This window comes from Micromonospora sp. C28SCA-DRY-2, assembly GCF_030519475.1.
Taxonomy (GTDB): Bacteria; Actinomycetota; Actinomycetes; order Mycobacteriales; family Micromonosporaceae; genus Micromonospora.
The window spans coordinates 228,166-283,047 of record NZ_JAUMKD010000001.1; the positions used below are offsets into that span (position 1 = coordinate 228,166).

Consider the following 54,882-nt stretch of genomic DNA (forward strand, 5'->3'; position numbering starts at 1 on the left):
GCGTAGTTCCGTACCTGGTTGGCGACCATGCCGGACTGCATTCCGACGTCGAGCAGCAACGTGCCGAGCACCAGTGCCGCGAGGCCCACCGTCCCGCCGAGGCCGGCGAACGCGAGGACCGCGGCCGAGGCGAGAACCCCACCTGTGCAGACCAGGTTGACCAGGTCGCTCCCCCGGCGGTCCACCTGCCGCCCGGCGGCGGGTGTGCACAGCATGGTCGCCGCGTTGACCAGCGCGAGCATCCCGACCGCCGGCGCGCCCAGGCCGTACGTCGGGCCGGTCAGCAGCAGCGCGACGGTGGTCCAGACCGCGGAGAAGCCGGCGAAGATCGTCGCCTGGTAGACGCAGGATCGGCGCAGGTCGGGTTCGGTGCGCAGCAGACGCAGCGACTCGGCCAGCAGCGCCGGATACCGCTGCCCGGACGGTGGCCGTGTCGTCGGCAGCACCCGGGCCATGACCACCGCGATGAGCAGCACGCAGGCCGCGGCCGCCAGGTAGGGCGCCCGCCATCCGAACCAGTCGCCGAGAGTGCCGGCAGCCGTGCGGGACAGCAGCATGCCGCCGATCGAGCCGCTCAGCAGGGTGCCGCTGACCACGCCGCGCCGGTCGTCGGCAACGAGGCCGGCTGCCATGGGGCCGATGATCGGCGCGACGACGGTCGTGATCCCGACGAGGACGCTCGCCCCGGCGAGCGGCGGCAGCGTGGGTGCGACGCTCGCGGCGAGCAGACCCAACCCGGTGAGGCCGAGCAGGGTGACGATCAGCGGTCGATGCGGGAGCCGGTCGCCGAGCGGCACGAGCAGGAAGATCCCGGCGGCGTAGCCGAACTGCACAGCGGTCACCACCAGGGCGGCCGAATCGGCGTCGAGGTGCAGTCCGGCGGCGACCAGCGGGCTGATCGTCTGGGGGAAGTAGATGTTGCCGACGGCGACCCCGCAGGTGAGCGTCAGCAGGAGCAGCAGCCGGCGGCTCATCGCGGAGCCGCCTGTCCGGGAGCGTCGATCACGTCAGTCCACCGGTCCGCCGGCGACGTAGATGACCTGGCCGGAGACGAACCCGGCCTCGGGACTCACCAGGTACGACGCGGTGTGCGCGATGTCCTCGGGCCGGCCGACCCGGCGTACCGGGATGGTCTGCGCCACGATCCGCTGGTGCTCCTCGAAGCTGCGGCCCCGCCGCTCGGCCGCGACCCTGGTCATGTCGCTGACCACGAAGCCCGGTCCGATGGCGTTCGCCGTCACGCCGTGCTGCCCGAGCCGCAGCGCGAGCGACTTGGTGAAGCCGATCAGACCGGCCTTCGCGGCGGCGTAGTCGACCCGGCCGGAGTCGCCGAGCGCGGAGATGCTCGACATGTTGACGATCCGTCCCCAGCCGGCCGCCGTCATGTAGGGGGTGACGGCCCGGGTGAGGAAGAACGCTCCGCGCAGGCTGACCCCCGTGACCGCGTCCCACTGCTCGGTGCTCGTCTCCTCGACGCCGGCGTTGGGCCCGCCGATGCCGGCGTTGTTGACCAGCACCGTCGGTGTTCCCAATTCGGCGGCGATCCGGGCGACAGCGGCGGCCACGGCCGTCTCGTCGTTGACGTCGGCGGCGAACGCCGCCGCCGTTCCGCCGTCGCGGGTGATGGCATCCACCGTGCCGCCGCAGTCCTCCTCGACCAGGTCGACCACGGCGACCGCGAGGCCATCGCGCGCCAGACGCTTGGCCACTCCGGCGCCGATGCCGCGTGCCGCGCCCGTGACGATCGCCGTGCGCTGCCGGGTGGTCTGGTCCGTCATGTTGATCTGTGCCATGCCGGAAACCTCACAGCACCTGGCGACGGGCGCCAAACGATGTAGCGTAGAGCTTAATGATCAGCTTCCGGCTCGGCGTCGAAGACCTCGCTGACACCCGTTTCGCGATCTCACCGATCCACGAGACCGTGCTCAGCCTCCGGGTGTTGCGCGAGCCTGGCCTGTACGCGCTGCACCTGCCCTGGCGCAGGTCGGTTCTCGGCAGACTCGACGCGCCCGCTACCGACGTGCTGATGTCCCTGGTCGGGCCGGACCGTGGCCTCCCGGATTTCCTGACGCCCCGGCCGACGGAGTTCGCCGCCGCCTTCGAGGACGAACTGGCCGCCGTACGCCGGACACCTGCCGACGTCGTACGCCGCGACGTGCTGGCCGTGTACCCACGTGGTCGGCTGCCGGCCGTCTTCCAGGAGATCACCGCAGACGACGACGGGCCGGTGCTCACCCTCCGCGACGCCATCTGCGACCACCTGCACCGCTACTGGGAAGCAGCGATCAGGCCGACCTGGCCCCAGATCCGACTCGTCCTGGAAGCGGACATGACCTACCGCGCCCGACAACTGGCTGTCGGAGGCGCGCGCCTGCTCTTCGCCGACATGCACCCGAACCTGCGCTGGCACGACGGCGTCCTGCACATCGACAAGATGATCGGGCGACACCAGGTCACGGCAGCCGGCCGAGGACTCCTGCTGATGCCATCCGTCTTCTCCCACAAACCGGCCCCGCCGGTCAGCCCGGACGAGCCACCGATGCTGGCGTACCCCTGCCGTGGAGTAGCGACGCTCTGGGCGCCGACACCCACCGACGCGACAGCTCTCGCCCCGCTCCTCGGTGCGCCCCGAGCACGACTGCTCGATCTCCTTGCCGAGCCGCTGCCGACGGTGGAGATCGCCCGCCGACTCGCGGTCACCCCCAGCGCCGTGTCACAGCACCTGCGGGTCCTCCACGCGGCGGGCCTGATCACTCGCGCCCGCGACGGACGCCACGTGCTGTACCGTCGCAGCCCTCTCGGCGATCAACTGGCCGGCCAGTCGGCGGAGCGTTGACCCACGTGTTCCGCCGGGGCCCGCTGTTCGGCGGATGAGAGGAACCAGGAACCGATGCCGGCGGGTGCCCGCTCCACCCGCCGACGCCGGGCGAGGTCACGCCGGGTCGGTGCGGGCCGGCAGCGAGTCGTAGTAGGGCTTCATCGCCGGGTAGTAGTCGTCGAAACCCGGCGTGGACCCGCCCTCCCGCGCTGCCACCAGCATGTCGAGGTAGTACTCCCAGCCGGGGCCGGTCTCGCCGATCTCGTCGGTGTTGTCGAGGTGGTGCACGAGCCGGAGCTCGGTTCGACCATCGGTGTGCGACAGCAGTAGCTCGACGCGCCAGTTGCCGGCTTCGTCGGTCGTCGAGAGGGCCAGGCGCCGCGGCGGGTCGCAGGCGTCGATCCGCGCGTCGAGCCACGGCGCCTGATCCTCGTAGGCCATCTGCATTTTGATCACGCGGCCCGGAGCGGCATCGCCTTCCCACGCGCCGAACCACCGGGCGGTGCGGTCGGGTTCGGTCACGCTGGCCCAGACGTCCTCGATGGGCGCCCGGAACGTGCGGCTGAGGACGAGATCGTGGCCGTCGGCGATGCGGAAGAGCCGACCGGTGGGCGGATTGCTCATGCCGTTTTCTCCTGTCGTTGATCCGCCGGGTCGCGCCGGCGGCGCTCGCGACGGGTGCGATAGACCTCGGTCTCCAGCGCGTCCAGGCGACGCTCCCAGCTGGCGGCCCGGGTGAACTGGTCGAGCCACTCGATCAGGCCGGCGAACCGCGTCGCGTCCAACTCGTAGAAGCGTTGGCGGCCGACGAGCGCGGCGCGGACCAGGCCGCTCTCCCGGAGCACCCGCAGGTGCCGGCTGACGGCAGGCCGGCTGATGGTGAACCGGTCGGCGATCTCCCCCGCGGGCAGCCGCTGCTCGCGCAGCATCACCAGGATGTCTCGCCGCACCGGGTCGGCAATCGCCGCCGCCACCTCGTCCACCAGAAAAGCGTAACCAGTGTGTTACGTGTTCGGCAAGGCCGGGGCCGCCCGAGACATCTGCCGGAGATGGCCAACGGCGCGATCGCCGCCGGACCGGGGGCTCCGCGAGTCCCGGGTGCCACGCCACCCGCGACGCAACCGCCGGTGGCCCCGTCGGCCTGGCCACACCGTCGGCGATGCCGGTCGGCTGAGGCCCTCCGGGTAGTGTGCAGGCATGGCTCGGCCGCGTCAGGTCCTGTCGTCGCTGGAGTCGACCGGTCTGGACCTCGGTGCCGCGCTGCTCTGCGTTCTGGTCTTCTGGCTGCCGCTGGTCGACCGTCCCGGCTGGTCGCGCTCGCTGCATGTGTGGGCCATCGTCCTGGTGATCGTGGGGATTCTGCTCCGATCGCGCTGGTCCGTCGTGGCGTTCTGCCTCGTCGCGGGAGTGACGCTGGCCGGCGCCGTGCTGGGCATGACCCATGACCCGTTCGTGGCCGCCGCGTGGACCCTGTTTCCTGTCGCGGTCTCGCGGGGCAGTACCAGGCTGCTCCCGGCCATCTCGGTGACGATGGGGCTGCTGATCGCCCTGGTCGCGGTCGGCGGACCGGCCGGCGCCGAGGAGGCCGTCCGGTATGTGATGGTGAGTCTGCTGGTGCTGGCCGGGACGTGGACGTTGGGCAGCGCGATGAGGCGGCAACGACGTGAAGCCGAGCACGCGTTGCGGGCCGAGCAGGAGCACGCGGTCACGGCGGAGCGGCTACGGGTCGCTCGGGAGGTGCACGACATCGTGTCGCACTCGTTGGGCACGATCTCGGTCGTCTCCGGTGTCGCGCGCCAGGTCGGCGGCGACGACGCCGGACGACTCAGGGAGAAGCTCGCACAGATCGAGACGACGAGCCGCGCGGCGCTGGATGAGCTGCGTACGGCGTTGGCGGCAGTCCGCGACCCCGGTGAAGGCGCGGCGCGCGGCCCGCAGCCGGGCATCGACGACCTGCCGGGACTTGTCGAACGCGTCGCGCATGCCGGGATCGCGGTGACCCTGACGGTGAGCGGCTGCGACCGGGTCCCGCCGGGTGCCGGGCTGGCCGTCTACCGGATCACGCAGGAGGGACTGACCAACGTGACCAGGTACGCGCCCGGTGCCAGCTGCCAGGTGGCGGTCGTCGGAGGCGACACCGACGTACGGGTCGAGATCGTGGACAGTGGTCCGGCGAACGGGTTGCCACCCCGCGGCGCGGCCACCGGAACCGGGTTCGGACTTGTCGGTGTACGGGAGCGCGTTCGACTGATGGGCGGCACTTTCACCGCCGGGCGACGGGCCGAGGGCGGGTTCGCCCTGCGCGCCGTCGTCCCGTTGTCGCGGCACGAGGTCAGCGGTGACTGAGCGGATCGGCGTGCTGATCGCCGAGGACCAGGATCTGGTACGGGCGTCGTTGCGCGAACTGCTCGACAGCGATCCGTCGATCGTGGTGACCGGTGAGGCGCGCGACGGGCAGGAGGCCGTCGCCGCAGCCGACCGGGTCCGGCCCGACGTGGTGTTGATGGACATCCGTATGCCGGGAATGGACGGACTGACCGCGACGGAGCTGATCTGCGAGCGACGACCGGCGACGCGGGTCCTCATCCTGACGACGTTCGACCTCGACGAATACGTCTACCGGGCCCTCCGCCTCGGCGCCTCCGGGTTCCTGCTCAAGAACGCTCCGCCGGCCGAGACCCTGCGCGCCGTGCACGTGGTCCATGCCGGCAACGCGATGCTCGCACCGGAGGTGACCCGCCGGTTGATCGCCGATGTCTCCGCGCGGGTCGACCGCCGACAACCCGATCTGGCCCGGTTCGACGTGCTCACGGAGCGGGAGCGCGATGTCGTGGCCGCGATCCTGCGAGGCATGTCCAACGAGGAGATCGCCGCTGAGCTGTTCCTCAGCCGGGCCACGGTGAAGACGTACCTGAGCCGCCTGTTCCTGAAGCTCGGCGTGCGGGACCGCACGCAGTTGGTCATCCTCGGTTACGAGTGCGGGCTCGTCGAACAACTCCGTCGGCCGGGCTTCCCGAGCGCGCGGCCGGGGCGTCGTCGTCGGTAGGTGTCAACCTTTGGCCGATGACCCGGGCACGGCCCGGTCGGATGCTGTACGACGTGATCGACGTAGTCAACCTCACGAAACGCCACGGCAGGAAGATCGCCGTCAACGACATGAGCTTCACCGCGGTTCGGGGCCGGGTAACCGGGTTCCTCGGTCCGAACGGCGCCGGGAAGTCCTCGACCCTGCGCGTGCTGCTGGGCTTGGACTCGGCCGACGCCGGCTCGGCGCTCATCGCAGGTGTGCCCTACCGTACGCTGCGCCACCCGCTGCGTACCGTCGGATCCCTGCTCGACGGTACTGGCGCGCACCCGTCCCGGACCGCCCACGCTCACCTGCGCTGGGTGGCGCGAAGCAACGGCATCCGCAAGGACCGTGTAGACGAGGTGCTGGAGATCGTCGGGCTGAGTGACGCCGCCGGCAAACGCGTCGGGCGGTACTCGCTCGGCATGGGCCGGCGCCTGGGTCTGGCGACGGCGTTGCTTGGCGACCCCGAGCTGCTGATCCTCGACGAACCGGTCAACGGCCTCGACCCGGGCGGCATCCGCTGGATCCGCCGGTTCCTCACGGACTTCGCCGCCACGGGACGCACCGTGCTGCTCTCGAGTCACCTCATGGCCGAGATGGCCGGCATCGCCGACGACCTCGTCGTGATCAGCGGCGGACGGGTCGTCAGCCACGGACCGCTTGCCGCGGTCACCGCCGGGTACGCCTCCCTGGAGGACGCGTTCTTCGCCCTCACCGACCCCACCGGCGGGCGCCCGGTCAACCACCCGAGGGACGGGGGCGGAGTGTGAGCAACATGGTCATCGCCGAGTTCCGGAAGCTGCTCGGACTGCCGGCGTCACTCGTCGCCATTGCCATCAGCGTGCTCGGCACGCTCGGTTTCGCGGCCCTCACGGCCATCTCGATGCGTGCCGCGCTGGACCGCGGAGACACCGCGAGGTTCACCGACCACACCACGACCGAAGCGGGGCTCGATCTGCTCCCGGTGGGAGCCGTGGGTGCGATCGTGCTCGGCGTCGTCATCATCAGCAGCGAGTACACGTCCAACCGCGACGACGCCGGCGGCGGCCGGCAGATATCCACCACCTTGACAAGTACGCCCCGGCGTCCGGCCCTGCTCGCCGCGAAGGTCACCGTGGTGACGGTGACGACCGGCGCGCTCGCGGCTTTCACCGTGCCCGGGGCGATCATGGTGTCCCAAACCCTGCTCGGCGATCACGGGCACCCGCCGGGTGACCTCGTCGACAGGATCGGTTGGCGGGTCGTCGGATCCGTCGTCTACCTGGTGCTCACTGCGCTGCTCGCCTGCGCCGCCACCGTCCTCACCCGAAGCGGAATCATTCCCCTGACGCTCCTCATCGCCAACACCTCCCTCGTCTCCGTCTCGCTGCTGCTGACCCGCGTCACAGGGCTGGCCAGGTACCTGCCCGACGTCGCGGGAGCGCAGATGGTCAGCACGAGATATCCGGCCGAGGACATGCTCGGTCCGATCGCCGGGGGTCTTGTCATGGCTGCCTGGACCGTCGTGATGCTGGTCGTCGCGGCTGTCGTGTTCACTCGACGCGACGCCTGAGCGGAGGACCGGCATGAACAGCAGGTTCACCGACGTCACCGCCGCCGAGCTGATCAAACTGCGCACTCTCCCGGCCGTCGCCGGCACCATCGGGGCGACGCTCCTCGGCGTGCCGGGACTGGCCCTCGTCCTCCAGGCCGCCGCACCCGAGCCGGCGGGCGCTTCCGCCGCCACCGACGCGGGCTTCCAGGCCATCGAGTACGGACAGGTCGGGCTGATCCTGCTCGGCGTGCTCGCGGCGGCGACGGAGTACAGCGGGCGTCAGATCCACACCACCGTGAAGAGTGTGCCCCACCGGCCACTGCTGGCGGCTGGAAAGGCCGTCGCGCATCTGGTGACCGCCGCGATGACGGCCGTGCTCGCCGTCGGCGCGCTGGCCGGTGTGGGTGAACGGAGACCGTCCTTCGGTCCGCTGCTCGGAGCGGTGGCGTACCTGCTGCTGATCAGCATGCTCGCCTACACCGTCGCCCTGTTGACCCGGGGCGTCCTGGCCGCGCTGGTGGTCATGCTCGGCCTGGTCTTCGTCGCCTCGCCCCTCCTGACCCGGGTCACCGCGATGGCCGGATACCTACCGGACCGGGCCGGCAGGCAGATGTACCAGACCGGATCCTCGTACGACACCACGTTGACGGCGGGACAAGGGGGAGTTCTGATGGCGCTCTGGGTCGCGCTCGCCCTCGCCCTGGCGACAGTGATGTTCATCCGGCGTGACGCCTGAAAGCAGGGATGACCTGATGAAGCCGGCGACGAGTTCTCGGCTATCGTCGCTGCTCGCCGTACCGCGACACCTCTGGTTGGTGAGGAGTCGGCCGTCCTGAGCGGCGGACGGGGATGTCGGCACCGGCCGACAGCAGGGCGAACCTGCGTACGGTGTTCAGTCGGGCGACCGGATCGCACTCCAGCCGGTGGTGTCGCACTGACCGTGCTCGTTGTTTCCCACGGCGACAACTGTTCCGTCCGCGCGTAGCCCCAGAGTGTGGGTGGATCCGGCCGCCACCGCGACGATCCCCCGCCAGTCGGCGACGTCGCACTGCCCGAAATCGTTGCTGCCCACGGCCACTACCCGGCCAGCCGCGGTGACGCCGACCGTGTGGTAGCTCCCAGCCGCCACTGCCACGACGTCCCGCCAGGCACTGACCTCACCGGCGCCCGTCGACTGATCCCCGACCGCGAAGACCCGTCCGTCGCTGCCGAGACCAACCGTGTGGAGGTAGCCGGCGGCGACGGCGGCGACGTCACGCCACGTGTCGACCGCGCACTGCCCACGGCGATCGTTCCCCACGGCAACGGCGGTCCCATCGGCTCTGAGTCCCACCGAATGCCAGTCGCCACACGCCAACGCGACGACCTCGCGCCATTGGCTCACGTCGCAGGCTCCCTCGTTGGCCCGTCCCGCGGCCAGCACGGTGCCGTCACCCAGCAGCCCCAGGGTGCGGCGCCAGCCCGCGGCGACAAGAGTCACCTCGCGCCATGACGCGACGTCACACTGTCCGTCACGGTTCCAGCCGGTCGCCACCACAGTGCCGTCCGCGCGGAGGCCGACACTGTGGGACCGTCCAGTGTTCGACGCCGAATGCACGTTGCCCGCCGCCACGGCGACCACGTGAGCCCAGTCGTCGACTCGACACTCCCCAGATGTCCCGGTGCCGGCCGCAACCACGGTGCCGTCGGCACGCAGCCCCAGCGAGTGTCGTCGTCCAGCGGCGATGACAGGACCATCCACGTGTACAGCCTACGGATCACCCGACCCTGGGCACGGCCAGCCCTCCGCACACCTCCATGCCGTTGAACGGCGCCCACGAAGTCGTCGCGCGCGTCCTGGTTGTTCAGCGCCCGAGGACGTCCACCAGGTGCTGCCCCAGGCCGGCGCAGGCCGCCACGTCCAGGCGGTACGTCACGTAGCGACCACGGCGCGCCGAGATCAGCAGCCCGGCCGCCTTCAGCACTGCGAGGTGCCGGGACACCTCCGGCGCCGTCACCCGCCACAGGTCGGCCAGCTCGCCGGTCGTGTGCGGGCCTCGGGCGAGCGTGCGGCAGAGACGTAGCCGCAGCGGGTGCGCAAGCGCGGTCAGCCGGGCATCCAGCTCGTCCACCCGCAACACCGGGCGCGGGTTCCAGCCCGGCGCCGGGTACTGCAGCACGGGCAGCCAGCCGGGCGCGTACACGACGGTCATGTGCGGTGCGCCGTACGCGCTCGGGATGAGCGTCATCCCGCCGCCGCGACCGTCCGCGGTCTGGTCCTGCAGCTTGTCGATCGTCAGAACGCCGCGCACGGTGTCGACCCCGATCGCGTGCGAGATCCGGCCGAGGGCGCCGACGCCCTCGCGGGCCAGGTCGAAGCGTCGACGGTCGGCCTCCTCGGCCAGCGCTGGGCGGACGCGTTCCCAGACCGTGCCGAAGAAGGCGGACTCGCAGGCGAGCAGGAAGCGTCGTACCCGCTCCCGCTCGGCGGCCGGATCGGCGAGCACCCGCTCGGCCCACGCCGCCTGCCGCGGCCCCCGGGCGCGGGCCGCGGCCAGCGCGCGCTGCCGCACGACCGGGTCACGCAGCGGCGACCACGTTCGCGGCGCCGGTGAGACGGCTCGATGGGCGGCGAGCGCCGCCGCGACCCAGCGCTCGTCGTCCAGGCGGTCGACGTCGTCCAGCTCCTCGCGCAGGCTCGGCCGCGGGTCGGACGGGAACAGGAAGTCGGCCCGGCCGGAGTGCCAGAGCAGACCGAACTCCTCCAGGTCCGGAGCCAGCTCTGCGGGAAGGGCGGCCGCCATCCTCGCCACCGCCGCGGCGGTGTCCGGATGATGCTGCGGCTCCGCGAGCACGTGCAGCACCGCGCCGAGCTCCGCGAGCGGCGACGGCGTTATCCGGATCCGATCGGCCGGTACGCCGGCGATGTCGATCGAGGTGACCACGGTACCGATCATGGCAGGGGTCCGCGCCCGGGCAGGCCGATTGACGCCGTCTGTCAATCGACGGGCCATGGATTGACGACGCTGGCCAACCTGGATCCCTTCGTAGTCGTGTGGCCGGACGATCGTCAGCCGTGACGACCACCCGAACGACGCTCCGCGAGCTGGTCCGCATCCCGGGCGGCGGCCGCTACGCGCTCAGCGCCACAGTCGAGGCAGCGACCTCCGGGATGCTGCGCCCGTTCATCGTGATCTACGCCCTGCTGATCGGGCTCAGCGCGCCGCAGGCCGGAATGACGCTGACCGTCGGCATGCTGGCCGGCCTCGGCGCCGTCCCGCTCGCCGGATGGTGGGTCGACCGCGGGGCGCGGCGGGCCCCCGCCGTCGCCGCCCTACTGGTGCGGGCGGTGGGGTCGCTGCTGCTCGCCCTGGTGCCCGGCGTCGCCGGGTTCGCGATCGGTGCGGTGCTCATCGGCGTCGGCACGCAGATCGCTCCACCGACCAATTCCGCCCTGGTCGCCGCGCTCGCCGGCCCGACCCAGCGTACGGCGGCGCTGGCCGCGGGCCGCTCGCTGCGCAACGCCGGCCTGGGCGCCGGCGCCCTGCTCGGCACGGTTCTGGTCGCGTCCGGGCCGGCGGTGCTCCGCTGGCTCGCGCTGGCGACGGCGCTCGGGTGCGTGTTCGGCGCGGCGGTGATCGCCCGGGTGCCGCTGTCCCATCACGGTGCTCCGGCTCCCGCCCCGGCTGCGGCGACAACGGAAGCGCGCGGTGCCGGCCTACGCACCGTCACCGTCCTGGCCCTGGCCGGCATTCCGTACGCGTTCTACGCCGACATCATCGAGATCGCCCTGCCGCTGCTGCTGGTGCAGGACCTGGAGGCGTCCCTGGCGTGGCCCTCGGGCATCTTCGTCGCCAACACCGTCATGGTGATTGCGCTGCAGCTGGTCGTGGTAGTGCGCCTGGCGAAGTGGCCACACCGCACCGTGCTGTTCTGGTCCGGCCTGTTGCTCGCCGCCTCGTACCTCGCCTTCTGGCTCGGCGGGGTGACCGGCGGCGTTCCCGGCATGGTGCTCGTCGCGGTGGTCATCGTGCCTTTCACGCTGGGTGAAATTCTCTACACCGGCGCCAGCGTGCCGCTGGTGATCGAGTCAGCACCGCCGCACCTGATGGGTCGCGCGCTGGCCCGCTGGCAGCTCAGCTACGGCCTGGCCCGGGCCGTCGACCCCATCATCATCACCGGCCTGCTCAGCCTGGGCGCGGCGGCGCTGTGGCTGCCGCTGGCCGCCGCGACCCTGCTGGGCGCGGCGACGGTGCGCCTGGGCACCCGACGGCACCCTCTGCACCGTGCCGGGCAGTCCGGGACGATGCCTACCGGTCGTCCAGACGCCTCGGCGACTCCCTCGGTTGCTGACTGTCGTGCCCGAACGGCGGCGGTCCCGAGGAGGTAGGTCAGTTTTTTACATGTCGAGCTGGTGCCACGGCTCGGTGGCGTCCCACCGCGCGACCACGGGCCACCGGTCGGGCTCCACAGCGCGCTCCGCCAGCCAGTAGTACTCCCCCTCGGTCTGGTCGCCGCCCCACTGGATCAGCCCCGATCCCCTGTCGGGCTCGAACATCTCGTAGGGGACCCACAACCGCGCGGAGGGCTCACAGGTCGAGTGGTTCGATGATCTGTTTCCGGGCGTGTTGATAGATCACCGAGCTGCGGAAGCCGACGATCTCGCGGCGTCCGCTGAACTTGTCCATCAGGAAGGCGTGCAGGCTGTCCACGCTGGGCACGGCGACGTGGACGAGGAAGTCGTCGCCGCCTGCCACGACGAACACCGACAGCACCTCGGGCAGCCCCATCGCGTACTTCTTGAAGCCGTCGATGACGGTACGGCTCAGCGGCCGGACCTGCACGTGCAGTAGTGCCTGAACGCCACGGTTGAGGGCGGTCAGGCTGATCTCGGCGTGGTATCCGGTGATCACGCCTCGCTCCCTCAGCGCACGTACGCGCTCGAGGCAGGTCGAGGGCGCGATGCCGACCGCGCGGGCCAGTTCGCGGTTGGTCTGCCGCGCATGTGTCTGCAGATGCCGGATGATCGCCGCATCAAGTTCGTTCACGACCGAGATCTTGCCATCTTTTCCGAATGACGTTCGGTGGGAGCCAGTTGGTGCCGGCCATGTGCCTACTGTCGGTCCCGTTCTGACGAGCAGGCGAGGGGAAGCCATCATGATCGCGACCGACATCGACATCGACATCGAGTCCATGCACGAACACGTCGTCGTCAGGCGGGGCGCACGATCCGGTCTGCCGATCGTCGTCGCGGTGCACTCCACCGCGCTCGGCCAGGCCATCGGTGGATGCCGGCTGGCGAACTACCCACACTGGCGCGACGGCCTGGACGACGCGCTGCGGCTCTCGGCCGCGATGTCGGACAAGTGCGCGTTGGCCGGGCTGCCCAACGGTGGCGGTAAGACCGTCGTCGCACTGCCCCCCGGCGTGACGCCCGACGGCGCCACCCGTCGGGCGGTGCTGCACGACGTGGGCGACGTCATCGCCGGCCTGGGCGGCACGTACGCGACCGGCCCGGACGTGGGTACCGGCCCGGACGACATGGCCACGATCGCCGAGCGGACGCCGTACGCGTTCTGCCGACCGGTTGGCGCCGGTGGCAGCGGCGACTCCTCCGAGCACACCGCCGTCGGGGTCCTCGCCGCCCTGCACGCGCTGTGCGCCGAGCGGTTCGGATCGTCCGACCTGTCCACGCGCAGCTTCGCCGTGCTCGGCCTCGGCCGCGTCGGCGGCCACGTGCTGCGGATGCTCGCCGACGCCCGCGCGACGCTGGTAGCAAGCGACGTCGACGACAGCCGACGTGCGCTCGCCGGCGCCGCCGGCGCGGCCTGGGCCAGCCCGCAGGACTGCCTGACCGCCGACGTGGACGTGCTCGTCCCGGCCGCCCTCGGCGGCCTGCTCACCCCGCACACGGTGCCGAAACTGCGCTGCGCCGCGATCGCCGGACCGGCCAACAACCAACTCGACGCCCCGGCCACCGCTGACCTGCTGCACCAGCGTGGCATCCTCTGGGCCCCGGACATCGTCGTGAGCGCCGGCGGCATCATCCACGCCACCGCCGTCGAACTCCATCACGAGACCTCGACGCAGGCCACCGTCCGGGTCCACGGCATCGCCGACACCCTCACCGACATCCTGCGCACCGCCCGCGCCGCCGGCTCGACCCCGGCCGAGGCCGCCCGCTCCCACGCCCGCCGACGCATCTGTGGTGCCCACCGCTGATCCCTGTCACCACCATCGCCCCTGGAGCATCGCCACATGACCCCGGCAACCAAGCTCGTGATCGTCGTCCGTGCCGACCTGCAGGCCGCATGGGCGGCCAACGCGGCGGCAGTGCTCGCGTTGAGCCTCGGCGGCCGGCTGCCCCATCCACCGGCGGCCGACGCCACGGACGGCTCCGGCGAGCCGCACGCAGGTCTGAACCGCCATCCGGTGCCCATCCTGAGCGCCACCGCCGACCAGCTTCGCGACCTGCATCGAACGATGCGCGCCGACGGCGATCTGATCACCGTGGGCTTCAACGAGGTCGCCCGACGGGCCCGCACGTACGACGACTACGTGGCCGCGCTCGCCGCGACACCCGCGGACGAGATCCACTACGTCGCCGTCGCGGCGTACGGCCCACGCAACCGAATCACCGCCCTGACGAAGCGATTCCCCCTCTACGGCGCCGACGCGCCGGTCACCGCAGAGCCGGACGTCACCCGCAGGAGAGCCGGGTTGTTCCCCGCCGCCGATGACCGCCGGTTCCGCACACCCGCCACCGGCAGTGAACGGCAGCTGCTGCACGACATGCTGCGAGCCCAGCGCAATACGCTGAAGTTGAAGTGCTCGAACGTCGAGGATCAGCTGGCTCGCCGAGCGGTGCCACCGTCGACGCTGTCGCTGCTGGGTTTGATCCGGCACCTCGCCGACGTGGAACGCCGCTGGTTCCGCCAGGTCCTGGCCGGGCAACACGCACCCCCACTGTTCTCGTCCCCGACCAACCCCGACGGCGACTTCGACGACGCCGTACCCGATCCTGCCGTCGTCGCCGCGGCCCGCCGAGCCTGGCACGACGAGATCGCATTCGCCGACACCTTCATCGCCACCGCCGACAGTCTCGACGTCGAGGGCCACGACAGCTGGCGCGGCACCGTCTCGCTGCGCTGGGTCCTCGTCCACATGATTGAGGAGTACGCCCGCCACAACGGACACGCCGACCTGCTCCGCGAACGCATCGACGGAACGATCGGCATGTGACCTTCCGTCATGACCAGGCGCGCTGTTCCTCGGCACGAGCGTGCGACAGAGCCGGTCGCGTGACGGCAACGGCCGACCCCTCCGAGCTCGCCGACCAGGTGGCGGCTGGGACGCGTACGTTCGCGACGAGCTGGCGTACGACCTCGGGGGCACCGGTGATGGCGGCGCCGGCCGCTACGAGTCCGGCCAGGTCGTCGTCGCCGAAGGCGGCGAGGAGGGCATCGGTCGTGGTTGCCAGGACGGCGTCCGGCTCCTCGGGCGGCTGGTGGGCCACCTCGGGATCGCCCGCCCGCACCTGCCCCCGGTGGCGAACGCCACGGGAAGGCAGCCATGAGCAGCCGTCTCCGGTCCACCCGCGCCAACCCGTCCCGCGCCGCGCCCGAGCGCGACCGTTGGCCCTATCGGACGTCCGGCCGGGGGCGCCCGCTCCAGCGTTCAGCGGCCCGGGTCATGTCGTTCATGATGTGTTCGAGGAACTGGCTGGCGCCGTGGAGGCGGCCGCCGGCGGGGGTGCCGGGCCCGAGGATCGCGGCGGCCCGGCGGGTGGCCGCGGCGAGCAGCAGGTTCATCCGGACGCTGGCCATCCAGGCCCGGATCCACACGTCGTCGTCGATCACGTAGTGGTCGCGGCGCTGCCGCGGGTGGCGATCGCGCCGCAGCAGGCCCTGTCGTTCGAGGTCGGCGACGGCCTTGGAGATCGAGGCCGGGCTGACCCGCAGCCGGGCGGTCAGTTCGACGGCGGTGAGCCGGCCCGCGTCGGTCGTGAAGAGCTCGGTGAGGACCCGGGCGGCCATCGGCGGCAGTCCGGTGTGGGCGATCATGGCGGTGAGCTCGTCCCGGACGCCGCGGACGGCCTGCGGGTCGCGTCCGTCGGTGGAGGCGGGGCCGGGCGGGACGGCGGCCGCCCCGGGCGCGGGCCGGCGCCGGGCACGCACGGCGGTGGCCCGCTGGGCCAGTTCGGATCGGTAGCGGCGGGGGCCGCCGTTACGGTTCACCTCGCGGCTGATCGTGGACGTGGGCCGGTGCAGGTGCCGGGCGATCTCCGCGTAGGGAGTGCCCTCGGCGAGCCGGGCGGCGATGTACTGCCGGTCCTCGCGGGTGAGTCTACCTGCGGGCATGGGGATGATCTCCTTCCCGGCGTTGTTGCGTTCGGTGCCAGCTCAGTGCAACGCCGGATGTCCGTCATTGCGTTCGACGGCGGTGCCAGCGCAACGACGAACACCGTGTTCACCTGCTAAGACGGCTTCCGTGCAGGGCCTTCGATATTGATGTCACCTTGAACGCAACGTAGCGTTTTCCTTGCTCCGAAACAATCTGGACGGGGAGGAATTCACATGGGAACCCACGTGGCCGCGCTGGACCTCACTCCCGCGGCGCCGGGGGCCCACGCCCCCCTGCAGGACGCCCTCGAACGCGCCGTGAACAACGCCGGCGCCCCCGGCATCGTCGCGGAGGTCATTCACGGCCGCTCCCACTGGTCCGGGTCCGCGGGCCTGTCCGACACCGCCACCGGGCAGGCCCGGACGTCGGACGAGCAGTTCCGCATCGGCAGCGCCACCAAGGCATTCACCGCCACCGTGGTGCTGCAACTCGCCGCCGAGCGCCGGATCGGTCTCGACGACACGGTCGAGCGGTGGCTGCCCGGCCTGGTGCAGGGCAACGGCTACGACGGCCGGGCCGTCACGATCCGGCAGTTGCTGAACCAGACCAGCGGCATCTTCGCGTACACCAACGCCCCCGAATTCTTCGTCAACGGCATCGGCGCGAACTGGTACGAGCACCGCCACGACCGGTACACCCCGGAGCAACTGGTGAAGGTGGCGCTGGCGCACCCCCCGTACGCGGCCCCCGGCGAGCGGTTCGGCTACTCCAACACCAACTTCCTCCTCGCCGCGATGATCGTCGAGAAGGTGACCGGGCGGACGTTCGCCCAAGAGATCGACCGGCGCATCGTCCGCCCGCTCGACCTGACCGGCACGTACCTGCCCGCCACCGGTGACGCCGGCATCCGCGGCCCGCACCCGGTGCACTACTCGACACTGTTCTCCGCCGACCCGAACCCGCGGATCCACGACGCGACCGAGATGGACCAGTCGTACGCATGGTCGGCCGGCGGGCTCGTCTCCACCACCGGCGACCTCACCCGCTTCTTCGGCGCCCTGTTCGGCGGACGGCTGCTGCCCGCCGAGCAGATGTCCGAGATGCTCACCACCGTCGACACCGACGGCTCCGGCTGGATCCCGGCAACCCGGTACGGGCTCGGCGTCTTCGCCCAGACGTTGGGCTGCGGTGTCACCGTCTGGGGCAACGGCGGGGCGACGTACGGCTCCTGGTCGTACACGATGGGCACCCGCGACGGCCGCCACGTGCTCGCCATCCACGTCAACGGCGACTGGTCGGGCCTGCCCGTCTTCGACGACGTGCTGAACGCGGAGTTCTGCCCGGAACAGTGAGACAGGGCGGGCCGGCCCCGCCACCGCCTCGGCAAGCGAACGCCCCAGGAAGGAAGCCATGAGCACCCGTCTCCCGGTCCGGCCGGGCCCGACCGCCCGCGCCAACCCGTCCCGCGTGCTGGCGCTCGGCGCTGTCGCCGGCCCGGTGCTGTTCACGCTGGCCTGGCTCGTCCTGGGCTTCGTGAGCCCCGGCTACACCGTCGCCGGCACCCATATCGCGCCCTACTCACTGGTGAGCCAACCCATCAGCGGCCTCGGTATGGGCGACACCGCCCCGTTCATGAACACGGCCTTCGTGCTCAGCGGACTACTGCTTCTGGCCGGCGTGATCGGCGTCTTCCAGGGCACCGCCGGCACCGGCCGGCCCGCGGCGCGGTGGGTGAGCACCGTCCTGCTCGCGCTCTCCCCCGCCGGTCTCGTGGTGGTCGGCCTCTTCGACCTGGACTCACCGCTGCCGCACTTCGCCGGCGCCGCGCTGATCTACATCCTCCCGATCCTCAGCTTCCCGCTCGCCGGCCGTTACCTGCGCGGCATCCCGCGGTGGCGGCGCTTCGGCAACGGGCTGCTGATCGCCGGCGCGCTGACCCTCGTGCTCACCCTCATCTTCCTGATGACCTTCGACGAGGACACGACGGCGGCCGGCCACGGCATCGGTGGCCTCACCCAGCGGATCCTGTTCACCGAGGTGCTCGCCTGGTTCGCCGCGATGGGCTGGTGGGCCCGCCGCCAGCAGGAGGCGTGAAGAGCATGGCGCTCACGGAGTCTCCGCGCGCCCGGGGCGCACGATGACATCGCTCACCGAACGGACGCCTCAGCAGCGAGTCGCCGTCGCCGAAGACGTGGTCAAGACGTATGGGCGCGGGGACAACACGGTCCATGCCCTGCGCGGGGTGTCTGCCGAGTTCAGCGCCGGCCAGTTCACCGCCATCATGGGGCCGTCCGGGTCCGGAAAATCCACCTTCCTGCACTGCCTGGCCGGTCTGGACCCGGTGACGTCGGGAAGCATCCGCATCGGCGACCTGGAGCTCACCACGTTGTCGCGCACCGAGCTGACGAAGCTGCGCCGGGAACGCATGGGTTTCGTGTTCCAGGCGTTCAACCTCCTGCCGATCCTCACCGCCGAGGAGAACATCCGCCTCACGGGCCGCCTCGGCGGTCGGCGCGCGGACGAGAGCTGGTTCGCCACCATCGTCGACACCCTGGGACTACGCGAACGGCTGCGCCACCGGCCGGCCGAACTGTCCGGCGGCCAACAACAGCGCGTCGCCGTGGCCCGTGCCCTGCTCACTCGACCCGACGTGCTCTTCGCCGACGAGCCGACCGGAAACCTCGACTCCACGTCAGGAACGGAGGTGCTGGGTTTCCTGCGTGACGCGGTCGACTCCTTCCAGCAGACCGTCGTCATGGTCACGCACGATCCGGTCGCCGCCTCGTACGCCGACCGGGTGCTGTTCCTCGCCGACGGCCGGATCGTCGACGAGCTGTCCGGCCCGACGAGGGATCTCGTTCACGCCCGCATGCGCCGGTTGGAGGGCTGAACGGTGTGGCTGATCGCCAGGAGGTCGTTCGCCGAGTCGTGGGGCCGTCTGCTCGCCACGCTGCTCGCCGCGCTGTTCTCCATCGCGCTGATCGGTGGGACGGTGCAGTTTTCCCTCCGCGCCGAGGACGCGGTGTCGGGCGGGGATGCCAGCGAGTATTTCCGCGCCGATGTGGTCGTGCAGGGCGGTTCGGTGGACCCGGACGACACTCGGGCCCTGCCCAACGGCGAGGTCCGCCTTCAGGAGGTGGCCGGCGAGCCAGGGGTCGCGGCCATCGCGGGGGACGTGGTCCTCCCGGTCATCGCGGCCGGTGCCGACGGCGACACCATCGTCGCGCCGGCCGGAGCGCGCACCCTGCTGCGGCCCTGGGTAACCGAGCCCACGCTGAACCCCTACCGGCTCGAGGCGGGCCGCGCGCCCACCGCCGACAACGAGGTCGCCCTGATGCGGCACCTGGCGGATGCGGGCGGCCTGAAGCCCGGCGACACCATCGCTGTCGGGTTGCCCCGGCAGACAAGGCAGATGACAGTTGTCGGGATCGTCACGGTGCAGGACAGCAGCGTCGTCGCGGTTGGCGACCTGCTGCTCGCGGCGCCGGAGACCGCTCGCAGGGAAGCCGGCCTCGCGGACGGTGCCTGGCACAGCGTCTGGGTGAAAGCCGCCCCCGGCGTCGCAGCCGACCAGCTGCGGGACAGGTTGCGGCGCAGCCTCGGTGAGCGGACGGCAACGGTGCGGACCGCCGAGGAGGTGCGCGAGGCACAGGCATCAAGCCTTGCCGCCCAGGGCCTGGAGATCAGCGGCGGCATCGGGATGCTGACCGGCGTCTCGGTCTTCGTCGGACTGTTCGTCGTCGCCAACACGTTCGGTGGGCTGATCCGCCAGCGCACCCGGCGCCTGGCCATGCTCAGCGCCATCGGTGCCACACCGGAGCAGGTCAAGGCGCTGATCAGGCTGGAGGCGCTGGCGCTCGGCCTGGTCGCGTCCGCCTGCGGAGCCCTGCTCGGCTATCCGGTGGCCGATGCGCTGATCCGGATGTTCGCCCACGACGGCTTCGACATCTCGGCCGCCGAGGCGCCGGCCCTGTGGCTCACGGTACCGCTGTCGATCATCGGCGGGGTGCTGGTCACCCAGATCGCGGTCTTCCGCGCGGCGCACCGCGCGGCCCGGATCGCTCCGATGCAGGCCCTGCGGGAAAGCTCGTCGGAGCGCAGGGAGCGCCCTGGGCTACGGATCCTCGCCGGCACGCTGATCCTGCTCTCCTCGTTCGTCTACTACGGACCCGTGCCGGCGGTGCTCAACGATGGTCCGCCGGGCGTGCAGCGTACCCAGGCGATCACGGCCCTGATCGGATTCGGCTCCATGGTCGTCGCGTGCGCCCTCGCGGTCTTCGGGCCGTTGCTGGTCCGCCCGGTCGGCGGGCTGATCGGCCTCATCGGCCAGCTGCTCGGCGGCGAGTCGGGGCGGCTCGCCCGAGCAACCATCACACGCAACCCTCGACGGGTCTCCGCTGCCGCCTCCTCGCTCATGTTGGCCGTCGCGTTGGCCACCACCGCACTGCTCATCGTGGTATCCGCGAACACCCGCTTCGAGCAGGCGGCCAACGAGGTGATGCTCGCCCAGCACGCGGTGTCCACCTCAGCCAGGACGCCCGACGGGTTGCGGCCGCTGCCGCGCGACATCGCCGCCCGCATCGAACAGGCGCCGGGCGTCACGCGCGCGTCGGCTCTCACCACAACCACGGTCAAGCTCATCTCGCCACCGCCGCGCGCCTACCAGGAGGGCGAGCCGGTTCTGCCGCTCTACCTCACAGTGACCGGCGCCGACCCGGCGACGCTGCCCCAGGTGCTGCGGCTTCCCGGCAACCTGCCTGCGCTCGCCCCGGGCGACATCGCCTTGCCGTCGGTCACGATGCGGGCGCAGCAGCTGACAGTCGGGCAGGGCATTGTCGTACGCGGCGCGAACGGCGATGTCCCCCTGACCATCGCCGGTACCTACCATGACCCGACCCATGTGTTCGCCGATGGCGCGCTGGTCGCTGACGCGACGATGCGGCAGCTCGACTCGAACGCGGGAGCACAGGTTGTGCTCGTCAGCGGGGGCACGGCGGCAGCGATCATGGAGAAGGTCGCCGGCGTGCCCGGCGCGACAGTGCTCGACCGGACGTCCTACGTCGAGAAGGCCGCGGCGGCGATCACCGAGGGCTCGACGGTGATGTACGGCTTCGTCGGCATGACGTTGCTGCTCGCCCTCTTCGGCATGACCACGACGATTTCGATGAGCGTCAGTGAACGCCGCCGTGAGTTCAGTCTGCTCGGTGCCGTCGGCGCAACCGCCCGCCAACTCCGCGCCATCATCCACTGGGAGGCGGCCACCGTGGTCACCCTGGGTACGCTGCTCGGTCTCGGAATCGCGGTGGGCACGGTGGCACTCATCCACGCAGCGACTGGAAGCTCCTACATCCGGCTCAACGCCCCCTGGTGGCTGTACGCCTGCGTCGCTGGTGCCGCGGCACTGGTCACGCTCACCACCTCGGCACTGCCAGCCCGGCGAGCGACCAGGGTTCCGATCCTGGCGAGGGCACGGGTCGAGTGATCACCCCCCAAGGCTTGATCTCCGCCCGGTCCGGGCTCGTCGGTGTCGCCGTTGCCGGCAACAACTCCGGCCACACAGCCGCTACAGTCCGCTCCCATGGCCGAGCGCGTATCTATCGACGACCTGGGAATCTGGGTCACTCACCCCAACGGGACCACGGGACTTCCCTGGGTGGAAGTAGCCAGCGTCGCCCTGTACGCATCTCTGCTACCTCCTGACGATCAGCGCGTCGTATGGCTGGACGCCACGCATGTGTCAGGTGAGTTCGTGGAGATCAACAACATGACCGAGGGATTCAACGACGCCGTAGCCGCTGTCATCTCCCGGTCGGGTCGCGGCCCCCTGGACCTGTCTCGCTTGCATCCGTCGGATTCCCCTGTCGAGATCTACCGCGCGGAGCTATAGGAAGATCTCGCCCGAGGGGGCGGCGCCACGGCGCTTGCGGAGCATGGTGAGCGAGATGGCCGCGCTGAGCGCGGTGATGACGGCACCGGAGCACCCCCGACAGAAGTTCGACGAGACGGTGCGCCGGACCAGCGACAGAAGAGCGCATCGAGACGACGAAGCCGTCGAACCCGCTGGAGCTCCCGCCTACTGGAACTCTCGCAGGTAATCGGCCAGTTCCGGGACGGTCGCGAGGACCTGTGGGTCGACGCTCCGGCGGATCAGGTCGGCCTCCTCGTCCCCCCGTTGACCCTCGAGGATGACGACGACGAAATTGGTCGGAAGCGAGTCGTGGATGCCACCTCGACGGGCAGTCTCGGTCATCGCCTTGCAGACCCTGGCCATCGCGCCGTCGTGGGCCGCATCCAGCGCGTCCGACGCCGCGTCCCGTGCGGCGTCAGCGCTGGCGGGCGCGAGGAACTCCTCGCTGAGGCGGTGGTACCACGGCCGCATCGCGTCGCTCGCGGCCTCCAGGACGTCCCACCGCCATTCCGGTGCGGCGAACCGCGTCGAGTACCCGTCGTTCTCATGCACCGCCGCCTCGGTGTTGGCGGCAAGGGCCGGCGGGAGGATCTGGGCGCCATCACTGTAGAAGAGGTGGAAGGCTGCGGCGTACAGCTGCTCGTCGGGATGCGCTGCGGCGATGCCGGCCAGGGTCTGGCATCCGATGTCGTGCCATGCCGTCTCGAAGGAGTCCCAATCCACCGGGGCACGCTACCGCGCCCCCTACCCCCGACCCCGACGTGTGTAGATGCCGCCTCGACCGAGGCGACGGGTGCGACGCCGAACGGCGGCGGTGCTCAGGCCGCCACGGGCCGGCAGCTCTTGCAGGCGCGGTAACCCGCGCGACGCGCCTCTCGGGCGTTCGTGAACGGCACCCGGTGCGCCGGCGTGATCCGGCGGGCGTTGGCGCACGTCGGATGGCAGTAGATGTGGGTGGTGTCACTGCCGAGGAACACCGCACCACTTCGCGACCACTGGTGCACCTCGGCCATGTCGACGCCCTCCGCCGACCGCAGCGCGTCTCCGGCAGCTGGCAGGTAGGCCGCGTCGCAGGGCGCCCCGTGCTCGTACGTCACCCGATGGCAGGGGACCAGCACGACGAACGGATTGTGTGCCAGGACGTTCAGCACGGCGTCGGCGCCCCGCGCGGGCGGCAGCGCGGCCTCACGCGTGAGCCAGGAGAGAGGACGCAGCTGCCCAGCAGGGATGGTCTGGACCGCCCGCAGCACCCGGGCCTCCAGCGCGTCGACCGGGCCGAGGTCCAGCGACAATCTTCTGACCCGGCCCGTGCGCAGGGCTGTCAGCAGCCCGGGCAGGGGCGTGCCGGTGGGGATGGCCGACCGACCGGTGCGCGAGCGGTGCAGCTCCTCGAACCTCTCGGCGGTGAGCCCCCCGGTTGCCAGTACGGCCCCGGTGACGAGTTCCGGTGTGAAGGCCACGAACAGGCCGCCCGCTGCCGTGTCCAGGCGTACGTACGTGTCGTACCGATCGCGCGGGATGCCCACGCGCTGCAGGATCCTCAGCGCGAAGTCCACCGGCGCCGGCGGTTCGCCCAGCTCGCCGGGCGAATCGGACCCGATCTGCGACGCGGGTAGCTGGTTGTGGTCTCCCCCGCTCATGTCGCCACCTCCCCTTCTTCCTCCCAGGTCAGCAGCCGGCGCAGGTCGCTCATGCCACGTGACACCTGCGCCTTGGCCGTCCCCACGGGGCAACCCTGGATCTGGGCCACTTCCGCATAGCTCATCCCCACCACATGCCTCAACACCACCGGTACGCGGTAATACTCCGGCAGCCGGGACAGCGCGGCGACCAGACGGCCCCGGTCGTCCGCGTTCAGAGCACGGTCCGCCGGGCCTGGATCCGCGTCCGACCACATGTCCGGTGCGTCGTCCACCCGCATGACGGACAACGGACGGCGCGAATTGCTGCGCACGTGATTGCGCCACACGTTCGCCGCGATCGTCATCAGCCAGGCGCGCGGCTGCAACGCCCGGCGCCGCTCCGGCGGGTAGCCCTGCAGCGCCGTGTAGGCCCGCAGGAAAGCGTCCTGTCCCAGATCATCCGCCTCCGCGGCCGATCCGGACACGCGCAGCAGGAACGCGTGCACAGCTCTGGCATGGACCCGGACCAGCTCTGTGAAGCCGGCGTCCAGGTCCTGCGCCAGCAGGTCGGTCAACTGCTCGGCAAGCTCCTCCATCGCTGGTAGAACACCGCCTTCGGAGAAAGGGTTGCCGAATGCGGCGGAGCCCGACAGGTGGGAGTCCCCAGCCTACGAGCTCGCCGGGGGGCGTTGCCTGGTCGTCGGCGGCAGTACCGGTCGTGGCATGCCACGTCCGCGGCGCCGCCGGATCCTGCAACCCGAACGACGCATCCGGTGTTTCAAGGGCATCGACGATGTCCTGAGGAGTCACGGTGATCTACACAACCCTCGACAGTCCGCTGGGTGAACTGCTGGTGGTCGGCGAGCGGATGGCGACCGCCCCCGGCGGCATCGCCCTCGCCTGCCTCTCCTTCCCGGACCAGAGCGGGGGTGCGACCGTACGGCCCGGTTGGGTCCGGGACGACGGGGCCTTCACCGCGGTCGCCGACCAGCTCGCCGCCTACTTCGTGGGCACACTGAACCGCTTCGACATCCGATACATCCCCTCGGGCTCCGGCTTCCAGCGCCGGGTCTGGGCAGCGCTGGACGCCATCCCGTACGGCACGACAGTCACCTACGGCGAGGTCGCCGCCCGGCTCGGTGAGCCGCCCAGCGCGGCGCGCGCTGTCGGTGCGGCGATCGGCGCCAACCCGCTGCTGGTCGTCCGCCCGTGCCACCGGGTGGTCGGCGCGAACGGCGCACTCACGGGCTACGCCGGTGGCCTGCGGCGCAAGCAGATGTTGCTCGCGCTCGAAGGCTCCATGCTCGCCGTCTGACTCGGAGGAGAGGCATGAACACCGACATCGCGCCGTGGAACGCGCGCCGGCGCGTCGCCGAAACGGACTGGGCCGCGCTCGCCGAATCACTGGACGCACACGGCTGCGCCCTGACGTCCCCCTGCTCGACACCGAGCAGTGCCGGGCCATCGCCGCCCTGTACGAGCGGGCCGAGCTGTTCCGCACCACCGTCGACATGGCCCGGCACCGGTTCGGCTCCGGAACGTACCGCTACTTCACCCACGAGCTGCCTCCCGCGATCGCGGAGCTGCGAGAGGCGCTCTACCCGCGTCTGCTGGCCGTCGCCCGTGACTGGGCCGAGCGGCTGGGACGCCCGGCACCCTGGCCCGACGACCTGCACGAGTGGCTGGCGATGTGCCACGAGGCGGGACAGGACCGCTCCGCGCAGATCCTGCTGCGCTATCAGGAGGGCGACTGGAACGCCCTGCACCGTGACGTCTTCGGCGACCTGGTCTTCCCGCTCCAGGTCGTGATCGGTCTGGACACGTACGGCGCCGACTACACCGGGGGCGAGTTCCTGCTCGTCGAACAACGCCCTCGGGCCCAGTCACGCGGCACCACCGTCGCCCTGCCCCAAGGGCACGGCCTCGTCTTCACGACGCGCGACCGGCCGGTACGCACCAGGCGCGGCTGGTCCGCCGGCGCCGTCCGACACGGGGTCAGCATGGTCCACTCCGGCCGGCGGCACGCCCTCGGCCTGGTCTTCCACGACGCATAGCCACCGCGTCCCCGATCATCTCCCGTCGGCCGTCCCGGTTAAGCGAGGGGCCGTTTTGGAGATCCAGACACGAGAGGCAGACCCATGCGACCTCTCGACCGCCACCGGACCGATGTCGGGGACGAGGCCGGCCGTTCCCCGCTCGTCGATCCGGCCGTGTCGAGGGCACTCGGGCGGTTGCCGTGGCCCGTCCCGCACACGGCGGCCGAACTGGCCGCACTCACCGGGTTGCTGACGGTGCCCCGGTCCGGCATCACGACCGTAGTGATCGGTCACAGCCGGGATGCCGCCGCCACGACGTCCGCGGCGGCCTTCACCGCGGTGTGGGAGGCACGCGGCGGGGTGGTACTCGCGGTCGTCGACTGGCCCGAGACCGCAGCGTCATGGCTGCGGTCCGCTCGTCGGATGACCGCGGAGACCCCCGACGCCTGGGTCGTGGCCGCCGCCATGACCGGCTTCGTTCCACTCGCCCGACGGCTTCTGACCAGCACCCTCTGGGCGCCGTCCCGTACCTACGCCTTCGGTTCACTGTGCGACTCGCGCCTGCCGGCGCTCGCCGGTCCCGGTGTCCTGGACGGCCTGCGCGGCGCGAGCGCGGACGGTGGCACGTGGGAGGTCCGTGGCCGCGGCGTCACCACGTTCGCGGCTCGAACCAGCGGGTGAGGGCGGCGTGCAGGGCGGCCGTGTCACCGCTGGCATACGGGGCGGCCGGCGATGCGCTCCACCTCACCCCGCAACTCCTCCAGCGTCGGACGGGAGTGCCGGTCCGGATACGGCCCTGCGGTAGTCGTGGGTACACACGCGGCTCAACCCGTACGGGTCGACCCACAGCAGGGTCCAGCCGCGCGGGGTGCGTCGCCACCCGCCGGGTGCGGCGGCGGGCTCCAGCAGCCTCACCTCGCCCAGGAGCGCGGCGGCAGTCGGTCCGTCGCCCCAGGAACCTGATGCCGGCCAGCTTGCGTACGGCGTTGCGCGCACCGTCGGCGCCCACCACCCAGCGGGCCGTCAGCGTCGTCTCGACGCCCGAAACGGCCCGCAGGTGTAGTCGGACATGCTCGTCGTTCTCCACCAGGCCGACCACTTCCGCGCCACGCCCCAACCGTCCGCCCAGCCGAACGGCGGCCGCGGCGAAAACCTCCTGGGCGTAGGCCTGCGGGCTGCCGACGAGCACCGGGCCCTCCTCGACGACCCGGGACAGGTCGAGTTCGAAGATCGAGGCGAGATGGAAGCGCACCGGCCCGCGGGTGTCGCGGGACGCGGCGTACCGGCCCGGCTGCGCCGCCTCCAGCAGCCCACGACGGTCGAGGGCCTGCGCGGTGCGCGCGTGCGGCGTGCTCGCCTTGGAGATCCCGTCCGGCTCGGCAGCTTCTCGAGGATGGTCACATCGATGCCCAGCAGGGCGAGTTCGCGTGCGACGAGGGTGCCGACCGGACCCCCGCCCACCACCGCGACGCCGGTGTCGACGCTGCCGCCGGCCGGCGGCTGAGAGCTGGCATGCTCGGTTTTTCTCCTCGATGGCCGGTACGCCTCAGACAATCGGCATGGGGCCCGGGCGGACCGGAAGGACCCCGGCGGCGCGGTGAGCCGCCGGGGTCCGGTACCGCCATGCGATCGGTCTTGGTGGGCGCGCAGGAACCCCCGGTCACGGCCGGGCCCGGCCCCGCGCTCCCCCGATCAGACGCTCTTGTGGAAGCCGGCGTCGACCGCGTAGTCCGAGCCGGTGGTGCTCGCCGAACGGGGGGACGCCAGCAGCAGTACCGCGTCGGCGACCTCCTGCGGGTCGATGAGGCGGCCGGTGACCTGGCCCATCATCTGAGGCGCGATGCTGTCCATGACGCTGTCGCGGTCGGCACCCGCCATCGCAGCGATGACGTCGGCCGCGCCACCCTCCTCGGTCCACCAGGCGGTGCGCACGGCGCCTGGGGAGACGGTGTTGACGCGGATCCCCTTGGCGCCGAACTCCTCCGACAGGGCCTTGGTCAGGTTGGACAGGGCCGCTTTCGCGGCGCCGTACTCGATGTTGACCGGTGCCGGCTGACGTGCCATGCCGGTGGAGATGTTGATGATGGAGCCACCGCCGCGCTCGATCATCTGAGGGATGGCCGCGCGGATCGCGCGGACCGCGGAGAGCAGGTTGAACTCGAAGATCGAGCGCCACTGCTCGTCGCTGCTGTCGAAGAAGCCGGTGCGAGGCATGGTGACGCCCGGCGGCGGGCCACCCGCGTTGTTCACCAGGACATCCAGTCCGCCGAAGTGCTCGACCGCGCGCGCCACAACCTGCCCGGGGGCGTCGGGGTCCATCAGGTCTGCCGACACGTGCAGCAGGTTCGGGCCGGCCAGCTGCTCCAGCTCCGGCGTGGTCTTGCGGGAGACCGCGACGACCTTGGCACCCTCTTCGAGCAGTGAGCGGGTCACGGCCAAGCCGATGCCCTTGGAGGCGCCGGTCACCACGGCCACGCGACCGGAGAGGTTGAGATCCATCATTGTCCTTCTGGGTCGAGGCCCTCCCCCGGGGAACAGGGTGGAGCCTTGGGGTGCGCTGTCGGTGGTTGAACCCCGACGGATGCGGACGGGTTGCACGGACGCTCGGCTGCAACCGGCCATCGGAGCGGGGGGTTCTCAACGGCAACGCATCCCGCCTTCTCCCAGCTCCGCATGTCCACCGCCGTGATCCGGCCGCGCAAACTCCTGCTGCCGCTGGTCTGTCTCGCCCCGCTGTTGGTCAACGCGGGATGCGGGACTGGTCGTCCTCGCCCTGCCGGACATTCAGCGCGAGCTGTCCGTGAGCCTGACCGAGGCGCACCGGCTGACCAATGTGTACGTGCTCCTCGTCGGCTGACCGTGGCACCCGAAGATGCGCAGCGGCGTGGTGGTGGCAGGGGGACGGCCCGGCCCGTCGCGACGGGGCAGGCCACCGCCTGGGCGACGGCCTGACTGTCACCGCGAGCGGTCCGGGTGTGGTCAGGGTTGACGCAGTGGTGCGAGCGCGTCGGTCCAGGCGGTCACCTCGGTGAAGAGTTGGCGGAGCGTGGTGTTGTGGCGATCACCGGGGGTGAACGTGGTGAACGCTGCGAAGTCGGTGGCGAGTGACAGACTGACCTGGGTACGCACGCCGGCCAGCTGGAGACCTGCCGTGATGAGGCGCAGGTGTTCAACCGCGCGGGCGCCGCCGACGCTACTTCCGTAGGAGACGAAGCCCGCCGCCTTGTTGTTCCACTCGCCGTAGAGGTAGTCGATGGCGTTCTTCAACGCCGAGGGGATCGATCGGTTGTACTCCGGCGTGACGAAGACGTATCCGTCGAACTCGGCGATCTTTTTGCTCCACTTCCGTGTGTGGTCGTGGGCGTAGGACCCGAGCAGCGGTGACTGCGGCTCGTCGAAGATCGGCAGACGGTAGTCCTCGATGTCCACCACCTCGACGTCAATGCCGTCATGCTGGTTGCCCTGCTTGGCGACCCACTCGGCCACCTGGTGACCGACCCGCCCGGGGCGGGTACTGCCGAGGATGATCCCGATGTTCGTCATGCGTATTCCATTTCTGCTGATCTGATGGTTACGGATGGCCGGAAACGTTGTGCTGGGCGGATCGGAACCTGCGTGCGACACGCACTTTCACCGCCGTCGTTGACGCCGATGTCCGGATTGCAATGCCGCGTCGAGGCCGTTCAGCCGCAGCACGCTTGCGCCGCGCAGGTGCGCCAGGTCCACACTGCCGTCATCGGTGTATCGGAGAAATGTCACCTGCTCGGTCCATTCCAGGCGGGTTCCGTCGGTCTCGGCGTCGAGCCGGACGGTGACCAGCGAGGTCCACCGCAGTTCGCCGTCGACCGCGGCTTCGTAGCCGTAGACGATCCGGTAGGGGCCCGCGATGTCGATGTACCGCGACCGGAACTCCAGCCGCTCGGATGCGGTGTCCAGCGCGGTGTAGGTGCTGCGCGCCGTCTCGCCTCCGCCCACCCGGAAGTCGTGCTCGTAGGAAACCTCGCTGCCGGGAAGCCGGAACCACCGCCGCCTGATCGCGGTGTCGGCGAACGCCGTGAAGACCTCGCCCGGTGGCACGTCGAGGTGCCGCGAGATCGTGAACGTGTCGTGCCGGACCATGCCGTCCTCCCGCTGTCACGGCCACGAAGTGGTGGCCGCACGTCAGTTACGATCAGTAAGAAACGTGCGCCCACCGGATTTAGTCCGGCTCTCCCATACGCACTTTGAAGTCAGCTACTGACGCATGAGGAACAAAGCCATGACGAGCTCCCTTGCTACCGAACTCGCGCAGCGCGGGGTCGCGCCGGACTGCGTCCAGACGATCGAGCTCGTCCGCGATGTGCTGGCGCGGGTGGGTGACAAATGGACGCTGCTGACCATCACGGTCCTGGCCTCCGGCCCGCTGCGCTTCACCGCGCTGCACGAACAGGTCGCCGGCATCTCCCAGCGGATGCTTAGCCAGACCCTGCGCGCCCTCACCCGCGACGGATTGGTGACCAGGACCGCATTCCCGGAAGTACCCCCGAGGGTTGAATATGCCCTGACGCCGCTCGGCCGTTCGCTGAGCGAGGCCGTGGACGGACTCGTGCACTGGGTCCGTGGCCACCAGAGCGAACTCGTCCGCAACCGTGACGAGTTCGACCAGGCACCCACCGCGAACACGGCGACCCTGCCCCACGCGTAACCGCGCCACGGTTCCCTCGTGGCTGCCGCATCGCGAACTCCAGCCGAGATCCACACATGACAGTGCGCCGAGACCGGATGAGTGGGCCCACGAGTCGACACCGTCGAAGCGGTCACAGGCCAAGGGCCGGTCAAGGCTGCGGGCTCAGGTGGCGGGGAGGGCCTCGGCGAAGGCCAGCGTGCCGCAGCCCGGTACCCGGACGACAAGGCCGAGCGCCGACTCTGGCAGCCCGGTGACCGGCACGAATGCGACGTCCGGGCGGACCTGCAACCCGGCGGTGCGCCGGCACACCAGCATCCCGCCCCGACCCGCTGCGACGAGCGCGATGCCCTCTTGGAGGGTGGTGACCGTCGGCCCGGCGGGGATTGGCCGGCCGGCGGGCGTGACGACGGGCGCCTGCGCCGCCCGCCAGTACTCCGGCGCTGGCGCAGCCGGCCCGATCAACGGCAGCTCCACCAACTGCGCGACGTCCACTGCGGCACGCTCGGCGAATGGGTGCCGCACGGACACGGCGACGGTTTGCTGCTGCCGGGAGAAGACCCGTGCCAGCGTCAGTTCCGGTTCCCGCACCGGCAGCAACACGATGGCCGCGTCGACCTCGCTGCGGTGCAGTGCGCCGAATGGGTCGCTCAGCGGCAGCTCGGTCAGGTCCACCCGCCGGCCGGGTGCCTGGTAGGCGTTGACGGCGGCGGCGATACCCGCATCCACGTGCCCCTGGAATCCGAGGCGCAGCACGTCGTGGACGCCGCGGGCGGCGTCCCGGGCTTCCTCGACCGCTTGTCGCACGGCCGCGTACGCGGGCCGCACCCCGGCCAGCAGTTGCTCGCCCAGCGGGGTGAGCGCCACCCGACGGCTGGTGCGGTCGATGAGCCGGCCGCCGATCCGCCGTTCCAGAGTGGCGAGGAGCTGGCTGACGCGGCTCTGCGAGACCCGCAATCGCTCGCCGGTGCGCCCGAAGTGCAACTCCTCGGCGAGCACCAGGAAGCACTCCAGCTCGCGCAGCTCCGGTTGGCTGGCCATGCCGTACCCCTTCCCGAAGTGCCCCGACCCGCTGTGTCGATCGATAAGCCCCGCTCATCGTCCGACGAACGCTTCGCCGTTGTTCCCTCGCCTCGGCCAGACCAGGCTAAAGAGCATGACCAAGATCAACCATGTGGCGACGGCCACTCGGCCCCGGTGGACGGGGGTCGGCGCGGTGGCCGGCGCCGTCTTCGCCGTGGTGACCACGGAGATGCTGCCGGTCGGGCTGCTCACCACGATCGGTGCCAGCCTGGACAGCAGCGCCGGCATGGTCGGATTGACCATGACGGTACCCGGCCTGGTCGCGGCGGCCGTGGCGCCACTGGTGCCGCTGGTGGCCGGGGCGATGGACCGTCGGCGACTGCTGGTCGCGCTCGGCATGCTGCTCGCCGCCGCGAACATCGCCTCGGCGACGGTCAACCACATCGCGCCGCTGGTGGCGTTCCGTCTCCTCGTGGGCGTCTGCATAGGGGGTATCTGGTCGGTGGCCGGCGGGCTCGCCGTCCGCCTGGTGCCGGCCCGCTCGGTCGGCACCGCCACGTCGATCATCTTCAGCGGCGTCGCCGTTGCGTCGGTGCTCGGCGTGCCGTCCGGGGCCCTGCTCGGCGATCTCGTCGGCTGGCGGGCGGCGTTCCTGGCCGCAGGCGGACTGTCGCTGGCGGTGACCTGGCTGCTGGCCACCGCGCTGCCGCCAATGCCAGTACAGGAACCGGCGCGCCTGCGGGCGATGCGGGCACTGCTCGGTGACCGCCTGGTGCGTACCGGGCTGGTCGCTGTCACGGCTGTGATCGTCGGGCACTTCGCTGCCTACACGTACGTCCGGCCGGTGCTCGAGCGGCTCGGCGGCGTCCCGGCCGGGCTCGTCGGCGCGCTGTTGCTCACGTACGGCCTCGCGGGGGTGGTCGGCACCTTCGTCAGCGGCGCGTTCGCCGGCCGCGCCCCGCACCGCACGATGCTGGCCGTCGTAGCGGCGCTCAGCACCGCCATGCTCGCGGCGCCGCTGCTCGCGGCCGCAGGGATGCCCGGCGCCGTCACGGCCATGCTGGCCTGGGGAATCGCGTACGGCGGGGTCTCCGTCACCGGTCAGAACTGGCTGCTGCGGGCGGCGCCGGGGGCCGCGGAGCCGGTGACGGCGCTTTTCGTGGCCGCGTTCAACCTGGCCATCGCCGGCGGGGCGCTACTCGGCGGTCGGGTCGTTGATGCGGCCGGCCCGGCCGCCGCAGCGATGGTCGGCGGTGGACTGGTGCTGATCGGGCTCGCCGTTCTGGCCACCGGGGCCCGGTCCCGCCGCGCGCATGGCTTGGACCGCCCAACGTTTCCCGCTGAGGCGCAGCCATAGGGAAGCCAGGCCGACCGAAGGCGGGCACGCCCTGCTCCCAATTGAAGGGGCAACAGCGCGAGAGCCCGTTACCGGTGGTTCCGGTGACGGGCTCATTGCCTGCAAATACTTACAGTGGACGATACTGGGATCGAACCAGTGACCTCTTCGGTGTGAACTCTCGGCGAGCGGGTCGGGTCGGGCTTAATGCGAGGTCAATGGGACTGCTGAGGCGCTTCTCGGCCCAGTTCGGCTGGCACCGTTGCTGTACTTCGCTGCTGTACTGCTGGCATCAAATCAGCCGCTGGACGCGGACCTTGGGGCGCTCGTTCCGCAGGTGGCCTTGCTTGTGCTGGCGGACCTGCTCGTTCCAGACCTCCTGGTCGTAGTCCGGGTTTGGCGGGATCCACTTGTGGGAGCCATCGCTGTAGTGGAACTTCTCGTCGCCGGGCCGCAGGATGCTCACCGCAGCCAGCCGAGGAAGCGTTGGTGCAGCACCCCCGCCGGCACCCAGCTCAGGTCTTCGGAGGCGCGCACCAGTTGAGCCCCCAGGTAGAGAGCCAGGGAAATCGGAGCGCCGTCGAACTCCGCGCGCAGCTCTCGCTGCCGGGTACGGCAGGGCCACGGCGCGTCGCAGCCGCCGCAGCTCCAGATAGGTAACACCGGGCCGTGCGTGGTCATGCGCGGCCCCCGAGCAGCGCCGCCGTCAGGGACCGCGCCTGCCGGCTGGTCGCCCAGTCCACCTGCCAGCACGGGTACGGCGTGAGCCGCGACCACCACGCCCGACAACCGCTACACAGGCCGTCCGTCCCTGGCAGATGTGTGACCAGGATCCGCTCCGTCTCGTTGCTCATTGCTTCTCCTGGGCGGGCCAGTGCTTCCGGTTGATCGGGATGCGGTGTCGGTTACGGCAGGGCAGGTCGACCCCACAGCGACAGACCCACGCCCACCTGCGCCACGACCATGCCGGGCGGTGTCGCCGCGCCAGGGTCATCACGACGGCGATCAGGTAATGGTCGTAGGACACTCGGCGCCACGGTGGCGTCCTCTCCCGCATCACTGCTTCCCTCCGCCGGGCAGCGCTCCATGACCGACCCCGAAACCACGGGACCGGCTCTGGAACGTTCGGTAATTGCGACGCTACGATCACGGGGACGGCGGTTGGACTCACCCGTAGTACGAGTGAGCAGGCCAAACGGCCTTCCGCAGCATTGGTTTCACGGCGGGAACGTCGACCACCGGTCAATATAGGGATGACGGATGGCAGGTCGCGGACGATCGGCACTACAGCGCGGCGGGGTGACCGGCTACCTGTTCAAGCTGATCCGGGAATCCATCCCGCTGACGCAGGAGCAGCTCGCCGTGGGCCTGGGCGTCGACCGCGTGACCGTGCAGAGCTGGGAATCCGGGCGGCGGTCATTCACCGCGGTGCCGCTCGGGCAAGCAATCGCCGTCCGGCACCGGCTCAGACGGCTCGGCGCGAACGCAGTCCTGCTCGCCGCACTCGACGACGCCGCCGAGGCAGACTTCATCCTCGCCGCAGTCCTCGACGAACAGGTGGACCGCTGCGACATCGCCGAACAGCCGCTGGCTTGGTCAGTACTCACCCACCGCCTGACCGATCTGATCCTCTGGGCCGTCCTCGGACAGACACCCACCTTCGCCAGAGGGCTACCCGTCGCCCATCCCCGGCGGGGTCCGGTCGCGCCCGGGCCGACCTTGCCCGTCGACGAGCAACGCGCGTTCTTCGCTCACCTTCACGTGCTCGCCGAACGCGCCGCAGCCGGACAGGATCGAAACGTGCTGCTGCACCGGCAAGCCTGCTTCCTCACCGGCATGGACCCCACCAGGTCAGCGGCAGGATGGCTCGCCCAGACCACCGCCCGCGCCCGCCGGGTGACCACCTTCCGCACCTGGTCACCGCTGTGGCCGGACGCCCGCTCCGTCGTCACGTCCCTCGCCAACCAGGGCGACCCAGAACCTTTGCGGGACTTCATCGCCCACGCACACCCGGACGACGCCTGCGAGCGAGCAGCCCTCAACTACTCGGCCTACTGGGTGGGCGAGATCCCGTACCGCCACCGCGACGACTCCTTCATGCCCGGGACGCTCGCGGACTGGCACGGCTCGATCCTTCTTCGGCACCTGGTTCAGCGCCTGGACACAGGACACCCCTTCGTCGACCTCAACATCCACAACGTCTGGGCTCTGCTGGCCGCACGACGCGGTCTCGCCCTCGACAACCCCACCGCGACTCGGGCACTCCTCGACCGCAGTGTCCCGCTCCTGGACAGTGACCAGATCTCCGCGCAGTCCCGGCAGGAACTAACCTCTATCGTCTACAGCCTGCGGGCGGACGGACTCACCGGCACAGGGACGGGCAGATGACCGACGACCACGACGCCGCTGGAGCGATGAGCTTCATATTCGAAGCCGGTGTCCTCAAACGCGCCGCCCGCACCGGCTGGTGGTTCGCCGGCGTCAAGCACCCCGAGTCGATCGCCGAACACTCGTTCCGGACCGCGCTCATCGGAATGGTGCTCGCCGCCATGGAAGGCGCGGATCCGGCCCGGGTGTCCATGCTCTGCGTCCTGCACGACACCCAGGAAACCCGGATCACCGACATCCCGCACATCGCCAAGCGCTACCTCACCGCCGCACCCAACACCGCCGTCACCGCCGACCAAGTCGCCACCTGTCCACCCGCAGTCGCCGACGTCATCATCGCCGCCGTCGCCGAATACGAAGCCGGCGAGACGCTCGAAGCCGTCGTCGCCCGCGACGCCGACAAGCTCGAATGCCTCGTCCAAGCCGTCGAGTACCGCCATCAGGGCATCGACAACGTCCAGCGCTGGATCGACAGCTCACGAGCCGCGCTCAAGACCGCGAGCGCCCACCGCCTCGCCGACGCCGCTCTCAGCGGACAACCCCTCGCCTGGCTCACCCCTCCCCCGCTGCCGGAGTAAGCCGAAGAAACATCCCTAGATCTACCGTCAAGGGCTCATGGCCCTTACCGGCCTTGACCCCTCGCTTCCAAGGCGCATCCGCCGGGAGCCGTGGCGTCCGCTGACGTTCAACGGTATTGGCCCGGAGGCGACATCCGTCCGCGCTGGTCCGGCCTCGGCCGCCCTCGTTGATGTCAACGGCTGATGTCAGGTCGCCGCTGCCGTCGGCCCTCACCGCCGCTACCCCCGCGCGCGCTAGGTCCGACCGCGCCAGGTCGTTGTAGACCTGTTCTAGAGTCCGGCCACGGATCGTCGACGGCCGAGCCGAAACCTCCTGCGGGTGTTCTCAGCGTTCGGTCTGGTCTTCGCGATCGTGCTCGCGGCGCTAGCCGATGGTGATCTCCCATGTCTTCAACATTCACGGCCGTCCAGTGATCGTGTCCGGGTGTTGTAGCCCGACCGAGCTGCGCCAAGGCGACATGGTAGAGGTTCTGTGTGACGGCCCCGTGGTGGCCACGACCCGCGCCTACGTTGAGCTGCACTCGCGTCCCGATACCACATCTCTCGTACTGCCTGACATGGCGGTATCTGACGTAGAGCCAGGCTATGTCCTTCGAGCGGCTGGGCACTGAGGTCGGCAGCGACAGCCACGCCGACCGCTTCGGTGCGAAGGAACTACCTGGCTAGCGGGGCCAGCGTCGAGATGGGCGGTGGGCTGAGGAAATCGTCGACCGGCGTCCGTGGTTGTCCGCCCGTGTGCTTGCCGGTCGCCACTCTGCTAGTCACCCAGGCCCTAGTTCTTGTTGCCCCCTGCTGACCGACTGAACGGGCACGTGTCGGGCACGCGACGGCCAACCGTGAGGTGCAGGCCTACTGTTGCCGCCGCGTTGTGGGGTCGCGCCGCAAGAGTTCGAGGAAGTAGGCGCAAGCCTCGCCCTCTGTCTGAAAGACTCGGAGGCCGTCCTTCATCCCGCGTAAATCACAGTAGTAAACCTCCCAACCCGCCGGGCCGACGTCAAGCACGTAGCGTTCGTTAGCTCCGAGGCCGCCGTACACCCGATAGCTGTCGGGGTTGAAGCCCTCACGCAGTAGGACGTTGGGCAAGTTTGTTAGCGTCACGTCGTCCACGAACTCATCATGCCCAATGACCGACTGGCCAGATAGTCGGGGCCTGCCCAGACCTCTTCGGTGTGAAAGAACGATCATTCCTTGGCGACCTGCCACTATATGGGCGCCGAGTTGCGGAAACCGTCCTTCGACGTCCGGGGCCGTCCACCACTGTTCGCACCCGTAGTCACTCACCTTGTCACCGAGTTGGGCAAGGGACCATGATCTTCGATCTGTCGGGCGGCTCAGCGAGAAGGGGACTCTGCCAGCCGAAGCTCGTAGAGCATCCGGGCCGCTGGTAGGAGAGACCCCGTGGTGGGGTGAGGGCGTCCCTACCGCAAATCTGGGGGCGTGCTGGCGTGCGCGAGCTACTCCCGCCCAAGATCATGGAGCCGACAAATCTCCTGCTCAGAGAGGGACCGGCCATGCCCACCCACGGTTCAGCCACCACCGCGACGCCCACCGCCATCGTCGCCCCGTCTCCTGCCACCGCCGACGCTCCTGCTTCTGTACGGACCGCGTCTGTCCTGTGGATGATCGCCATTGCGGCCGGCGTCTTCGAGACGGTGCTGGCCGTCGTCGGTCTGTTCGCTGAGGGGCCGGTCTCGCCGGCCGAGATCGTTGTCGGGGTGGGCGTGCGGCTCGTCGTCTTCGTCGTAGCCGGCTACCTCGCCGTACGGCTATCTCAGGGAAGGAACTGGGCTCGCTTGGCGCTTGCTCTGCTGCTGGGCGTGTTCGGCTCACTCTCCCTGCTGATCGACCCGATCCAGTGGCTGCTCGACGGCAACGAACTCAGCTCAGCCTTCGCGGACGTCACCCTGATGGAGCTGCTGTTCGCGACGAGCCGGATCGTGCACCTCGGCGCGGTCGGCGCCGCGATGGTGTCCATGTTCCGGCCCGGGGCGAACGTGTATTTCCGTGCCGTGACCCAATGACGTACCGCGAGTTCCGGGTTAACGAGCTGTTTGAGGCAGCGAGAAGGCAATAGGGACTCTAGCCAGTCAGGATCCGGACTCACCCACGCCCACCTGACAAGGCAAGGACTGCGAGGCACACCAAGCCCGCGAGTTCGCCGCTATCCCGATGCTCCTATGGAGGTCAAGGGGCGAGGGCGGCGAAGTCGGCTCGTAGGGCGGTGTAGACGTCGCGGACGATGTAGCGCTTGAGGCAGCGGAGGATCTCTTGCTTGCTGAGGCCTTCCGTGGTGCGTCGGTGCTGGTAGGCGCGGGTGCGTGGGTCGTAGCGCAGGCGGCAGAGGGCGATGGTGTGGAGGGCGTGGTTGGCGCCGCGGTCGCCTCCGCGGTGGAGGCGGTGGCGGCGCACTCGTCCGGAGCTGGCGGGGATGGGTGCTGCGCCGCAGAGGTGGGCCAGTGCTGCTTCCGAGCGCAGCCGGTCGGGGTTGTCGCCGGCGGTGGTGAGCAGTTGGGCGGCGACGTCGGTGCCGACGCCGAATAGGGCGCTGGTGCGTGGTGCTGCCTGGCGGACCAGCGGTGTCAGCTGTCGGTCGAGGGTGGTGATCTCCTCGGTCAGGGTGCTGACTCGTCGGGCGAGTCCGGCCAGCGCAGCAGTGGTGGCTTGTTCCGGGTCGTTGAGCCTGGTCGGGTCGACGGTCAGAGCGGTGCAGCGGCTGACCAGGACTGCGGCGCTGAGCTTTGTCAGCTGGGCTCGCAGACTTTCGGGGGCGGCGGTGACCAGGCCGCGCATCTGATTGATCGCAGCGGTGCGGGCCTTGACCGCCCCCTGGCGGGCCACTCGTAGGGCGCGGATGGCTTCCACGGCTCCGGTGCGGGTCTTCGGCGTGCCCATGGCGGTGCCGGCGAGAGTGGCCCGGGCAGCGGCGATGGCGTCGATGGGGTCGGACTTGCCCTTGGTCCGGCGGGTCCTGCGGTCAGGGCGGTCGACCTCAACGACGGTGACCTTGTGGCAGGCCAGGTGCCGGGCCAGGCCCGCCCCGTAGCTGCCGGTGCCCTCTACCCCGATCGCGACCAGGCGGCCGAAGGAGCGCATCCAGGCCAGCAAGTCCGCATAACCAGCGGCGGTGGCCGGGAACTCGTGGTCGGCCAGGAGCCCGCCGGTGCTGTCGATCACGGCGGCGTGGTGGGTATCGCGGTGGGTGTCGACACCACCGATGACCGATCGCTTCTTGGCTGCCATGCTGGTGAGGTCCGCCTTTCTCGTATGCGTCGAGAACACGTGGACACGTCACCGGTCAGGCGGTGCGGACAACACAGTGGTGGGCGCCTCTCGCACAGGCTCCTATCAGGTCACGACGCCTGACCGGTGACATGCAGCTGCCGGGGCCACCGGGCTGGCCGACGAATCGGGATGAGGACAGTATCCGTCGGTCTGCCGGTGAGTCAGACCAACCCGGCGACCCACCCCACCATCCTCACTGTCTGCCGCCGACCCGCCCTCCTGGGGAGCGGGCCGCCGCCCGGCCCGCCACGCCAAGCGGGCCTTGACGCTCGTACGGACGCTGGCGGGTCGGGCGGTGGTCTGCTCGGCTTACCCGGTCGCGGGGCGCGCGCCCAAGCGGCGGCGCGTGCGGCCCGTCAAGGGCCACCTTGGTAGATGTACAGAAAGTCCTCCCACACCGGCAGCCGGCCGGTCCGCCCTGGGCTGCGGGGTCACGACGGGTTGACGTGTCCGCACCCGGTGCTACTCTGCCGCTCGTCGAGCACGCTAGGCGCGGCCTTCCTGCCGGATCGCTGGACTCGACGTCGGAGATGCCGAGCGGGCCTTCCTGCCGCTGAGGCGGGCCACGTCCCGCCGGCTGTCGATCGCACCGGCCGCTGTGCCGGTCCCCTGAATCCGCTGAGCGGCCCAGTACGGCCTTCCCTGCCGTCCACGATGGCCTGGATTCGCCCACCTCCACGGTGGGGCAGCCTGCGGCAACCCACCGGATGCCGGCATTCCAGACTCCCCACCCGTGCCGTCCCACTCATCAGACCCATGAGCGCGAAAGGACATGGCCCATCGGCGGAACGTGGCACCACCACGACTCCGCCCTCCGGCGTCACCCGCCCTCCCGGCGGTGCCAGGAGACACGACGAACACCACCAGGTTTCTGGAGTCGTCTCCCGCGCGCCGGCGCCCGAGGAACCGAGGGCTGACGCCGGCACCCCTGAAGTAGGCCGCGCGAAACACCGACCGGATCGTGTGGAACCCGCCAACCCGCAAGACGGCGGTGCTCGATGCACATGACTGGCTGTTGCGGACCAGCCCATTGACAGGCTGCATGCGGCCGGGTTACCGACTGAGGAACCAGCCGGTCAGCGCAATGCAGACCACCATCGCCGGCAGCGGTAGGAAGTAGAACAGCGGATCGAAGTCGCCATTCGGGGTCGCTCCGCCGAGCGTGTGCCGGAGCAGTCCGAGCAGGGCGGCGCATGCCGCGAGGACGAGTTTCGCGACGCGAGGCCGCCATGTCGTGCGCCATGAGTCCGTTGTCCGAAGGATGAAGGTCAGCACGCTACCGGCTAGCCAGCCGATGACCAGGTATGGCAGTGGGTACCACCAGAGCGCGGATGGTTCCAGAACCAGGAACACCAGCGGAGTGACGATGTCGAGAGCCGCGTACAGCAGGCTGCTGTAGCCGATGGCACCCAGCCAAGTCTTAGGGTCCGGTAGCTGCACGATGACAACCATCGCGACATGATCTCAAATTTCAGCCGGGCGCCACCCCTTGAAGGAGAACTTGTTCTCGTAGAACCACTGGAGGTGCTTCAGCGCGGCCTGGTCGGCCTCGGAGAGGTCGCCGAGCTGGGCCGCCGCGAGGGTCCACAAATCTCGGCACCGCACCCACAAACCGCGGACCCATAAGACGCGCGAACCGCCTTACCGAATGCCGGTAATGCGGTTTTTCGTCGCGCACCATAATGCGCGACCTGTTGTGAGCCTTGCTGTGCTGCTTCAGAGCGAGTTCGTCCACCACGATCATCGGCACGAGGATGTGGATCGGGTCGTAGCGCGTTCCGAGCGCCGGGGCGAGGTCTAGCTCCTCCAGCTTCTGCGGATGGTGCAGGTGGACGTTGCTGTCGAGCACGACGGGACGCCCGGCCCTCTCGAACTGCTTCACCTGCGACTTGACCCCGGCATTGGCCTCCGTGAAGGCACTTATTCGTTCGTCCAGCTCCATTGCGAGGAGACCGTTGAGGACCCTCTCGGCGTCCAGTTGGTCCCCCTGCAGGGAGGCCGCGGTGGACAGGAGTAGCTGGTACCGGTCCGCCGGTGCAAGGCGGTCGAGGTCGGCAGCGCTGCCCTGATTTCGGAGCTGACGGCGTACCTCGTTGGCCCAATCGAGGTAGGAGAACACGGGACGCATCATCGGACGACTGGTTCCACCGCGAATGATCGTGGCGGTGTTGAGCAAGCTGGCGAGGGATGCGTGCAGGTTATTTCGGTCGACGCCGGGCAGCTGTCGGCCATCCGGCAGGCGCATCTGCTCAAGCCGCACGCCGCCGGGGAGCACCCGTCGTTGTCGACCCTGGCCGAGCTGTTCGAGGTGTCGCGGCAGACGGTGTACCCCCGGTGGTGTGGTTCAGATACTGAACCCATCCCGTGATGAGGTTCTGGGCAACCGATTCAGTCGGTCAATCCAACCGAAGTCGTGTAGCCAGGCGAAGCTGCGTTCGACGACCCAGCGGCGCCGGCCGAGGCCGGAGCCGTGTGGGTGACCGCGGCGGGCGATGACCGGGGTGATCCCTCGGGCGCGTAGGAGGTGGCGGTACTTGTCGTGGTCGTAGCCGCGGTCGGCGTAGATTCTGCGGGGCCTGCGGGCAGGCCGGCCGCGCCGGCCACGAATCGGTGGGATGGCGTCGATCAGCGGGATGAGCTGAGTGACGTCGTGCCGGTTCCCGCCGGTCAGCGTAACGGCCAGGGGTGCGCCGCCCGCGTCGGTGATCAGATGGTGTTTGCTGCCGGGCCGGCCGCGATCGACCGGGCTCGGCCCGACGTGGTCCCCCCTTTGAGGGCGCGCAGGTGGGAGGCGTCAACCACCGCGTAGGCCAGGTCGAGCGCTCCGACGGCACGCAGCTCGGCCAGGAGCACCTCGTGCAGACGTTGCCACACGCCCTGCTCCTGCCAGCGCGCCAGCCGCCGCCAGCACGTCGAGCCCGACACCCCGAACGCCGAGGTCGGCAACTGCTGCCACGGGATCCCGGTCCGCAGCACGAACAAGATCCCTGCCAGGGCAGCCCGGTCGTCACGGGCCAACCGTCCCGGGGAGCGGAACCGGCGGGTACGAGCCGGGATCAACGGCCCGAGCCGCTCCCACAACCCGTCAACGATCTCCCTCTCACGCACAGCCTATCGATCTACCGACAGCCGCGACCGTCCACAAGTGACACGCCGAACTCAAATTGAAACGGTCTCTAAGACGACGCTCCGCCGGTGGCCGCAGGCTGATGACCTGCGGCTTTCTTATCGTCCCCCGTTGCGTGCCGGTCGCTTCGCAGGCTCGCTGCGATCGCTTGCCGAAGATCAGCTGAAACGTTGTTGGCCTTGCGGGTCTAGCCCTGGGCCGGTGATGCCGTACTGGGCGAAGTCGTCGGGATCGAGCTGAGTGGCTTACCGAGGGCGTCGGCGAAGACGCGCCGGTCGATTCCCGGCTGTATCCGGTGACCCGCTGCAGATCCACCGGCCGCCAGCCGCCTGCGTGAAACTCCCGTAGCTGCTCGTCCCGCTCGGTAAACGATCGTATGCCCGGGCATGCGGGTTCTCCCGCACCGGCCAATCTGTGGCGCGCGGCAGTCGGAAGCTTGTTGAGCCGCAGTCACGGTCTGCCGGTGGGAAGGGCGGCGCCAGGCCCGGCTACGTCGTTTGCTGCGCCTTCGTGACGATTTGAACGAAGGCGTGTACCAGGGCCTTCTCTCCGCCTTTGCGCCACACCGGTGCGTAGTGCAGCACCGGTCCGTCGGTGATGGGCAGGAAGGTGATGTCCCGCCGTTGCCGGGTGGCTGCCACGTCCGATCCGATCGGGGACACGACGTTGCCCCCGGCGATCGCTCGGAAGGCCTCCTCGAGGGTGACGGTGCCCAGTCCGCGCCGGACGGGCCGGCCGGCCGGGGTGGTGGACGGGGTGTGCGCCTCCCACACGTAGTCGGGAATGGGTCCCTCGGGGTAGACCACCGGATGATCGCCGAGATCCTCCAGCTCGACGCTGCCCCGGCCGGCCAACGGATGACCGGCGGCCACCGCCAGCACCAGCTCCTCGCGATGCAGGACCGGCCCGACCGTGAGGTCGGGCTCGCGGATGGGCAGCCAGAGAATGCCGATGTCGACCGAACCGGCCCGCAGCGGCCCGAGCGGGTCGGCCGGCAGGATTTCGCGCAGGCGCAGCTCGCACTGCGGGTGCCGCTGCCGGAACAGGTCGAGGACGGCCTCGACCGACTGGTAGTGGGTGGCCATGGTGCCGACGGTCAGCGTGCCGGCCTGGCCGCGTGCGGTGGCGGCGGCCTCCTCGATGCCGGAGATGATCTCGCTGTAGCCGGCGCGGAGGCGGTCGCGTAACCGTTCGCCGAGCGGGGTGAGTCGAACGGCGCGGCTCGTACGCTCGAACAGGCCCCCGCCGATCCGGCGTTCCTGCTGTTTGATCGACTGACTGACCCGCGATTGGGACACGTGCAAACGCTCGGCCGTGCGACCGAAGTGAAGCTCTTCGGCCAGCGTCAGGAAGATCTCGATGTCGCGCAGTTCCACCAGACGGCCCTACCTTCGATCATTGCGGCCTGGAATTGGGCAGTCTACGGCTACGACGAGAACGGGCGGCATGAGCGTGGCTCGGACCCCCGGCCGTCGCGGGGTCCATCGTCGATCGATCACCGCTGGCTAATGCGGCGATGCGATCTTCTGCGTTGTTCGGCCGGGGCGGCCGGGCGATGGTGGACGCATGAGCGAAAGCGTGATCGACATCGTGGCGACGCCGGATCATCTCGGGACCCCACGCTGGCACGCTGTGACGTCGCCCGGTTCGGTGGCCGGAGTCGCCGATCTACGTCCGGTCATGCCGTTCGAGTACGAACTGCCACCGCCGACCGCCCTGCAGCCGGGCATCTTTGATCTGAACCTGTATGTGCGGCCGCAGTGGCGTCGACGAGGGATCGGATCGCGGCTGCTGGCCGCCGTCGGTGCATACGCCGTGGGACGGCGGCTGATCGTGGAGACCGCCCCGGATTCCGCCGCGCAGTCGTTCTGCGAGCGGCACGGATTTCGGCGCACCGGATCCAGGATCCATGACCTGCTCGCCTACCGCGATATTCACCATGCCTGGCTGGGTGAGTTGGTCGACGTCGAGCACCCCGGATACCGACTGCGTCACTGGACCGGGGACCCGACTGGCGGGAACAGCGTCGAGCAACTACTCCGGTATCCGAGCCGACCGGGTAATGCGGTGGTGAGCACCGCCGAGGCGGACGGCGGCGTGGTCGCCTATGTCTTGGCGATGACGGGTGCACCGTCGCAGCGTCGCGCCCGCCAGTACGGCCCTGCCGTGCTCGTCGGCCATCGCGGACGGCGGCTGGGGCTGTGGGTCAACGCCGCTCTGCTCACGCGACTGCGCGAGATCCACCCACACGTCGAGGAGATCGAGACTCGCACCGCCGAAGAGGACTCCGACCTGGTCGCCCTGCATCGACACCTGGGCTTCCGCCCTCTCGGGCGGCGTATCCGCTACGAACTCACCCTGCCGTAACCGGCGGCCCTGACTCCGGTCCAGCAGCACCGGGCCGACACGTCCCCGCTGGAGGGAGGTTTGTCATGAAAGATGCTATCCGCCCCTGGATGTGCGCCGCCCCGGGCGGAAGCCGAGACCCGCCCGGTGATCCCGGGCCACCACCCGGCGGTCGCCACCTGCCCACGTCAACGTCAAGCGGCACGGTGTTCTGTCTGCTCGGCCCCAACGGCGCGGGCAAGACGACGACGGTGAACGTGCTGACCACGCTGGTGCAGGCCGACGGCGGCGCGGTCCGAGTCGCCGGCCACGACCTTGCCACCGACGCCAAGGCGGTCCGCGCGGCCATCGGCGTCACCGGCCAGTTCGCGCCGTCGACGAGCTGCTGCCGAACGGCCGTCACCGGCATGTCCTTGTCAATCCGTCAGATCGGGGGCCGTCTTGCTCACGTCGCAACTTTCGCTGCATCACATCATCCGCCGCTACGACGAGCGCACGGTGCTGGCCGGCGTGTCCTTCAGCGTCAAACCGGGCGAGAAGGTCGGCATCATCGGCGACAACGGCGCCGGGAAGTCGACCCTGTTACGCCTGATCGCCGGGGTGGACCGACCCGACAATGGGGAACTGACGGTGATCGCCCCGGGCGGTGTCGGCTACCTGGCCCAATCGCTGCCGCTGCCGCCACATGCCTCGGTCCAGGACGCGATCGACCTCTCTCTGGCCGACCTCCGCGAGCTCGAGTCGCTGATCATGAACACCGAAGCCGGACTGAACGGTCTGTCGAGGGCTGAACTCGTCGCGGGCCTGGAGCACTACGCCGGGCTGGTTTCCCGTTACGAAGCACGGGGCGGGTACGGGGCGGACACCCGGGTCGAGAAGGCGTTGCACCGGCTCGGCCTGCCGAATCTGGACCGTACGCGGGCGCTCGGCACCCTGTCCGGTGGGGAGCGGTCCCGGCTGGCGCTGGCCGCCACGCTGGCCTCCCAACCGGAACTGCTCCTGCTCGACGAGCCGACCAACGACCTCGATGATCAGGCCGTGGGCTGGCTGGAGGCGCGCCTGCGGCAGCACCGCGGCACACTGCTCGCGGTCACCCATGACCGGGAGTTCCTCAGCCGGGTCACCGACACAATCCTGGACGTCGGTCAGGGCACGGTGACACGCCACGGCGACGGCTACGACGGGTACCTGACCGCCACGGCCGCCGAACGCCGCCGTCGGCTACAGGAGTACGAAGACTGGCGCCATCAGCTGGTCCGCAACCGTAAGCTCGCTGCCGCCAACGCGTTCCGTCTGGAAGCGATCCCGCGCAAGGCGCCGATGGCCAAGTTCGGGCACGGCGCCTTCCGGGCCCGCGGCCGTGATCACGGTGCGATGGGACGCATCCGCAACGCCAAGGAGCGCATCGAGCGTCTCACGGCAAACCCGGTCGCGCCGCCGCCCGACCCGCTGGTGTTCTCGGCCAGCATCACCGGCGTCGACAACGACGCCCCGGAGACGGTTGCCGAGCTCACCGAGGTGCGCGTCACCGACCGGCTGTACGTGCCGTCACTGCGGATCGGCGGCACGGACCGGCTTCTGGTCACCGGGCCCAACGGGGCGGGCAAGTCCACCCTCATCCGGGTCCTGGCAGGAGAACTGCGCCCGGACCATGGAACGGTACGCACCCAGGGCCGGATCGGTCACCTGCGGCAGCAGATGACGCCGTGGCCGCCGAACCTGACCGTGTTGGAAGCGTTCACCGGCGGGCCGGCTGGTGACCCGGACGAACTGCTGTCGCTGGGCCTGTTTCGGCCGACTGACCTGCGGTTGCGGGTAAGGGAGCTGTCGTACGGACAACTCCGCAGGCTCGAAGTGGCCCGCCTGGTCAGCAAGCCGGTCGACCTGCTGCTCCTGGACGAGCCGACCAATCACCTCAGCCCTGCTCTGGTCGAGGAGCTGGAGCAGGCGCTGGTCGACTACCAGGGCGCAGTGGTCGTCGTCACCCACGACCGCCGGATGCGGGCTCGGTTCGCCGCCACGCACCTACAGCTACGTGCCGGCCACGTGGAACAACTCAGCGAGAGGACCGGCTGACGCCGGCACCTGCCGCGACGGCGGTGCCAGGGGCGAAGAGAACCTCAGAGGGGAATGGCGAGTAATGGAGACTGACGTAATCATCGTGGGCGCCGGTCCGGCGGGCCTGATGTTGGCCGGGGAATTGCGCCTGGCCGGAGCCCGAACGGTGGTGCTGGAGCGCCACCCGCAGCCGCGAGACATCCCGAAGGCCAGCGGCCTCGGCGGGCGGATCCTGGACCTGCTGCGCCACCGGGGAATTCTGGAGCGATTCGAGGAGGCCAGCAGCAATCCCCAGGTGGCCCCTCGATTTCCGTTCGGCACCATGCACCTGGACTTCACGCACCTGGTGGATCCGCCGATGCGGGCGATGCCAATTCCGCAGCGGGAGGTCGAGCGACTGCTCGAGGAACGCGCGCGGGAACTCGGCGCTGACGTCCGTCGCGGACACGACGTGGTCGGGGTGACCCAGGACGATGCCACGGTGACCGCGGACGTGCGTGGGCCGGACGGGCCCGCGCGAGTGACCGCTCGATACCTGGTCGGTTGCGACGGTGGGCGCAGCCGGATCCGCGACCTCGCGGGGATCGCGTTCCCCGGCGTGACCTACCCGGAGGTCAACAGGCTGGGCCAAGTCACCGTGCCCGACTCGGTGACGGTGCTGGACAACGGTGACATCGACGTTCCCGGGCTGGGCCGGATCCGCGCGGGGTTCACGCGGACGGACCGCGGTGTGTTCGCGTTCGCGATCACCGCCGGCGTCCTGTTCGTGCAGATCACCGAGGACGAAACCACCGAGTACGACGACGACGAACCGCTGACCCTGACCGAACTCGCAGAGAGCGCTCGCCGTGTGCTCGGCGCGGACCTCCCGCTGGGGGAACCGATCCGGCTGTCGCGCTACACGTTCAAGGATCGGCAGGCCGAACGATACCGCCACGGGCGGATCATGCTGGCCGGCGACGCAGCCCATCTGTTCCCCGCCACCGGTACGGCACTCACCGTCGGCATGCTCGACACGGTCAACCTCGCCTGGAAGCTGGGCGCCGACATCCACGGCTGGGCGCCGGCCGGCCTGCTGGACACGTACCACGACGAGCGCCACCTCGCCGGCGCACGTGCACAGCTGCAGACCCGAGCCCAGGCGGCCATGAGGCGCGGACACGACCCGGCCGCCGAAGCGCTCCGGCAGGTCTTCCAGGAACTGGTCGCCGACGAGCCGGCGCTGCGCCGGATGGGAGCACTCGTCGCTCATGCTGACGTCCGCTACCCGATGCCGGGCACCGGCCACCACGCCTTGGCCGGCACCTTCGTACCCGACCTCACCCTGCACACCGACCGGGGCATAACCAGCGTCGCGAAGCTCATGCACACCGCACGGCCCGTCCTCCTCGACCTTGCCGACCGCCCCGAGTTGCGCCAGATTGCCAGAGACTGGGTCGCTCGCGTCGACATTCGCACCGCGAAGACCGACACCCGACCAGCAGACGTCCTCCTGATCCGCCCCGACGGGCACGTCGCCTGGGCCGCGACGCTCGACGAACCCACCGTCACCGCCGGGGCCACGTTGCGAGACGCGCTCTCCCGCTGGTTCGGCACACCGCCAAAGCCAAGGGGAGTGCCAGCTGTCGAGTACGGATGCTCGAACGGGCCGGCGTCGTGAAGGTGGTACGGACGCGGAAGCTGCGGGGACAGCTGGGGGCGCGGTTACAGGCCCCGGTCGCTCTGTTCCACCCGGCGCGGCGCGAGCAGGCCGAAGGGGACGCCAAGTGACCTCAGACGTGCGGAGGTTGCCGGCCGGGTTCGGGCGGTTGTGGGCTGCGCAGACGGTGTCCTCGCTCGGTGACGGGGTGTCGCATGCCGCGCTGCCGCTGCTCGCGTTGGGGTTGACGCGGGATCCGATGGCGCTCGCCGTCGTCACGGCCGCCGGGACGCTGCCGTGGCTGCTGTTCGGGGTGCTCGGCGGTGCGCTGGTGGACCGCTGGGACCGCCGGCGCACGATGTGGGTCGTGGACGCGGCGCGTGCGCTGCTGCTCGCGATACCGGCGGCAGCGGCCGCGTTCGACGTGCTGAGCATTCCGCTGCTCGCGGCCGTTGCCTTCCTGCTCGGCCTCGGCGGGCTGTTCTTCGACACGGCCGCCACGGCCTATCTGCCGGATCTGCTCGGCCGCGATCCCGCACTCCTGGAGCGAGCCAACTCCCGGCTGCGCGGGGCCCAGACCGCCATGTCCGGCTTCGCGGGGCCGCCTGCGGGCAGTGCGCTGCTCGCGCTGGGGCGGGCGGTTCCGCTGCTCGCCGACGCGCTGTCGTTCGCGCTCTCCGCACTGCTCGTACGGTCCCTGCCCGCCGTGCCCCGGCCCGTACCGCAGGTCCGTGAGTCGCTGCTTCGGCAGGCGCGGGCCGGGGCCTCGTACGTCTTCCGGGACCGGTTGCTGCTCGGGCTCGCGCTGCGCCCGGCGGTCGGGAACGTCGCCTTCCTCGCCGTGGGGACCGTCCTCGCCCTCTTCGCCCACGAGCGTCTCGGCATCGGCGCCTTCGGCTTCGGTCTGCTCCTCACGGCGGAGGCCACCGGCGGCCTGCTCGGCGCGGGCATCGCCTCCTTCCTCGGCCGACGGCTCGGCACCGGCACCGCGCTCACCTGCACGGCCGCAGCCGAGGGACTCGCGATCTTGGGCCTGGCCGCCGCCCCGAACCCGTACGTGGCCGGGCTCGCGCTCGCCGTCTGCGGCGCGGGCATGGGCGCCACGATGGTGCTCGGCCCCTCCCTCCGACAGGCGATCGTCCCCGCCCACCTGATGGGCCGGGTCGCCTCCACCTCCCGCATGCTCGCCATGTGCGCCGCCCCGTTCGGCGCCTTCCTCGGCGGCTGGCTGGCCACCACCTACGACGTACGCACCCCGCTCTACACCGCCGCCGGCCTCCTCCTCGCCATGACCGCCGTCACGTCGACCATGACCACCAACCGCCGAATCGAGGCGGCGCTACGTAGTTCTTCCGACCGGGAGCGCCCGGCACAGGACAGCCACCCCGCCCCGCTGACCGATGCCGTCATCGCTGCCTGACCGATGCCGTCATCGCTGCCTGACCGATGCCGTCATCGCTGCCTGATCGGTGCACCCACCAGCTCCAGAAGTCACGACTGCCGGAAAGGCACCAGATGCTCTACTCGACCGCACGCGTCGTCACCGACCGCCCCCACCGCTACCTCAAGCAACTGGTCTCCCACATGGGGCGCAAGGTGCCCACCGAACTCGACGAGGACCGCGGGTCCATCAGGTTCAGCATCGGCAGCTGCCTACTCGTGGCCTCGACCGCCCACCTCGACATGATCGTCAAAGCCGGCACGGCGGACGCCGTCGCGGCGGTGGAGGACACCACCGCCGGCCACCTGCTGCGATTCGCGACCAGGGACAGACTCACCGTCGACTGGCTGCCCCTGGTACGCCCCGCCACAACCGAGGACGACGCCGCTCTCCTCGCCCTCGACCGTGCGGCGTGGACCGCCGGCTCAGGGCTCCCCTCCACCCGGGCCGAGGAGCGGACGGCCTACTTCACCGAACGACGCAAGCCCGAAACCCACCTGGTCGCCGCTCTCGGCGGCCAGCTCGTCGGCGCCGTGAGCACCCACCCGACGACCCCGTTCCCGGAAGGGGCCCACGTCTTCGGCCTGTGGAACCTGGTGGTGGCCGAGCAAGCCCGCCGCACGGGGATCGCCTCAGCCCTGCTGTCAGCCGCCGAACGCCGTGCCGGCTCACAAGGCGCGAAGAAAGTCGGACTGCGCGTCCTGGCCACCAACACCGGCGCCATACGGCTCTACGAACAGCACGGCTACACCGTCGAAGGCCGACACATCGACGAGTTCCTGATCGACGGCACCTACGTCGACGACATCAGCATGGGCAAGTGCCTGACGCCGTCCTCGCGACGGAGCGTCTGAGGTAATGAGCAGACGCGCCAGCCCCACCTACGCAGCCAACTGCTGCGCCGCTACCGCGACGCACACCCCACCGAAAAGCCCACCCCGGCTGCCGCCCGCACCGCCGGGCAACTATCCGCCGCCGCCGCGGACCTGCGCGACCAGCGAGAACGACGGGACGCCGAGCAGCGTGAACGCGCCCGGATTCGCCGGGATCGGTCCGCAGCAGCCGCCCGGCAACGGCACCTCGACACTCTCGCAGTTGACCAACCCGTCGCATGGCAGCGGGTCGCCGTACTCATCGCCACGAAGAAACCCCGCGAGTACGACCCCGCTGTACAACTCCTCGTCGACCTGCGCGATCTTGGCGAACGCGACGGAGACAGCTCATCGCCCCGATGGTGTCAACCATCCGTTTAGCCGCGCAAGGCGCGGTAGCGGCTGCGGGCGGCCCACCCTGAGTACTCAAACCAGGGCCAGCTACTGCCGTAGGTTGGATCGAGTGCTCGACCTGCCACTGTCGTCCGCGTTCGTGATCTTCGACGCTCAGGGCTTTGGCCGATACCCTCGGAAGACGGCGCATGGAAGTTTGCCGATTCGGATGGCTGAGCACCAGAACCGCAGCTTTGGGGGGACCAGTGACCCAAACTGTCTGGCAACAGCTCGACCCGGTCACCTACAACGACGGGGTGTTCTACGTGCCCGCCAAGGTCGAGTTGCAGCCACGGCTGCCCGACTGGGGGCATCCCGACGAGCCTGACCTGCGTGACCGCTTGGTCAATGATCGTCCCCACGGCATGGCGGTGAAAAGCTTCTCTGCCTGCTCTGCATGCGTCATCAAGCCCAGAAAGGACTCCCCCGGGCCCCGGTCTGGCTGACCTTCGTGGAGGGGCGGTACGGCCCGACGTTCCGGCACGAGGACGGGCGCTCGCCGCACCCGGAACACCAGCCGGAGAGCGACACGCACAAGGCGCTCAAGGAGCGCAAGGCCCGCACGTGGATGTCCGTCGGCGGCACCGTAGAGGTCGAGGTGTGGCGTCCACGCGCCCGCCGCCGTCCGGACGTCGTGGCCGTCGGCCCAGTGCTGACCGTGGCTGGCGAGATCCAGCACTCCAAGGAGACCCCGCGGACCATCCGGGCCCGACAGCGGGCGCTCCACAAGGCTGGCGACCGCGTGGTGTGGACCACCGACCGCGGCGCCGACGACATCACTTTCCTGCGCCCGGTGCCGCACCTGTCAGTGCCCGCTCTCAGCGACCATCGCCTCTACCTGACTGAGCCCCGGCTAGAGATCGGCGCGGGCGCCATCATGTTCGAGACGCAGAGGGTGCGGGTGGGCGGACCTCTGGACCGGAACGAGCCGCTGCCCGGTCACCCGCAAGGCCGTACCATGCGGCCGCTTGCACCTCTACCCGACGTTCAACCCCCGCAGCTACAGCCGCCAGAAGGCCGCCACGACCCGCTGTGACGCCACCGCCATGCCGGCCACCCCGAGCACCCCCGCATTCCCGTGCGGTCCGCGCCCTCACCTGGACCACCTGCTGGAGGGCATCCTGCACGGGTCCTGGCTACCGTACCGGTACCGCGACCGCGTCACCTGGATCCCGGCCGACGCCCACAAGGACGTCGTCGCCGAGCGGGCGGGACCGTGGAGCTGGCCGAGAACGGCAGCGCCCCACGCCGTGACCGGACGGGTGAACGGGCCTGCGAGCGCCGATACGGAACAGTCATCGCTCAGGGCGACGCGCCCGAGGTAAAGAACCTGCTCCTGTGCTGCGGCGAGAAGCCGCCAGGACCTGCCGGTCAACCGCTGGTTCTCGCCTGCAGCTTTGCCCGAAGTCGCCGACCTACTACCGACGCGACGAACTGGACCGCACTCGGGTCTAGAGCTGACGCCCACAAGCGGCGGCGCCTGAGCTGCGACGACCGCTCGGCGGCCGCCGTGGTCGAGCAGCAGCGGCACGTCGTAGACGGACAGGTCCAGCCGTGGGCGCAAGTGCCGGACCGGGTGCCGCTTGCGGTGGTGCTCGTACGCGGCGTCGACGTCAAATTTCCGCCACCACTACCGGCTCCACCTCCTGGTAGCGCAGGCGCTCGGGCCGGTCGAGCTGCCCGGACCAGCTCGCCAGAAGCGGCTGTGCTTTGGGTGCGCGAACGCGCCGCCTGGCAGCTGCCCGCGCCCGGTCCGTCGATGCTGATCCCGACCTCGAACCCGGAAGCGGTGAACAGCTCGCACCGCTGTCGGTTGATTAGCGTCGCGTTCATCTGAATCTCATGACGCACCGTTCGCAGCGACGGCTATCGGTCAGGCCGGTTGGCCATAGCCGCGACGTCCTCTCGTCACCCGGTGTCGATGGCGGTACATCGAGCTCTCGATCAGTCGGCGGGCCGGGTCCAAACCGGGCACCGGGTGCAGTTGCCGGGAGGCCTGGGCAGTCGGACGCCAGAACCCGGGCGCTGTGCTCCCAATCTGCTCCCAAGTTAAGGGGCAGCAACGCGAAAGCCCGTTACCGGTGGTTCCGGCGACGGGCTCGCTACCTGCAAATATTTACGGTGGGCGATACTGGGATCGAACCAGTGACCTCTTCGGTGTGAACGAAGCGCTCTCCCGCTGAGCTAATCGCCCTCAGCGCGGATGACTGTACCTGATCGGCTGCCCTCCCCGCGAATCCGGGGGTCAGTGCGTCGCGAGGTAGTGCAGCGCCCGGGCGACCACGTCGATGCCGAGGCTGTACTTGAGCGACAGCCAGACCACCGTGGCCACGAAGAGCAGCCCGACGGACCCCAGCACGAACCGTACGCCGAGTGATCTTCCCTTCACCCACTGCGTCCAGCCGTGCACGTGCCGGCGGGTGAAGCCGAGCAGCCGGCGGGCCCAGTGGAACTCCACCGCCCAGATGCCCAGCCCGGCGATCACCAGCAGCCAGCCCGGCCCGGGCAGCGGGATGAGGGCGACGCCGATGGTCACCACGAGGGCGCCGGCGATGGCGATGAAGATCTTGAGGGCGACCCGGCCGGTCGGGTTGGCGCGGATCAGGTCCAGCGTCATGCTGACCCGCTGCCGCCAGCGCGGCCGGGGCCGCCGGTCGGCCACGGCGGTGCCGCCGGCGCGCTCGGGCGCCCCGCGCCCGGCCTCCGGCTGGCCGTGCCGGTCGTGCTGTTCCATCGGCACCCCGTACCCCCGCTTTTCGGCTGCTCGGGCCGCGACGTTCGGCGGCCGCGACGCGGCCATCGGATCCACTGAGGATCGTTTCGTGCCCATTTCCACCCCCAGTGTCGCGCGGAACCGTCACCCCTTCCGACGACTGGACGTTACCGGAGTAAGTCGACGACTGAACCACCCGATGCCGGGCGGGATCACGCACTGGGCAGAACCGGAAATCCTACATGAATTTTCACATTCTGGCGGCTCTTCCGACCCCCTTCCCACCACTGGGTGAAGTCAGCGTATGGCGGAGCGTAGCCAGGAGTAGCACCTGAGTATGGGAAAAGCGGGACACGCGCGTTCCGCAGCGGTGCCGGGGGGAGAACGTCCATGAGTGTCATCCGACCGACGACCGTAGAGGTCGAGACGTCGCTAAGGCTCGTCGCGCCTGACGCCACCGCCTTGCCGGTGCGTGCCAGCCTGCGCTACGACCCTGCTGACCCGTATGCGGTCCATGTCCTGTTCCACGCCGAATCGGCCGGCGGCGAGGCGGTGAGCTGGTCCTTCGCCCGCGAACTGCTGGTCACCGGTCTCGACGAGCCGGCCGGCATCGGCGACGTGCGGGTCTGGCCCTGGGCCACCCCGCGCGGGGACTTCGTCGCGCTGGCGCTGTCGTCGCCCGACGGCAACGCCCTCTTCGAGGTGCCGCGCAGCGTCCTGGTGCGCTTCCTGCGGCGGACCTACGTCGTCGTCCCGCGCGGCCGGGAGGCCGAGCACCTGGATGTCGACACCGCGGTGAACCGGCTGCTCGCCGGTCGCTGAAAACCGGAACAATCGGTCAGTCGGGGCCGCGCGGACCTGCCGAGTCCGCGCGGCTCCGGCTCACCCGGTGGTACGCGGGCAGCCTCCCGCCGCGCGCCGGGCTCAGCCGTGGGTGGTGATGCCCCCGTCGACCGGGATCACCGCGCCGGTCAGGTACGCCCCGGCCCGCGACGACAGGTAGATGGCGGTGCCCGCCATATCCTCGGGCCGGCCGATGCGGCCCAGCGGCACCTGCGACTCGATGGCGGCCCGGGACTCCGGGTCGTCCAGCGCGAACGCCATCATCTTGCTCTCGAACGGCCCCGGCGCGATCGCGTTCACGGTGATCTGCTCGCCGGCGAGCTGGTGGGCCAGGCTTCGGGTGAGCATGTGCACGGCCGCCTTGGTGGCCGAGTACGCGTACACCTCCATCCAGGGCACCCGGATGCCGTCGATCGAGCCGATGTTGATCACCCGGGCCGGGTCGTCGGCGCTGGCCCCCGCCCGCAGCGCGGGCAGCAGCGCGGTGGTGAGCCGGAAGACGGCCTTCACGTTGACCGCCCAGAGCTTGTCGAACGCGCTCTCCGGGTACGCCTCCAGCGGCGCGCCCCAGGTCGCACCGGCGTTGTTGACCAGCACGTCGAGCCGGTCGACCCGCTCCCGGACGGCCGCCGCGAGGCCCTCGGCGCCGGCGTCGTTGCCCAGGTCGGCCGGGATCGCCTCGCAGCGTCCCTCGGCCGACAACTCCTTGGCCACCCGCTCGCAGACGTCGGCCTTGCGGGACGAGATGATCACCCGCGCGCCGGCCCGGACGAAGCCCTGGGCGATCATCAGGCCGATCCCCCGGGAGCCGCCGGTGACCAGGACCGTCTTGCCGTCGACCGAGAACAGATCCGTCATGCCCATCCCATC

General features: G+C 70.2%; 55 protein-coding genes, 1 tRNA gene and 4 pseudogenes (1 of these 60 only partly in view). 31 read left to right on the plus strand and 29 right to left on the minus strand.

Annotation, left to right across the window (positions count from 1 at the left end; all coding sequences use genetic code 11):
* Positions 1 to 974 carry the 5' portion of an MFS transporter gene (locus tag Q3W71_RS00965; protein WP_302917368.1) on the minus strand. The gene continues 226 nt to the left of window position 1, outside the view, so the window shows 974 of its 1,200 coding nt (coding positions 1–974); its start codon is at positions 972 to 974; the stop codon falls past the left edge of the window.
* A gap of 33 nt (positions 975 to 1,007) precedes the next feature.
* Positions 1,008 to 1,793: an SDR family NAD(P)-dependent oxidoreductase gene (locus Q3W71_RS00970; protein ID WP_302917369.1), complete on the minus strand. Its 786-nt coding sequence runs from the start codon at positions 1,791 to 1,793 to the stop codon at positions 1,008 to 1,010.
* Positions 1,794 to 1,849: 56 nt separating this feature from the next.
* On the opposite strand from Q3W71_RS00970, the gene Q3W71_RS00975 reads away from it, so the two are divergent.
* A complete protein-coding gene (locus tag Q3W71_RS00975; protein WP_302917370.1) occupies positions 1,850 to 2,836 on the plus strand; it encodes a helix-turn-helix transcriptional regulator in 987 nt (328 codons plus the stop codon).
* Between the two features lie 96 nt (positions 2,837 to 2,932).
* Here the strand turns inward: Q3W71_RS00975 and Q3W71_RS00980 are convergent, their stop codons facing one another.
* Together Q3W71_RS00980 and Q3W71_RS00985 are read right to left on the minus strand one after the other, a co-directional pair.
* Positions 2,933 to 3,442, minus strand: a complete 510-nt coding sequence (locus Q3W71_RS00980; RefSeq protein WP_302917371.1) for an SRPBCC family protein — start codon at positions 3,440 to 3,442, stop codon at positions 2,933 to 2,935.
* The gene (locus Q3W71_RS00985) at positions 3,439 to 3,801 is read right to left on the minus strand and encodes a metalloregulator ArsR/SmtB family transcription factor (RefSeq protein WP_302917372.1); all 363 of its coding nucleotides are present in this window, start codon (positions 3,799 to 3,801) and stop codon (positions 3,439 to 3,441) included. The genes Q3W71_RS00980 and Q3W71_RS00985 overlap by 4 nt, the downstream gene beginning before the upstream one ends.
* Positions 3,802 to 4,015: 214 nt before the next feature.
* Between Q3W71_RS00985 and Q3W71_RS00990 the strand changes: the two genes are divergently transcribed.
* Genes Q3W71_RS00990 through Q3W71_RS01010 form a run of 5 tightly spaced genes read left to right on the plus strand, consistent with a single transcriptional unit; the run spans position 4,016 to position 8,158 of the window.
* Positions 4,016 to 5,164 (plus strand): sensor histidine kinase, encoded by a 1,149-nt coding sequence (locus Q3W71_RS00990; RefSeq protein ID WP_302917373.1) that lies wholly within the window; start codon positions 4,016 to 4,018, stop codon positions 5,162 to 5,164.
* Complete coding sequence (locus tag Q3W71_RS00995) at positions 5,157 to 5,864, plus strand: response regulator transcription factor (RefSeq protein ID WP_302917374.1); 708 nt, start codon at positions 5,157 to 5,159, stop codon at positions 5,862 to 5,864. The genes Q3W71_RS00990 and Q3W71_RS00995 overlap by 8 nt, the downstream gene beginning before the upstream one ends.
* A 41-nt stretch (positions 5,865 to 5,905) precedes the next feature.
* Positions 5,906 to 6,658, plus strand: coding sequence for an ABC transporter ATP-binding protein (locus Q3W71_RS01000; protein WP_302917375.1), 753 nt, complete (start codon positions 5,906 to 5,908; stop codon positions 6,656 to 6,658).
* Positions 6,655 to 7,440: a hypothetical protein gene (locus Q3W71_RS01005; RefSeq protein WP_302917376.1), complete on the plus strand. Its 786-nt coding sequence runs from the start codon at positions 6,655 to 6,657 to the stop codon at positions 7,438 to 7,440. Before Q3W71_RS01000 ends, Q3W71_RS01005 begins: the two co-directional genes overlap by 4 nt.
* A 13-nt stretch (positions 7,441 to 7,453) precedes the next feature.
* A complete protein-coding gene (locus Q3W71_RS01010) occupies positions 7,454 to 8,158 on the plus strand; it encodes a hypothetical protein (RefSeq protein WP_302917377.1) in 705 nt (234 codons plus the stop codon).
* A 156-nt stretch (positions 8,159 to 8,314) separates the two neighbouring features.
* On the opposite strand, the gene Q3W71_RS01015 is transcribed toward Q3W71_RS01010, so the two are convergent.
* Together Q3W71_RS01015 and Q3W71_RS01020 are read right to left on the minus strand one after the other, a co-directional pair.
* Entirely contained in the window at positions 8,315 to 9,163 is an 849-nt protein-coding gene (locus tag Q3W71_RS01015) for a hypothetical protein (RefSeq protein ID WP_302917378.1), read from the minus strand.
* A 103-nt stretch (positions 9,164 to 9,266) separates the two neighbouring features.
* Complete coding sequence (locus Q3W71_RS01020; RefSeq protein WP_302917379.1) at positions 9,267 to 10,358, minus strand: DUF5937 family protein; 1,092 nt, start codon at positions 10,356 to 10,358, stop codon at positions 9,267 to 9,269.
* Between the two features lie 119 nt (positions 10,359 to 10,477).
* Here Q3W71_RS01020 and Q3W71_RS01025 point away from each other — a divergent pair, with 119 nt between their 5' ends.
* Positions 10,478 to 11,791, plus strand: coding sequence for an MFS transporter (locus Q3W71_RS01025; RefSeq protein WP_302917380.1), 1,314 nt, complete (start codon positions 10,478 to 10,480; stop codon positions 11,789 to 11,791).
* 9 nt (positions 11,792 to 11,800) lie between these two features.
* On the opposite strand, the gene Q3W71_RS01030 is transcribed toward Q3W71_RS01025, so the two are convergent.
* Both Q3W71_RS01030 and Q3W71_RS01035 read right to left on the minus strand, forming a co-directional pair.
* Positions 11,801 to 11,959, minus strand: coding sequence for a hypothetical protein (locus Q3W71_RS01030; RefSeq protein ID WP_302917381.1), 159 nt, complete (start codon positions 11,957 to 11,959; stop codon positions 11,801 to 11,803).
* Positions 11,960 to 11,990: 31 nt separating this feature from the next.
* Entirely contained in the window at positions 11,991 to 12,449 is a 459-nt protein-coding gene (locus Q3W71_RS01035) for an Lrp/AsnC family transcriptional regulator (protein ID WP_302917382.1), read from the minus strand.
* Positions 12,450 to 12,558: 109 nt separating this feature from the next.
* Between Q3W71_RS01035 and Q3W71_RS01040 the strand changes: the two genes are divergently transcribed.
* The 3 genes and pseudogenes from Q3W71_RS01040 to Q3W71_RS30915 all read left to right on the plus strand — a co-directional run bounded on the left by Q3W71_RS01040 (position 12,559) and on the right by Q3W71_RS30915 (position 14,643).
* On the plus strand, positions 12,559 to 13,623 hold the full coding sequence (locus tag Q3W71_RS01040; protein ID WP_302917383.1) for a Glu/Leu/Phe/Val dehydrogenase dimerization domain-containing protein: 1,065 nt from the start codon (positions 12,559 to 12,561) through the stop codon (positions 13,621 to 13,623).
* Between the two features lie 36 nt (positions 13,624 to 13,659).
* Positions 13,660 to 14,055 (plus strand): annotated as a pseudogene (locus Q3W71_RS30910) (DUF2000 domain-containing protein); the annotation flags it as partial.
* Between the two features lie 66 nt (positions 14,056 to 14,121).
* On the plus strand, positions 14,122 to 14,643 hold the full coding sequence (locus Q3W71_RS30915; RefSeq protein ID WP_368050371.1) for a DinB family protein: 522 nt from the start codon (positions 14,122 to 14,124) through the stop codon (positions 14,641 to 14,643).
* A 7-nt stretch (positions 14,644 to 14,650) separates the two neighbouring features.
* Here Q3W71_RS30915 and Q3W71_RS01050 read toward each other — a convergent pair whose 3' ends face one another.
* Positions 14,651 to 14,938: a hypothetical protein gene (locus Q3W71_RS01050; RefSeq protein WP_302917385.1), complete on the minus strand. Its 288-nt coding sequence runs from the start codon at positions 14,936 to 14,938 to the stop codon at positions 14,651 to 14,653.
* A gap of 103 nt (positions 14,939 to 15,041) precedes the next feature.
* On the minus strand, positions 15,042 to 15,761 hold the full coding sequence (locus Q3W71_RS01055) for a MarR family transcriptional regulator (protein WP_302917386.1): 720 nt from the start codon (positions 15,759 to 15,761) through the stop codon (positions 15,042 to 15,044).
* Positions 15,762 to 15,977: 216 nt separating this feature from the next.
* On the opposite strand from Q3W71_RS01055, the gene Q3W71_RS01060 reads away from it, so the two are divergent.
* From Q3W71_RS01060 to Q3W71_RS01080, 5 genes are all read left to right on the plus strand, one after another.
* The gene (locus Q3W71_RS01060) at positions 15,978 to 17,096 is read left to right on the plus strand and encodes a serine hydrolase (protein WP_302917387.1); all 1,119 of its coding nucleotides are present in this window, start codon (positions 15,978 to 15,980) and stop codon (positions 17,094 to 17,096) included.
* Positions 17,097 to 17,154: 58 nt separating this feature from the next.
* Positions 17,155 to 17,838 carry a DUF998 domain-containing protein gene (locus tag Q3W71_RS01065; protein ID WP_302917388.1) on the plus strand — a complete coding sequence of 228 codons (684 nt, stop codon included), beginning with the start codon at positions 17,155 to 17,157 and terminating at the stop codon, positions 17,836 to 17,838.
* Between the two features lie 43 nt (positions 17,839 to 17,881).
* A complete protein-coding gene (locus Q3W71_RS01070) occupies positions 17,882 to 18,634 on the plus strand; it encodes an ABC transporter ATP-binding protein (protein WP_302917389.1) in 753 nt (250 codons plus the stop codon).
* A gap of 3 nt (positions 18,635 to 18,637) precedes the next feature.
* On the plus strand, positions 18,638 to 21,226 hold the full coding sequence (locus tag Q3W71_RS01075; RefSeq protein WP_302917390.1) for an FtsX-like permease family protein: 2,589 nt from the start codon (positions 18,638 to 18,640) through the stop codon (positions 21,224 to 21,226).
* A 96-nt stretch (positions 21,227 to 21,322) separates the two neighbouring features.
* Positions 21,323 to 21,631 carry a hypothetical protein gene (locus Q3W71_RS01080; protein ID WP_302917391.1) on the plus strand — a complete coding sequence of 103 codons (309 nt, stop codon included), beginning with the start codon at positions 21,323 to 21,325 and terminating at the stop codon, positions 21,629 to 21,631.
* A 186-nt stretch (positions 21,632 to 21,817) separates the two neighbouring features.
* On the opposite strand, the gene Q3W71_RS01085 is transcribed toward Q3W71_RS01080, so the two are convergent.
* The 3 genes from Q3W71_RS01085 to Q3W71_RS01095 form a co-directional block, all read right to left on the minus strand.
* Positions 21,818 to 22,375: a DUF4303 domain-containing protein gene (locus Q3W71_RS01085; RefSeq protein WP_302917392.1), complete on the minus strand. Its 558-nt coding sequence runs from the start codon at positions 22,373 to 22,375 to the stop codon at positions 21,818 to 21,820.
* Positions 22,376 to 22,470: 95 nt separating this feature from the next.
* The gene (locus tag Q3W71_RS01090; RefSeq protein WP_302917393.1) at positions 22,471 to 23,292 is read right to left on the minus strand and encodes an MGMT family protein; all 822 of its coding nucleotides are present in this window, start codon (positions 23,290 to 23,292) and stop codon (positions 22,471 to 22,473) included.
* The gene (locus Q3W71_RS01095) at positions 23,289 to 23,870 is read right to left on the minus strand and encodes an RNA polymerase sigma factor (RefSeq protein WP_302917394.1); all 582 of its coding nucleotides are present in this window, start codon (positions 23,868 to 23,870) and stop codon (positions 23,289 to 23,291) included. The genes Q3W71_RS01090 and Q3W71_RS01095 overlap by 4 nt, the downstream gene beginning before the upstream one ends.
* Positions 23,871 to 24,085: 215 nt before the next feature.
* Between Q3W71_RS01095 and Q3W71_RS01100 the strand changes: the two genes are divergently transcribed.
* The 3 genes from Q3W71_RS01100 to Q3W71_RS01110 all read left to right on the plus strand — a co-directional run bounded on the left by Q3W71_RS01100 (position 24,086) and on the right by Q3W71_RS01110 (position 25,991).
* Positions 24,086 to 24,589 carry a methylated-DNA--[protein]-cysteine S-methyltransferase gene (locus tag Q3W71_RS01100; protein WP_302917395.1) on the plus strand — a complete coding sequence of 168 codons (504 nt, stop codon included), beginning with the start codon at positions 24,086 to 24,088 and terminating at the stop codon, positions 24,587 to 24,589.
* Between the two features lie 34 nt (positions 24,590 to 24,623).
* Positions 24,624 to 25,328 carry a 2OG-Fe(II) oxygenase gene (locus Q3W71_RS01105; protein WP_302917396.1) on the plus strand — a complete coding sequence of 235 codons (705 nt, stop codon included), beginning with the start codon at positions 24,624 to 24,626 and terminating at the stop codon, positions 25,326 to 25,328.
* Positions 25,329 to 25,412: 84 nt separating this feature from the next.
* Complete coding sequence (locus tag Q3W71_RS01110) at positions 25,413 to 25,991, plus strand: hypothetical protein (protein WP_302917397.1); 579 nt, start codon at positions 25,413 to 25,415, stop codon at positions 25,989 to 25,991.
* Here Q3W71_RS01110 and Q3W71_RS30920 read toward each other — a convergent pair.
* The 4 genes and pseudogenes from Q3W71_RS30920 to Q3W71_RS01130 form a co-directional block, all read right to left on the minus strand.
* Positions 25,960 to 26,774: pseudogene (locus Q3W71_RS30920) on the minus strand (FAD-dependent monooxygenase). The gene Q3W71_RS01110 and the pseudogene Q3W71_RS30920 overlap by 32 nt on opposite strands.
* 228 nt (positions 26,775 to 27,002) lie before the next feature.
* On the minus strand, positions 27,003 to 27,809 hold the full coding sequence (locus tag Q3W71_RS01120) for an SDR family NAD(P)-dependent oxidoreductase (RefSeq protein ID WP_302917399.1): 807 nt from the start codon (positions 27,807 to 27,809) through the stop codon (positions 27,003 to 27,005).
* A 480-nt stretch (positions 27,810 to 28,289) separates the two neighbouring features.
* Positions 28,290 to 28,853 (minus strand): NADPH-dependent FMN reductase, encoded by a 564-nt coding sequence (locus Q3W71_RS01125; RefSeq protein ID WP_302917400.1) that lies wholly within the window; start codon positions 28,851 to 28,853, stop codon positions 28,290 to 28,292.
* A gap of 87 nt (positions 28,854 to 28,940) precedes the next feature.
* Positions 28,941 to 29,429, minus strand: coding sequence for an SRPBCC domain-containing protein (locus Q3W71_RS01130; protein WP_302917401.1), 489 nt, complete (start codon positions 29,427 to 29,429; stop codon positions 28,941 to 28,943).
* A gap of 139 nt (positions 29,430 to 29,568) precedes the next feature.
* Here Q3W71_RS01130 and Q3W71_RS01135 point away from each other — a divergent pair, with 139 nt between their 5' ends.
* Entirely contained in the window at positions 29,569 to 29,994 is a 426-nt protein-coding gene (locus Q3W71_RS01135; RefSeq protein ID WP_302917402.1) for a helix-turn-helix domain-containing protein, read from the plus strand.
* Between the two features lie 144 nt (positions 29,995 to 30,138).
* Here the strand turns inward: Q3W71_RS01135 and Q3W71_RS01140 are convergent, their stop codons facing one another.
* On the minus strand, positions 30,139 to 31,014 hold the full coding sequence (locus Q3W71_RS01140) for a LysR family transcriptional regulator (protein WP_302917403.1): 876 nt from the start codon (positions 31,012 to 31,014) through the stop codon (positions 30,139 to 30,141).
* 115 nt (positions 31,015 to 31,129) lie between these two features.
* Here Q3W71_RS01140 and Q3W71_RS01145 point away from each other — a divergent pair, with 115 nt between their 5' ends.
* Positions 31,130 to 32,353 carry an MFS transporter gene (locus Q3W71_RS01145; RefSeq protein WP_302917404.1) on the plus strand — a complete coding sequence of 408 codons (1,224 nt, stop codon included), beginning with the start codon at positions 31,130 to 31,132 and terminating at the stop codon, positions 32,351 to 32,353.
* Between the two features lie 271 nt (positions 32,354 to 32,624).
* Here Q3W71_RS01145 and Q3W71_RS01150 read toward each other — a convergent pair whose 3' ends face one another.
* On the minus strand, positions 32,625 to 32,798 hold the full coding sequence (locus tag Q3W71_RS01150) for a hypothetical protein (protein WP_302917405.1): 174 nt from the start codon (positions 32,796 to 32,798) through the stop codon (positions 32,625 to 32,627).
* On the minus strand, positions 32,795 to 33,013 hold the full coding sequence (locus Q3W71_RS01155) for a hypothetical protein (RefSeq protein WP_302917406.1): 219 nt from the start codon (positions 33,011 to 33,013) through the stop codon (positions 32,795 to 32,797). Before Q3W71_RS01155 ends, Q3W71_RS01150 begins: the two co-directional genes overlap by 4 nt.
* A 579-nt stretch (positions 33,014 to 33,592) precedes the next feature.
* Between Q3W71_RS01155 and Q3W71_RS01160 the strand changes: the two genes are divergently transcribed.
* Both Q3W71_RS01160 and Q3W71_RS01165 read left to right on the plus strand, forming a co-directional pair.
* A complete protein-coding gene (locus Q3W71_RS01160; protein ID WP_302917407.1) occupies positions 33,593 to 34,720 on the plus strand; it encodes a DNA-binding transcriptional regulator in 1,128 nt (375 codons plus the stop codon).
* A complete protein-coding gene (locus Q3W71_RS01165) occupies positions 34,717 to 35,298 on the plus strand; it encodes an HD family hydrolase (protein ID WP_302917408.1) in 582 nt (193 codons plus the stop codon). Before Q3W71_RS01160 ends, Q3W71_RS01165 begins: the two co-directional genes overlap by 4 nt.
* Before the next feature lie 849 nt (positions 35,299 to 36,147).
* Here Q3W71_RS01165 and Q3W71_RS01170 read toward each other — a convergent pair.
* Positions 36,148 to 36,405 (minus strand): hypothetical protein, encoded by a 258-nt coding sequence (locus Q3W71_RS01170; protein WP_088995185.1) that lies wholly within the window; start codon positions 36,403 to 36,405, stop codon positions 36,148 to 36,150.
* 338 nt (positions 36,406 to 36,743) lie between these two features.
* Here Q3W71_RS01170 and Q3W71_RS01175 point away from each other — a divergent pair, with 338 nt between their 5' ends.
* Positions 36,744 to 37,319 carry a hypothetical protein gene (locus Q3W71_RS01175; RefSeq protein WP_302917409.1) on the plus strand — a complete coding sequence of 192 codons (576 nt, stop codon included), beginning with the start codon at positions 36,744 to 36,746 and terminating at the stop codon, positions 37,317 to 37,319.
* A 163-nt stretch (positions 37,320 to 37,482) separates the two neighbouring features.
* Here the strand turns inward: Q3W71_RS01175 and Q3W71_RS01180 are convergent, their stop codons facing one another.
* The 5 genes and pseudogenes from Q3W71_RS01180 to Q3W71_RS01200 all read right to left on the minus strand — a co-directional run bounded on the left by Q3W71_RS01180 (position 37,483) and on the right by Q3W71_RS01200 (position 43,083).
* Positions 37,483 to 38,577, minus strand: a complete 1,095-nt coding sequence (locus Q3W71_RS01180; protein WP_302917410.1) for an IS110 family transposase — start codon at positions 38,575 to 38,577, stop codon at positions 37,483 to 37,485.
* Positions 38,578 to 39,633: 1,056 nt separating this feature from the next.
* Positions 39,634 to 40,032, minus strand: a complete 399-nt coding sequence (locus Q3W71_RS01185) for a hypothetical protein (protein ID WP_302917411.1) — start codon at positions 40,030 to 40,032, stop codon at positions 39,634 to 39,636.
* A gap of 19 nt (positions 40,033 to 40,051) precedes the next feature.
* Entirely contained in the window at positions 40,052 to 40,840 is a 789-nt protein-coding gene (locus tag Q3W71_RS01190; protein WP_302917412.1) for a PIN domain-containing protein, read from the minus strand.
* Positions 40,841 to 40,987: 147 nt separating this feature from the next.
* A pseudogene (locus tag Q3W71_RS01195) lies at positions 40,988 to 41,688 on the minus strand (IS5 family transposase); the annotation flags it as partial.
* 507 nt (positions 41,689 to 42,195) lie between these two features.
* Positions 42,196 to 43,083, minus strand: coding sequence for a LysR family transcriptional regulator (locus tag Q3W71_RS01200; RefSeq protein WP_302917413.1), 888 nt, complete (start codon positions 43,081 to 43,083; stop codon positions 42,196 to 42,198).
* A 190-nt stretch (positions 43,084 to 43,273) separates the two neighbouring features.
* Here Q3W71_RS01200 and Q3W71_RS01205 point away from each other — a divergent pair, with 190 nt between their 5' ends.
* The 7 genes and pseudogenes from Q3W71_RS01205 to Q3W71_RS01235 all read left to right on the plus strand — a co-directional run bounded on the left by Q3W71_RS01205 (position 43,274) and on the right by Q3W71_RS01235 (position 51,492).
* Positions 43,274 to 44,074, plus strand: coding sequence for a GNAT family N-acetyltransferase (locus Q3W71_RS01205; protein WP_302917414.1), 801 nt, complete (start codon positions 43,274 to 43,276; stop codon positions 44,072 to 44,074).
* A gap of 176 nt (positions 44,075 to 44,250) precedes the next feature.
* Positions 44,251 to 44,441: pseudogene (locus Q3W71_RS01210) on the plus strand (ATP-binding cassette domain-containing protein); the annotation flags it as partial.
* Positions 44,442 to 44,494: 53 nt separating this feature from the next.
* Positions 44,495 to 46,129: a TlrC/CarA/OleB/SrmB family ABC-F type ribosomal protection protein gene (locus tag Q3W71_RS01215; RefSeq protein WP_302917415.1), complete on the plus strand. Its 1,635-nt coding sequence runs from the start codon at positions 44,495 to 44,497 to the stop codon at positions 46,127 to 46,129.
* Positions 46,130 to 46,193: 64 nt separating this feature from the next.
* Positions 46,194 to 47,771 (plus strand): FAD-dependent monooxygenase, encoded by a 1,578-nt coding sequence (locus Q3W71_RS01220; protein WP_302917416.1) that lies wholly within the window; start codon positions 46,194 to 46,196, stop codon positions 47,769 to 47,771.
* Positions 47,772 to 47,889: 118 nt separating this feature from the next.
* Positions 47,890 to 49,170: an MFS transporter gene (locus tag Q3W71_RS01225; RefSeq protein ID WP_302918689.1), complete on the plus strand. Its 1,281-nt coding sequence runs from the start codon at positions 47,890 to 47,892 to the stop codon at positions 49,168 to 49,170.
* Positions 49,171 to 49,265: 95 nt separating this feature from the next.
* Positions 49,266 to 50,045 (plus strand): GNAT family N-acetyltransferase, encoded by a 780-nt coding sequence (locus tag Q3W71_RS01230; RefSeq protein WP_302917417.1) that lies wholly within the window; start codon positions 49,266 to 49,268, stop codon positions 50,043 to 50,045.
* Between the two features lie 808 nt (positions 50,046 to 50,853).
* Positions 50,854 to 51,492: a hypothetical protein gene (locus Q3W71_RS01235; protein ID WP_302917418.1), complete on the plus strand. Its 639-nt coding sequence runs from the start codon at positions 50,854 to 50,856 to the stop codon at positions 51,490 to 51,492.
* Between the two features lie 1,086 nt (positions 51,493 to 52,578).
* On the opposite strand, the gene Q3W71_RS01240 is transcribed toward Q3W71_RS01235, so the two are convergent.
* Both Q3W71_RS01240 and Q3W71_RS01245 read right to left on the minus strand, forming a co-directional pair.
* Positions 52,579 to 52,650 (minus strand) — tRNA-Val (locus tag Q3W71_RS01240).
* 51 nt (positions 52,651 to 52,701) lie between these two features.
* The gene (locus Q3W71_RS01245) at positions 52,702 to 53,256 is read right to left on the minus strand and encodes a TIGR02611 family protein (protein WP_302917419.1); all 555 of its coding nucleotides are present in this window, start codon (positions 53,254 to 53,256) and stop codon (positions 52,702 to 52,704) included.
* A gap of 303 nt (positions 53,257 to 53,559) precedes the next feature.
* Here Q3W71_RS01245 and Q3W71_RS01250 point away from each other — a divergent pair, with 303 nt between their 5' ends.
* Positions 53,560 to 53,991: an SsgA family sporulation/cell division regulator gene (locus Q3W71_RS01250; RefSeq protein WP_007457244.1), complete on the plus strand. Its 432-nt coding sequence runs from the start codon at positions 53,560 to 53,562 to the stop codon at positions 53,989 to 53,991.
* Positions 53,992 to 54,093: 102 nt separating this feature from the next.
* Here Q3W71_RS01250 and Q3W71_RS01255 read toward each other — a convergent pair whose 3' ends face one another.
* Complete coding sequence (locus Q3W71_RS01255; RefSeq protein WP_302917420.1) at positions 54,094 to 54,870, minus strand: RhlG family 3-oxoacyl-ACP reductase; 777 nt, start codon at positions 54,868 to 54,870, stop codon at positions 54,094 to 54,096.
* Positions 54,871 to 54,882: the final 12 nt, after the last annotated feature.

Excerpts from the sequence above, each read along its gene's own strand:
- Q3W71_RS01220 (WP_302917416.1), top strand. The coding sequence starts at position 46,194 with ATGGAGACTGACGTAATCATCGTGGGCGCCGGTCCGGCGGGCCTGATG.
- Q3W71_RS01140 (WP_302917403.1), bottom strand. The coding sequence starts at position 31,014 with ATGGCCAGCCAACCGGAGCTGCGCGAGCTGGAGTGCTTCCTGGTGCTC.
- Q3W71_RS01020 (WP_302917379.1), bottom strand. The coding sequence starts at position 10,358 with ATGATCGGTACCGTGGTCACCTCGATCGACATCGCCGGCGTACCGGCC.
- Q3W71_RS00970 (WP_302917369.1), bottom strand. The coding sequence starts at position 1,793 with ATGGCACAGATCAACATGACGGACCAGACCACCCGGCAGCGCACGGCG.
- Q3W71_RS01010 (WP_302917377.1), top strand. The coding sequence starts at position 7,454 with ATGAACAGCAGGTTCACCGACGTCACCGCCGCCGAGCTGATCAAACTG.
- Q3W71_RS01160 (WP_302917407.1), top strand. The coding sequence starts at position 33,593 with ATGGCAGGTCGCGGACGATCGGCACTACAGCGCGGCGGGGTGACCGGC.
- Q3W71_RS01095 (WP_302917394.1), bottom strand. The coding sequence starts at position 23,870 with ATGGAGGAGCTTGCCGAGCAGTTGACCGACCTGCTGGCGCAGGACCTG.
- Q3W71_RS01110 (WP_302917397.1), top strand. The coding sequence starts at position 25,413 with ATGCGACCTCTCGACCGCCACCGGACCGATGTCGGGGACGAGGCCGGC.
- Q3W71_RS00990 (WP_302917373.1), top strand. The coding sequence starts at position 4,016 with ATGGCTCGGCCGCGTCAGGTCCTGTCGTCGCTGGAGTCGACCGGTCTG.
- Q3W71_RS01145 (WP_302917404.1), top strand. The coding sequence starts at position 31,130 with ATGACCAAGATCAACCATGTGGCGACGGCCACTCGGCCCCGGTGGACG.
- Q3W71_RS01060 (WP_302917387.1), top strand. The coding sequence starts at position 15,978 with ATGGGAACCCACGTGGCCGCGCTGGACCTCACTCCCGCGGCGCCGGGG.
- Q3W71_RS01125 (WP_302917400.1), bottom strand. The coding sequence starts at position 28,853 with ATGACGAACATCGGGATCATCCTCGGCAGTACCCGCCCCGGGCGGGTC.
- Q3W71_RS01080 (WP_302917391.1), top strand. The coding sequence starts at position 21,323 with ATGGCCGAGCGCGTATCTATCGACGACCTGGGAATCTGGGTCACTCAC.
- Q3W71_RS01205 (WP_302917414.1), top strand. The coding sequence starts at position 43,274 with ATGAGCGAAAGCGTGATCGACATCGTGGCGACGCCGGATCATCTCGGG.
- Q3W71_RS01090 (WP_302917393.1), bottom strand. The coding sequence starts at position 23,292 with ATGAGCGGGGGAGACCACAACCAGCTACCCGCGTCGCAGATCGGGTCC.
- Q3W71_RS01040 (WP_302917383.1), top strand. The coding sequence starts at position 12,559 with ATGATCGCGACCGACATCGACATCGACATCGAGTCCATGCACGAACAC.
- Q3W71_RS00975 (WP_302917370.1), top strand. The coding sequence starts at position 1,850 with ATGATCAGCTTCCGGCTCGGCGTCGAAGACCTCGCTGACACCCGTTTC.
- Q3W71_RS01065 (WP_302917388.1), top strand. The coding sequence starts at position 17,155 with ATGAGCACCCGTCTCCCGGTCCGGCCGGGCCCGACCGCCCGCGCCAAC.
- Q3W71_RS01130 (WP_302917401.1), bottom strand. The coding sequence starts at position 29,429 with ATGGTCCGGCACGACACGTTCACGATCTCGCGGCACCTCGACGTGCCA.
- Q3W71_RS01055 (WP_302917386.1), bottom strand. The coding sequence starts at position 15,761 with ATGCCCGCAGGTAGACTCACCCGCGAGGACCGGCAGTACATCGCCGCC.
- Q3W71_RS01155 (WP_302917406.1), bottom strand. The coding sequence starts at position 33,013 with ATGACCACGCACGGCCCGGTGTTACCTATCTGGAGCTGCGGCGGCTGC.
- Q3W71_RS01255 (WP_302917420.1), bottom strand. The coding sequence starts at position 54,870 with ATGACGGATCTGTTCTCGGTCGACGGCAAGACGGTCCTGGTCACCGGC.
- Q3W71_RS01185 (WP_302917411.1), bottom strand. The coding sequence starts at position 40,032 with ATGGTTGTCATCGTGCAGCTACCGGACCCTAAGACTTGGCTGGGTGCC.
- Q3W71_RS01070 (WP_302917389.1), top strand. The coding sequence starts at position 17,882 with ATGACATCGCTCACCGAACGGACGCCTCAGCAGCGAGTCGCCGTCGCC.
- Q3W71_RS01245 (WP_302917419.1), bottom strand. The coding sequence starts at position 53,256 with ATGGCCGCGTCGCGGCCGCCGAACGTCGCGGCCCGAGCAGCCGAAAAG.
- Q3W71_RS01120 (WP_302917399.1), bottom strand. The coding sequence starts at position 27,809 with ATGGATCTCAACCTCTCCGGTCGCGTGGCCGTGGTGACCGGCGCCTCC.
- Q3W71_RS01165 (WP_302917408.1), top strand. The coding sequence starts at position 34,717 with ATGACCGACGACCACGACGCCGCTGGAGCGATGAGCTTCATATTCGAA.
- Q3W71_RS01250 (WP_007457244.1), top strand. The coding sequence starts at position 53,560 with ATGAGTGTCATCCGACCGACGACCGTAGAGGTCGAGACGTCGCTAAGG.
- Q3W71_RS00980 (WP_302917371.1), bottom strand. The coding sequence starts at position 3,442 with ATGAGCAATCCGCCCACCGGTCGGCTCTTCCGCATCGCCGACGGCCAC.
- Q3W71_RS01030 (WP_302917381.1), bottom strand. The coding sequence starts at position 11,959 with ATGTTCGAGCCCGACAGGGGATCGGGGCTGATCCAGTGGGGCGGCGAC.
- Q3W71_RS01230 (WP_302917417.1), top strand. The coding sequence starts at position 49,266 with ATGCTCTACTCGACCGCACGCGTCGTCACCGACCGCCCCCACCGCTAC.
- Q3W71_RS01235 (WP_302917418.1), top strand. The coding sequence starts at position 50,854 with ATGCGTCATCAAGCCCAGAAAGGACTCCCCCGGGCCCCGGTCTGGCTG.
- Q3W71_RS01135 (WP_302917402.1), top strand. The coding sequence starts at position 29,569 with ATGACGAGCTCCCTTGCTACCGAACTCGCGCAGCGCGGGGTCGCGCCG.
- Q3W71_RS01000 (WP_302917375.1), top strand. The coding sequence starts at position 5,906 with ATGCTGTACGACGTGATCGACGTAGTCAACCTCACGAAACGCCACGGC.